The sequence below is a fragment of the Pseudalkalibacillus sp. JSM 102089 genome (assembly GCF_041366475.1).
Classification (GTDB): domain Bacteria; phylum Bacillota; class Bacilli; order Bacillales; family Guptibacillaceae; genus Guptibacillus; species Guptibacillus hwajinpoensis_B.
The window spans coordinates 1-56116 of sequence record NZ_JBEWYW010000011.1 but is presented as its reverse complement, the minus strand read 5'-3'; the positions used below and the strand labels follow the sequence as shown (position 1 = coordinate 56116).

General features: G+C 40.4%; 62 protein-coding genes, 1 tRNA gene, 1 other RNA gene and 2 pseudogenes. 50 read left to right on the top strand and 16 right to left on the bottom strand.

The features are described from left to right. Positions 1-194: 194 nt before the first annotated feature. Positions 195-273 (top strand) — tRNA-Arg (locus tag ABVF21_RS18840). A gap of 159 nt (positions 274-432) precedes the next feature. On the opposite strand, the gene ABVF21_RS18835 is transcribed toward ABVF21_RS18840, so the two are convergent. Next, positions 433-714, bottom strand: coding sequence for a hypothetical protein (locus ABVF21_RS18835; protein WP_283153603.1), 282 nt, complete (start codon positions 712-714; stop codon positions 433-435). A gap of 192 nt (positions 715-906) precedes the next feature. On the opposite strand from ABVF21_RS18835, the gene rpoN reads away from it, so the two are divergent. The 13 genes from rpoN (at position 907) to ssrA (ending at position 14722) form a co-directional block, all read left to right on the top strand. Then, positions 907-2202: an RNA polymerase factor sigma-54 gene (gene rpoN, locus ABVF21_RS18830; RefSeq protein ID WP_283153604.1), complete on the top strand. Its 1296-nt coding sequence runs from the start codon at positions 907-909 to the stop codon at positions 2200-2202. Between the two features lie 80 nt (positions 2203-2282). After that, positions 2283-2519, top strand: coding sequence for a glutaredoxin family protein (locus tag ABVF21_RS18825; RefSeq protein WP_283153605.1), 237 nt, complete (start codon positions 2283-2285; stop codon positions 2517-2519). 150 nt (positions 2520-2669) lie between these two features. After that, complete coding sequence (locus ABVF21_RS18820; RefSeq protein ID WP_283154256.1) at positions 2670-3701, top strand: sugar-binding transcriptional regulator; 1032 nt, start codon at positions 2670-2672, stop codon at positions 3699-3701. A gap of 47 nt (positions 3702-3748) precedes the next feature. Continuing rightward, entirely contained in the window at positions 3749-4756 is a 1008-nt protein-coding gene (gene gap, locus ABVF21_RS18815) for a type I glyceraldehyde-3-phosphate dehydrogenase (RefSeq protein ID WP_194218790.1), read from the top strand. Positions 4757-4889: 133 nt separating this feature from the next. Then, on the top strand, positions 4890-6074 hold the full coding sequence (locus ABVF21_RS18810; protein WP_283153606.1) for a phosphoglycerate kinase: 1185 nt from the start codon (positions 4890-4892) through the stop codon (positions 6072-6074). A 41-nt stretch (positions 6075-6115) separates the two neighbouring features. After that, entirely contained in the window at positions 6116-6877 is a 762-nt protein-coding gene (tpiA, locus tag ABVF21_RS18805) for a triose-phosphate isomerase (RefSeq protein WP_283154257.1), read from the top strand. Then, on the top strand, positions 6870-8402 hold the full coding sequence (gpmI, locus tag ABVF21_RS18800) for a 2,3-bisphosphoglycerate-independent phosphoglycerate mutase (RefSeq protein ID WP_194218793.1): 1533 nt from the start codon (positions 6870-6872) through the stop codon (positions 8400-8402). The genes tpiA and gpmI overlap by 8 nt, the downstream gene beginning before the upstream one ends. Positions 8403-8428: 26 nt before the next feature. Further along, on the top strand, positions 8429-9718 hold the full coding sequence (gene eno / locus ABVF21_RS18795) for a phosphopyruvate hydratase (protein WP_283153608.1): 1290 nt from the start codon (positions 8429-8431) through the stop codon (positions 9716-9718). Positions 9719-10017: 299 nt separating this feature from the next. Further along, entirely contained in the window at positions 10018-10248 is a 231-nt protein-coding gene (secG, locus tag ABVF21_RS18790; protein WP_098445013.1) for a preprotein translocase subunit SecG, read from the top strand. 336 nt (positions 10249-10584) lie between these two features. After that, complete coding sequence (locus tag ABVF21_RS18785) at positions 10585-11331, top strand: alpha/beta hydrolase (RefSeq protein WP_283153609.1); 747 nt, start codon at positions 10585-10587, stop codon at positions 11329-11331. A gap of 38 nt (positions 11332-11369) precedes the next feature. Next, positions 11370-13697 carry a ribonuclease R gene (gene rnr, locus ABVF21_RS18780; RefSeq protein WP_303535211.1) on the top strand — a complete coding sequence of 776 codons (2328 nt, stop codon included), beginning with the start codon at positions 11370-11372 and terminating at the stop codon, positions 13695-13697. A 98-nt stretch (positions 13698-13795) separates the two neighbouring features. Beyond that, positions 13796-14263, top strand: coding sequence for an SsrA-binding protein SmpB (gene smpB / locus ABVF21_RS18775; protein ID WP_194218797.1), 468 nt, complete (start codon positions 13796-13798; stop codon positions 14261-14263). 100 nt (positions 14264-14363) lie between these two features. Continuing rightward, positions 14364-14722, top strand: a transfer-messenger RNA (tmRNA) gene (gene ssrA, locus ABVF21_RS18770). Positions 14723-14809: 87 nt separating this feature from the next. Here ssrA and ABVF21_RS18765 read toward each other — a convergent pair. The 4 genes and pseudogenes from ABVF21_RS18765 to ABVF21_RS18750 form a co-directional block, all read right to left on the bottom strand. Continuing rightward, complete coding sequence (locus ABVF21_RS18765) at positions 14810-15295, bottom strand: DUF4188 domain-containing protein (protein WP_194218801.1); 486 nt, start codon at positions 15293-15295, stop codon at positions 14810-14812. Positions 15296-15309: 14 nt separating this feature from the next. Further along, a complete protein-coding gene (locus ABVF21_RS18760) occupies positions 15310-15849 on the bottom strand; it encodes a PadR family transcriptional regulator (protein WP_371018761.1) in 540 nt (179 codons plus the stop codon). A gap of 172 nt (positions 15850-16021) precedes the next feature. Next, positions 16022-16444: pseudogene (locus tag ABVF21_RS18755) on the bottom strand (carboxymuconolactone decarboxylase family protein). Positions 16445-16560: 116 nt separating this feature from the next. After that, positions 16561-17439 (bottom strand): LysR family transcriptional regulator, encoded by an 879-nt coding sequence (locus ABVF21_RS18750; protein WP_283153623.1) that lies wholly within the window; start codon positions 17437-17439, stop codon positions 16561-16563. Between the two features lie 184 nt (positions 17440-17623). Between ABVF21_RS18750 and ABVF21_RS18745 the strand changes: the two genes are divergently transcribed. Next, on the top strand, positions 17624-18175 hold the full coding sequence (locus ABVF21_RS18745; protein ID WP_226615226.1) for a DJ-1/PfpI family protein: 552 nt from the start codon (positions 17624-17626) through the stop codon (positions 18173-18175). Positions 18176-18215: 40 nt separating this feature from the next. Here the strand turns inward: ABVF21_RS18745 and ABVF21_RS18740 are convergent, their stop codons facing one another. Continuing rightward, positions 18216-18758 carry a DUF6944 family repetitive protein gene (locus ABVF21_RS18740; RefSeq protein ID WP_283153624.1) on the bottom strand — a complete coding sequence of 181 codons (543 nt, stop codon included), beginning with the start codon at positions 18756-18758 and terminating at the stop codon, positions 18216-18218. Positions 18759-18847: 89 nt separating this feature from the next. Continuing rightward, the gene (locus ABVF21_RS18735; RefSeq protein ID WP_303535216.1) at positions 18848-20050 is read right to left on the bottom strand and encodes an MFS transporter; all 1203 of its coding nucleotides are present in this window, start codon (positions 20048-20050) and stop codon (positions 18848-18850) included. Between the two features lie 171 nt (positions 20051-20221). Between ABVF21_RS18735 and ABVF21_RS18730 the strand changes: the two genes are divergently transcribed. Further along, a complete protein-coding gene (locus ABVF21_RS18730) occupies positions 20222-20380 on the top strand; it encodes a DUF1540 domain-containing protein (RefSeq protein ID WP_283153626.1) in 159 nt (52 codons plus the stop codon). Positions 20381-20700: 320 nt separating this feature from the next. Here the strand turns inward: ABVF21_RS18730 and ABVF21_RS18725 are convergent, their stop codons facing one another. Both ABVF21_RS18725 and ABVF21_RS18720 read right to left on the bottom strand, forming a co-directional pair. Continuing rightward, entirely contained in the window at positions 20701-20856 is a 156-nt protein-coding gene (locus ABVF21_RS18725) for a hypothetical protein (protein ID WP_371018760.1), read from the bottom strand. An 11-nt stretch (positions 20857-20867) separates the two neighbouring features. Then, complete coding sequence (locus ABVF21_RS18720; RefSeq protein WP_371018759.1) at positions 20868-21329, bottom strand: SRPBCC family protein; 462 nt, start codon at positions 21327-21329, stop codon at positions 20868-20870. Positions 21330-21904: 575 nt separating this feature from the next. On the opposite strand from ABVF21_RS18720, the gene ilvD reads away from it, so the two are divergent. Then, a complete protein-coding gene (ilvD, locus tag ABVF21_RS18715) occupies positions 21905-23599 on the top strand; it encodes a dihydroxy-acid dehydratase (RefSeq protein WP_303535220.1) in 1695 nt (564 codons plus the stop codon). Positions 23600-23733: 134 nt separating this feature from the next. Continuing rightward, on the top strand, positions 23734-24714 hold the full coding sequence (locus ABVF21_RS18710) for a nuclease-related domain-containing protein (RefSeq protein ID WP_371018774.1): 981 nt from the start codon (positions 23734-23736) through the stop codon (positions 24712-24714). A 143-nt stretch (positions 24715-24857) separates the two neighbouring features. Here ABVF21_RS18710 and ABVF21_RS18705 read toward each other — a convergent pair whose 3' ends face one another. After that, entirely contained in the window at positions 24858-25280 is a 423-nt protein-coding gene (locus ABVF21_RS18705) for a VOC family protein (protein ID WP_371018758.1), read from the bottom strand. A gap of 208 nt (positions 25281-25488) precedes the next feature. Here ABVF21_RS18705 and ABVF21_RS18700 point away from each other — a divergent pair, with 208 nt between their 5' ends. Next, on the top strand, positions 25489-25902 hold the full coding sequence (locus tag ABVF21_RS18700) for an acyl-CoA thioesterase (RefSeq protein WP_303535222.1): 414 nt from the start codon (positions 25489-25491) through the stop codon (positions 25900-25902). Positions 25903-25927: 25 nt separating this feature from the next. Here ABVF21_RS18700 and ABVF21_RS18695 read toward each other — a convergent pair whose 3' ends face one another. After that, on the bottom strand, positions 25928-26662 hold the full coding sequence (locus ABVF21_RS18695; RefSeq protein ID WP_303535223.1) for a SurA N-terminal domain-containing protein: 735 nt from the start codon (positions 26660-26662) through the stop codon (positions 25928-25930). A 190-nt stretch (positions 26663-26852) separates the two neighbouring features. Here ABVF21_RS18695 and hpaB point away from each other — a divergent pair, with 190 nt between their 5' ends. Continuing rightward, positions 26853-28295 (top strand): 4-hydroxyphenylacetate 3-monooxygenase, oxygenase component, encoded by a 1443-nt coding sequence (hpaB, locus tag ABVF21_RS18690; RefSeq protein ID WP_371018757.1) that lies wholly within the window; start codon positions 26853-26855, stop codon positions 28293-28295. 121 nt (positions 28296-28416) lie between these two features. Then, entirely contained in the window at positions 28417-29739 is a 1323-nt protein-coding gene (locus ABVF21_RS18685) for a short-chain fatty acid transporter (protein ID WP_371018773.1), read from the top strand. A gap of 43 nt (positions 29740-29782) precedes the next feature. Here ABVF21_RS18685 and ABVF21_RS18680 read toward each other — a convergent pair whose 3' ends face one another. Continuing rightward, positions 29783-29980 carry a hypothetical protein gene (locus tag ABVF21_RS18680; protein ID WP_283153635.1) on the bottom strand — a complete coding sequence of 66 codons (198 nt, stop codon included), beginning with the start codon at positions 29978-29980 and terminating at the stop codon, positions 29783-29785. A 193-nt stretch (positions 29981-30173) separates the two neighbouring features. Between ABVF21_RS18680 and ABVF21_RS18675 the strand changes: the two genes are divergently transcribed. From ABVF21_RS18675 to ABVF21_RS18665, 3 genes are all read left to right on the top strand, one after another. Then, on the top strand, positions 30174-30830 hold the full coding sequence (locus ABVF21_RS18675) for a GTP pyrophosphokinase (RefSeq protein WP_283153636.1): 657 nt from the start codon (positions 30174-30176) through the stop codon (positions 30828-30830). Between the two features lie 15 nt (positions 30831-30845). After that, positions 30846-31838, top strand: a complete 993-nt coding sequence (locus ABVF21_RS18670; RefSeq protein ID WP_371018756.1) for a Gfo/Idh/MocA family protein — start codon at positions 30846-30848, stop codon at positions 31836-31838. Between the two features lie 176 nt (positions 31839-32014). Beyond that, positions 32015-32620, top strand: coding sequence for a nitroreductase family protein (locus ABVF21_RS18665; RefSeq protein ID WP_303535231.1), 606 nt, complete (start codon positions 32015-32017; stop codon positions 32618-32620). A gap of 18 nt (positions 32621-32638) precedes the next feature. Here the strand turns inward: ABVF21_RS18665 and ABVF21_RS18660 are convergent, their stop codons facing one another. Beyond that, entirely contained in the window at positions 32639-34081 is a 1443-nt protein-coding gene (locus tag ABVF21_RS18660) for a carbon starvation CstA family protein (RefSeq protein WP_283153639.1), read from the bottom strand. 338 nt (positions 34082-34419) lie between these two features. Between ABVF21_RS18660 and ABVF21_RS18655 the strand changes: the two genes are divergently transcribed. Then, entirely contained in the window at positions 34420-35397 is a 978-nt protein-coding gene (locus tag ABVF21_RS18655; protein WP_371018755.1) for an acyltransferase family protein, read from the top strand. 88 nt (positions 35398-35485) lie between these two features. On the opposite strand, the gene ABVF21_RS18650 is transcribed toward ABVF21_RS18655, so the two are convergent. Next, entirely contained in the window at positions 35486-35854 is a 369-nt protein-coding gene (locus ABVF21_RS18650; protein ID WP_283153641.1) for a winged helix-turn-helix transcriptional regulator, read from the bottom strand. A gap of 240 nt (positions 35855-36094) precedes the next feature. On the opposite strand from ABVF21_RS18650, the gene ABVF21_RS18645 reads away from it, so the two are divergent. The 13 genes from ABVF21_RS18645 (at position 36095) to ABVF21_RS18585 (ending at position 44436) form a co-directional block, all read left to right on the top strand. Then, positions 36095-36592 (top strand): DM13 domain-containing protein, encoded by a 498-nt coding sequence (locus ABVF21_RS18645; protein WP_371018754.1) that lies wholly within the window; start codon positions 36095-36097, stop codon positions 36590-36592. Positions 36593-36604: 12 nt separating this feature from the next. Continuing rightward, positions 36605-37297 carry a response regulator transcription factor gene (locus tag ABVF21_RS18640; protein WP_303535235.1) on the top strand — a complete coding sequence of 231 codons (693 nt, stop codon included), beginning with the start codon at positions 36605-36607 and terminating at the stop codon, positions 37295-37297. After that, a complete protein-coding gene (locus ABVF21_RS18635; RefSeq protein ID WP_371018753.1) occupies positions 37294-38337 on the top strand; it encodes a sensor histidine kinase in 1044 nt (347 codons plus the stop codon). Before ABVF21_RS18640 ends, ABVF21_RS18635 begins: the two co-directional genes overlap by 4 nt. Before the next feature lie 3 nt (positions 38338-38340). After that, on the top strand, positions 38341-39468 hold the full coding sequence (gene msrB, locus ABVF21_RS18630) for a peptide-methionine (R)-S-oxide reductase MsrB (protein ID WP_371018752.1): 1128 nt from the start codon (positions 38341-38343) through the stop codon (positions 39466-39468). A 113-nt stretch (positions 39469-39581) separates the two neighbouring features. Further along, positions 39582-39950 carry a YidH family protein gene (locus tag ABVF21_RS18625; protein WP_371018751.1) on the top strand — a complete coding sequence of 123 codons (369 nt, stop codon included), beginning with the start codon at positions 39582-39584 and terminating at the stop codon, positions 39948-39950. A gap of 138 nt (positions 39951-40088) precedes the next feature. Next, positions 40089-40349, top strand: coding sequence for a metal-sensitive transcriptional regulator (locus tag ABVF21_RS18620; RefSeq protein WP_194218830.1), 261 nt, complete (start codon positions 40089-40091; stop codon positions 40347-40349). Between the two features lie 53 nt (positions 40350-40402). Next, a complete protein-coding gene (locus ABVF21_RS18615; RefSeq protein ID WP_194218831.1) occupies positions 40403-40882 on the top strand; it encodes a DsrE/DsrF/DrsH-like family protein in 480 nt (159 codons plus the stop codon). Between the two features lie 12 nt (positions 40883-40894). Then, positions 40895-41254 carry a rhodanese-like domain-containing protein gene (locus ABVF21_RS18610; protein ID WP_371018750.1) on the top strand — a complete coding sequence of 120 codons (360 nt, stop codon included), beginning with the start codon at positions 40895-40897 and terminating at the stop codon, positions 41252-41254. Positions 41255-41265: 11 nt separating this feature from the next. Continuing rightward, complete coding sequence (locus ABVF21_RS18605) at positions 41266-41574, top strand: rhodanese-like domain-containing protein (RefSeq protein ID WP_371018749.1); 309 nt, start codon at positions 41266-41268, stop codon at positions 41572-41574. A gap of 17 nt (positions 41575-41591) precedes the next feature. Then, the gene (locus tag ABVF21_RS18600) at positions 41592-42155 is read left to right on the top strand and encodes a sulfurtransferase TusA family protein (RefSeq protein ID WP_283153647.1); all 564 of its coding nucleotides are present in this window, start codon (positions 41592-41594) and stop codon (positions 42153-42155) included. Between the two features lie 79 nt (positions 42156-42234). Next, on the top strand, positions 42235-43356 hold the full coding sequence (locus ABVF21_RS18595) for an MBL fold metallo-hydrolase (protein ID WP_371018748.1): 1122 nt from the start codon (positions 42235-42237) through the stop codon (positions 43354-43356). Between the two features lie 16 nt (positions 43357-43372). Further along, positions 43373-43600: a sulfurtransferase TusA family protein gene (locus ABVF21_RS18590; RefSeq protein ID WP_194218836.1), complete on the top strand. Its 228-nt coding sequence runs from the start codon at positions 43373-43375 to the stop codon at positions 43598-43600. Positions 43601-43656: 56 nt separating this feature from the next. Next, on the top strand, positions 43657-44436 hold the full coding sequence (locus tag ABVF21_RS18585) for a sulfite exporter TauE/SafE family protein (RefSeq protein ID WP_283153649.1): 780 nt from the start codon (positions 43657-43659) through the stop codon (positions 44434-44436). A 54-nt stretch (positions 44437-44490) separates the two neighbouring features. On the opposite strand, the gene ABVF21_RS18580 is transcribed toward ABVF21_RS18585, so the two are convergent. Next, a complete protein-coding gene (locus tag ABVF21_RS18580) occupies positions 44491-45777 on the bottom strand; it encodes a hemolysin family protein (RefSeq protein WP_371018747.1) in 1287 nt (428 codons plus the stop codon). Positions 45778-46131: 354 nt separating this feature from the next. On the opposite strand from ABVF21_RS18580, the gene ABVF21_RS18575 reads away from it, so the two are divergent. The 5 genes and pseudogenes from ABVF21_RS18575 to ABVF21_RS18555 all read left to right on the top strand — a co-directional run bounded on the left by ABVF21_RS18575 (position 46132) and on the right by ABVF21_RS18555 (position 48530). Then, positions 46132-46713, top strand: coding sequence for a TVP38/TMEM64 family protein (locus ABVF21_RS18575; protein WP_283153650.1), 582 nt, complete (start codon positions 46132-46134; stop codon positions 46711-46713). A 99-nt stretch (positions 46714-46812) separates the two neighbouring features. After that, a complete protein-coding gene (locus ABVF21_RS18570) occupies positions 46813-47115 on the top strand; it encodes an EthD family reductase (RefSeq protein ID WP_371018746.1) in 303 nt (100 codons plus the stop codon). A 110-nt stretch (positions 47116-47225) separates the two neighbouring features. Next, positions 47226-47843, top strand: a complete 618-nt coding sequence (locus ABVF21_RS18565; protein WP_371018745.1) for a flavodoxin family protein — start codon at positions 47226-47228, stop codon at positions 47841-47843. A 376-nt stretch (positions 47844-48219) separates the two neighbouring features. After that, positions 48220-48324: pseudogene (locus tag ABVF21_RS18560) on the top strand (YjcZ family sporulation protein); the annotation flags it as partial. 119 nt (positions 48325-48443) lie between these two features. Continuing rightward, positions 48444-48530 carry a YjcZ family sporulation protein gene (locus ABVF21_RS18555; RefSeq protein ID WP_136948892.1) on the top strand — a complete coding sequence of 29 codons (87 nt, stop codon included), beginning with the start codon at positions 48444-48446 and terminating at the stop codon, positions 48528-48530. 43 nt (positions 48531-48573) lie between these two features. Here ABVF21_RS18555 and purU read toward each other — a convergent pair whose 3' ends face one another. Further along, positions 48574-49440: a formyltetrahydrofolate deformylase gene (gene purU, locus ABVF21_RS18550; protein WP_371018744.1), complete on the bottom strand. Its 867-nt coding sequence runs from the start codon at positions 49438-49440 to the stop codon at positions 48574-48576. A gap of 285 nt (positions 49441-49725) precedes the next feature. Here purU and ABVF21_RS18545 point away from each other — a divergent pair, with 285 nt between their 5' ends. The 7 genes from ABVF21_RS18545 to ABVF21_RS18515 all read left to right on the top strand — a co-directional run bounded on the left by ABVF21_RS18545 (position 49726) and on the right by ABVF21_RS18515 (position 55930). Beyond that, positions 49726-50487: a DeoR/GlpR family DNA-binding transcription regulator gene (locus ABVF21_RS18545; RefSeq protein ID WP_283153654.1), complete on the top strand. Its 762-nt coding sequence runs from the start codon at positions 49726-49728 to the stop codon at positions 50485-50487. A 218-nt stretch (positions 50488-50705) separates the two neighbouring features. After that, on the top strand, positions 50706-51713 hold the full coding sequence (locus ABVF21_RS18540) for an LLM class flavin-dependent oxidoreductase (protein WP_371018743.1): 1008 nt from the start codon (positions 50706-50708) through the stop codon (positions 51711-51713). 84 nt (positions 51714-51797) lie between these two features. Continuing rightward, positions 51798-52148 (top strand): IDEAL domain-containing protein, encoded by a 351-nt coding sequence (locus ABVF21_RS18535; RefSeq protein WP_242057233.1) that lies wholly within the window; start codon positions 51798-51800, stop codon positions 52146-52148. A 70-nt stretch (positions 52149-52218) separates the two neighbouring features. Then, the gene (locus ABVF21_RS18530; protein ID WP_194218847.1) at positions 52219-52635 is read left to right on the top strand and encodes an RrF2 family transcriptional regulator; all 417 of its coding nucleotides are present in this window, start codon (positions 52219-52221) and stop codon (positions 52633-52635) included. Positions 52636-52706: 71 nt separating this feature from the next. After that, on the top strand, positions 52707-53207 hold the full coding sequence (locus ABVF21_RS18525; protein ID WP_283153656.1) for a Crp/Fnr family transcriptional regulator: 501 nt from the start codon (positions 52707-52709) through the stop codon (positions 53205-53207). A 114-nt stretch (positions 53208-53321) separates the two neighbouring features. Continuing rightward, a complete protein-coding gene (locus ABVF21_RS18520; protein WP_194218849.1) occupies positions 53322-53957 on the top strand; it encodes a nitroreductase family protein in 636 nt (211 codons plus the stop codon). Between the two features lie 218 nt (positions 53958-54175). Further along, on the top strand, positions 54176-55930 hold the full coding sequence (locus ABVF21_RS18515; protein WP_371018742.1) for an ABC transporter ATP-binding protein: 1755 nt from the start codon (positions 54176-54178) through the stop codon (positions 55928-55930). Positions 55931-56116 lie beyond the last annotated feature (186 nt).

Below are 56116 nucleotides of genomic sequence, written 5' to 3'. Positions count from 1 at the left end.
GGTAATAGCTTTAGCCTATATTGTTAATATCTCACCGTTCTCCAGAGCAAAAAAGCAACAGCGTTCATTAACATGGTTTAGATAAAACGCTCTTATACTCTATTGTTTACTCATTGATTGCCACATGGAAGCTATGAAATTCACCTTGCAAAAAAAGGGGGCATATCGTATAATAATCCTTGCGCTAATGAAGCGCGCCCGTAGCTCAGTCGGATAGAGCGGTGGTTTCCGGTACCGCGTCAGTCGGGGGTTCGAATCCCTCCGGGCGCACCAAATACATAATTCCAATCCCTTTCGCTAGTGTGAAGGGGATTTTTTTATGGTAAATGTCATTTTTGTTCGCTTAGATCCAGGGAATGAATAGTATCCTTCATTTTGAACAAAAAAAGAAGAGTAGAACTCGTCCACTCTTCTTGCGATCAGTCTTACCTTCTAACAGGGCTTATCTTTGTCATCGTCATGTCCTTTGCTGATTGCTCCACTCATCGTGTGTTTGAAGCCTGAGTGCATTCCAGTAGCGCATAGTCCAAGCCATAATCCTATAAAGAAGGCTTTTTTGAAGTCTTCCGGTTCAACATAAATGTGGCTCATTACAATTCCAATTCCAATGGAAAGAATCGGTAAGAACCTTACCGGAAAACCAAACACCTTAAAAAGGTGTACAACTCCAATGATGACTGGAAGCAAAGCAATTCCATATACAGCTAAATCCATGGCATTTGCCTCCTTTTTCTCTCTCTATAAGACAGTTTATGTAGAAATTTGACTAAGGGACGGGCTATTTCATCATTTTCTTTAAAAATGGTGTCAAAATCCCCTTTTAAAAAACAGAAAATTCTGGTCATTATCATTTTTTTCATACCATAAAATGAAGCGATATAGTATGATGAAGGTGGAGGGATTGCGATGGAATTAGGATTGATACAAAAGCAGACAACGAAATTAGTCATGACAACCCAGTTGCATCAAGCGATTTCTATACTCCAATATTCTACGGTCGAATTACTGGAGTACGTGAAAGAACAGGCTCTTGAAAATCCATTAATTGAATTACACTCGCCTTCATGGGATGGTGGCGTTCGTTCTTCAAAACGCTCTTATGATACGGGACTTAAAAAAGATCCACTCGAATACGCTGAAACAAGAAAAAGTTTGCATGATGAGCTACACGATCAGGCGAGGTGTCTACACTTTCCACGTAAAAGGGAAGCCATTGTGCATTATTTAATTGATAATATTGATGAAAGTGGTTACTTAAGAATAAATGAGACGGAGGTAATGAATTACCTTGATGTCGAGCCCTTTGAGATTACTGAAGCCATTAGAGAGATTCAATTACTTGATCCAACAGGTATAGGGGCGCGTTCCCTTTCCGAATGTCTCTTATTACAGTTAAATGAGTCGGGAGAAATTTTTGAGCTTGCTCGAGATCTTGTTTCCTATCATTTGAAAGCGCTAGCAGAAAAGAAATATCGTGAACTCTCGAGAGAATTTCATGTTCCTGTGGAGCAGATACAGCGGGCTGCAGATATAGTAGCTGATCTCGATCCTCGTCCAGGATCAAAGTGGGGCATTGATAAACCATCCTACATTGTTCCAGATGTCATGATAGAAGAGAAAAATGGGAGATTCTCTATTGCATTACTTGATGACGATTTACCAGCAATGAAAGTGAGCAACGCCTACCGTTCTTTTAAAAATAACGAAGCGGAAGAGTATCTAAAGGATAAATACCAGCAAGTCAGCTGGTTATTAAAAAGTATTGAGCAAAGAAAGCAAACGCTTCGTGCAATCATGGGCGTTTTTATTGTTCACCAACAAAATTTTTTGAGAAATGGGATAAGTGAGCTTTCTCCAATAACCTTGAGGGAAGTAGCGATGGAAGCAGATGTTCACGAGTCCACAGTAAGTCGAGCGATTAAAAGCAAATACGTCCAAACACCACATGGTCTTTTTGCCTTAAAGGACTTATTTACGTCCAAACTGTCAAGTGAATCTGGAGAAGCTGCTTCTTCCTCTAGTGTAAAGCTATTTATTAAGGAACTTGTGGAGAATGAGAACAAGATGAAACCATTATCAGATCAAAAGATTGTAGAAGCTCTTCATATCCAGAAAGGGATTGAAGTATCGAGGCGTACGATTGCAAAGTATCGAGATGAGTTAAAGATCTTAAGCTCATCGAAACGAAAACGATATTCGTAGCGGCTACACTAGTCGCTCTTTTTTTGCGTTCGAAAGGTTGTCTGAGTAAACTAGTAAAGTAATGAAGGGAGGTTTAGCGTGTGCAAAAATCGGTTATTTTATATTCGAAAGAGACATGCCCCCTTTGTGATGAAGCATATGAACTACTTCTTGAGCTTCAGGAAGAGGAAATGTTCTCTCTTCAGATAGTCGATATTTATAAGGATGAGGCACTGTTAGAAAAGTTTATGCTGATGATACCCGTCGTTGAAATCGATGAGGAAGTAGTGGATTATGGTCGAATTTCAAAAAAATCGATAAGAAAACGCTTACTTTAAAAATTTCAGTATAACATAGTTGCCCATACTTTTGGCAACTGCTACAATGAAAATTGTAAGAAGTTCTTTTTGATCCGGGTGGGACTGAAAATGTCTAAGCGGGACATAATACGTCTCGTGGAAAAAGAAGAACAGCAGGGGAGACGAATTATGCGCTCATTATTGTCACTTCAACAAAAATTATTGCCGGACATGTTAGATGTTATGAATAAGCGCTATCGGGTATTAAGACAGTTGAGGCTAATGCAGCCAATTGGCCGTAGAAGTCTCGCGAACAGTCTGGGTATAACCGAACGAGTTCTCAGAAGCGAAGTCACTTTCTTTAAAGATCAGGGGCTCCTACATATGTCTGTACAAGGTATGCAACTGACGGAGGAAGGCGAACAGCTACTTCTTGAGCTTGAACCGGTTATGAATGAAGTTTCCGGGCTTGATAATCTTGAAAAACGCTTGAAAGATAAACTTGGCATTCCGGAAGTATTTATTGTCCCTGGTGATAGTGATGTAACCCCCTGGGTAAAGAAAGAAATGGGCAGAGCCGCTGTGGGACGCTTGAAAAAGTTTCAGCTAAAAGATAGAGTGATTGCTGTAACAGGCGGTACCACGCTCGCAGGTGTGGCTGATATGATGATTCCTTCCTCAGATATGGAAGGGACGCTGTTTGTTCCGGCTCGAGGGGGCCTCGGAGAACAGGTTGAAAATCAGGCCAACACTATTTGTGCGAAGATGGCAAGAAAAGCCCATACTGACTATCGTTTGCTTCATGTTCCAGATCAATTGAGTGAAGAAGCATACCAATCCCTGATTGAAGAGCCTGGTGTGAAAGATATCCTTGAGATTATCAAGTCTGCCGGTATTGTGGTTCATGGGATTGGGGAAGCTAGAACGATGGCGCAAAGGCGTAAATCTACGCTTGAAGTTATTGATAAGATTGAGCGTGAGGATGCTGTCGCTGAAGCGTTCGGGTATTACTTCAATCAGTCTGGTGAAGTCGTTCATAAAGTGAAAACGATCGGACTGCAGCTCGAAGATTTAGAGCGAAGTGAACTAGTCATTGCGGTTGCCGGCGGCCGTTCGAAAGCAAAAGCCATCGAAGCCTATCTTAAAACAGGGATTCAAAGTATCCTTGTGACTGATGAAGGCGCCGCTAAAGCGTTATTAGAGGGAGATTCCCTTTATTAAATAAACCACACCTCGGGAAACGAGGAAATTCAAGGAGGAACTACACAATGGCAACAAAAGTAGGTATTAACGGTTTTGGACGTATTGGACGTAACGTATTCCGTGCAGCATTAAACAACCCTGGTGTTGATATTGTAGCTGTAAACGATCTTACAGATGCAAACATGCTTGCACACCTTCTAAAATACGATTCCGTACATGGAGAACTTAATGTTGAAGTTGAAGTTAACGGCGAGAATCTTGTAGTTAACGGAACTGAAATCACTGTTCTTTCTGAGCGCGACCCAGCACAACTTGGATGGGGAGATCTTGGTGTTGAAGTGGTAATCGAATCCACTGGCCGTTTCACAAACCGTGACGATGCTGCGAAGCACCTTGAAGCAGGAGCTAAGAAAGTTGTCATCTCCGCACCAGCTAAAGACGAAGATATTACAGTTGTTCTAGGTGTTAACGAAGACAAGTACGATGCAGCTAGCCATCACGTAATCTCAAACGCATCTTGTACGACAAACTGTCTTGCACCAGTTGCTAAAGTATTGAACGACAAGTTCGGTATTAAGCGTGGTCTAATGACTACAACTCACTCTTATACAAACGATCAGCAAATTCTTGATCTTCCACATAAAGACTACCGTCGTGCTCGTGCGGCAGCTGAAAATATCATCCCAACATCTACAGGCGCTGCTAAAGCAGTATCTCTTGTACTTCCAGAGCTTGATGGTAAGTTGAATGGTATGGCTATGCGCGTACCTACACCTAACGTATCAATCGTTGACCTTGTAGCTGAACTTGATAAAGACGTTTCAGTTGACGAAGTAAACGCTGCTCTTAAAGAAGCTGCTGAAGGCGACCTTAAAGGATACCTTGGTTATAGCGACGAGCCACTAGTATCAAAAGATTACAACGGTAACCCGAACTCTTCAATCGTAGATGGTCTTTCTACAATGGGTATCGATGGAAACATGGTTAAAGTTATCTCTTGGTACGACAACGAGTGGGGCTATTCTAACCGTGTAGTAGATCTAGTCGACTACATCGCTGCAAAAGGGCTATAATAAGAATTGTTAATAGAGGAGGAGGAAGTCTTGAGCCTTCCTCCTTTTCCATTGTCATTACTAACGATATAGCTATATTTAAAAGGTGGTATTAACGACCTTTTAAAACTTTATGCAGAGGAGGACATGCGTGATGAACAAAAAGTCAATTCGTGATGTTGAGTTAAAAGGCAAAAAGGTATTTTGTCGCGTTGATTTCAATGTACCTATGGATAATGGAAAGGTAACAGATGAAACGCGCATTAAAGCAGCACTTCCAACGATTCAGCATTTGGCTGATCAAGGAGCAAAAGTCATCCTTGCAAGCCATCTTGGTCGTCCTAAAGGTGAAGCTGTTGATGAGTTACGTCTTGATCCGGTTGCAGACCGTTTAAGCGACCTCATTGGCAAAACAGTAACAAAAACAGATGCAGTCTATGGTGAAGAAGTAGACCGTGCGATTGCAGGTCTTGAAGATGGCGATCTTCTTCTTATTGAGAATGTTCGTTTTGAAGCTGGAGAAGAGAAGAATGATGAAGAACTTGCGAAGAAATTTGCTGCAATGGCAGATCTTTACGTAAATGATGCTTTTGGAGCTGCACACCGTGCCCACGCTTCAACAGAAGGCATCGCTCATCATATTCCTGCTGTAGCTGGTTTTCTTATGGAAAAAGAACTTGAAGTTCTAGGAAGCGCGCTAACGGAGCCTTCTCGTCCATTTACTGCGATTATCGGTGGAGCGAAAGTAAAAGACAAAATCGGTGTGATTGATCATCTACTTGATAAAGTGGACAACTTGATCATCGGTGGTGGACTTGCTTATACATTCGTAAAAGCGCTTGGCCATGAGATCGGTCTTTCTCTACTTGAAGAAGACAAAATTGAGCTTGCGAAAACATTCATGGATAAAGCGAAAGATAAAGGCGTTAATTTCTATATGCCAGAAGACGTTGTTATTGGCGACGATTTCTCAAATGATGCAAACACGAAAATTGTAAGCATCGAAGAAATCCCTTCTGACTGGGAAGCGCTTGATATTGGACCAAAAACAAGAGAAACATACAGCAAAGTTGTTGCTGATTCCAAGCTAGTTATCTGGAACGGCCCTATGGGTGTATTCGAACTAGATGTTTACGCTAATGGAACAAAAGCAGTAGCAGAAGCACTTGCTAATGCAAATGATACGTATTCTGTTATTGGTGGCGGTGACTCTGCAGCAGCGGTTGAGAAATTCGGCTATGCTGATCAAATGAGCCATATCTCTACTGGTGGCGGTGCTTCTCTTGAGTTTATGGAAGGTAAAGAACTTCCTGGCGTTGTCGCACTTAACGACAAATAAAATACTTATGACTTAAATTTATAAAGGGATGGTGAGTGAACATGCGCAAACCAATCATCGCAGGTAACTGGAAGATGAACAAAACACTTACGGAAACAAAAAGCTTTGTTGACGAAGTGAAAGGACTTATTCCTAATGGCGATCGCGTAGATTCCGTTGTCTGTGCTCCTGCTCTTTTCCTTGATTATTTAACGGATGAGCTAGAAGGAACAGCACTTCAAGTAGGTGCTCAAAACATGCACTTTGAAGAAAATGGCGCGTTTACAGGTGAAATCAGCCCTGTCGCACTTAACGATCTTGGAGTAGGCTATGTTATTCTTGGTCACTCTGAACGCCGTGAGCTATTTGGTGAAACGGACGAAGTCGTTAACCAGAAAACTCATTCAGCGTTTAAACATAACCTAACACCGATCATCTGTGTTGGTGAAACGCTTGAACAGCGTGAAAGCAACGTAACAGAAGATGTCGTTAAAGAACAAGTTCAAAAGGCAATCGCTGGTCTTACAAATGAACAGGTAGCTCAATCTGTCATCGCATATGAGCCGATCTGGGCAATTGGAACTGGCAAAACAGCAACAAGCGATCAAGCAAATGATGTATGTGCATTTATCCGCGGCGTACTTAAAGACGAAACATCTGACGAAACAGCTAATGCGGTCCGTATCCAATATGGTGGCAGTGTGAAACCTGGTAACATTGACGAGCTTATGGGTAAATCCGACATTGATGGAGCTTTAGTCGGCGGTGCGAGTCTTGATGCGAAATCTTTCCTTCAGCTTTTGGAGGCTGGTCAGAATGCCTAAAAAGCCAGAAGCTTTAATCATCTTAGATGGTTTCGGCCTTAGAGATGAAGAAAAAGGAAATGCCGTAGCTCATGCGAAAAAACCGAATTTTGACCGTTACTGGAACCAATATCCACACGCTACCCTACAAGCGAGTGGTAAAGCAGTCGGTCTTCCAGACGGACAAATGGGTAACTCAGAAGTTGGCCACTTGAATATCGGTGCAGGACGCATTGTTTATCAAAGCTTAACAAGAGTAAATCTTGCAATTGAAGAAGGCGACTTCTTCGAGAACGAAACATTTCTAGAGGCTATTGACCATGCGAAGAAAAAAGGGACAAGCCTACACTTGTTCGGACTTCTTTCTGACGGTGGTATTCATAGTCACATTAAACATCTTTTCGCTCTTCTTGAACTTGCTGCTAAGCAAGGTTTAGAAGATGTCTATGTTCACGGTTTCCTTGATGGTCGTGATGTTGGCCAACAATCTGCGAAAACCTACATTCAGCAGTTAGAGGAAAAAATGGAAGAAGTCGGAGTAGGTCGTCTTGCGACTCTCTCAGGACGTTATTATTCCATGGACCGCGACAAGCGTTGGGATCGCGTAGAGAAGTCTTACCGTGCCCTGGCATACGGTGAAGGCCCTTCTTACAAAGATCCAAATGAGTTAATTGATGATAATTACAAGAATGAAATCTATGATGAATTCGTTCTTCCTTCCGTTATGACAGAAGAAGACGGTTCACCGATTGCGACGGTAGATGATGAGGATGCAGTAATCTTCTTTAACTTCCGTCCTGACCGAGCAATCCAGATTTCACAAGTCTTTACGAATGATGATTTCCGCGGTTTCGATCGTGGGGAAGAACGTCCGAAAGATCTTCACTTTGTCTCACTCACTCGTTTTAGTGAAACAGTTGGAGGCGACGTTGCTTTCAAACCAACAAACCTTGATAACACGCTTGGTGAAGTACTAGCTCAGCAGGACTACAAGCAGCTGCGTATTGCTGAGACAGAGAAATACCCACACGTTACTTTCTTCTTTAGCGGTGGACGCGAAGAAGAGTTTCCTGGGGAAGAGCGCATTCTTATCGACTCTCCGAAGGTTGCAACCTATGACTTGAAGCCGGAGATGAGTGCCTACGAAGTAACGGACGCGTTACTGAAAGAGCTCGATGCCGATAAGCACGATGCGATTATCTTGAACTTTGCTAACCCTGACATGGTAGGGCATTCCGGAATGCTTGAACCGACAGTCAAAGCGATTGAAGCTGTTGACGAATGTCTTGGTAAGATCGTTGATAAAATTTTAGAAAAAGGCGGAAATGCGATCATTACCGCTGACCACGGGAACTCTGATGAAGTCACGACGCTTGATGGCGATGCGATGACTGCTCATACAACGAATCCTGTACCTGTTATTGTTACTAAAGACGGTGCTGAGCTTCGTACAGACGGAATTCTTGCGGACCTTTCACCAACCCTTCTTGATTTGCTTGGCGGCAAGCAACCGAAGGAAATGACAGGGAAATCATTAATTAAATAACTTACATTTAAAGGAGATGACACGTTATGCCAATCATTACTGACGTTTATGCACGCGAGGTCCTTGACTCCCGCGGCAATCCAACAGTTGAAGTAGAAGTATTTACAGACGCAGGCGTTAAAGCACGCGCAATGGTACCATCTGGCGCATCCACTGGTGAATACGAAGCAGTTGAACTTCGTGACGGTGACAAAGATCGCTACCTTGGTAAAGGCGTAGAAAAAGCAGTAGCTAACATTAACGAAACAATCGCTCCAGAGCTAGTAGGAATGAGCGTTTACGACCAACTTGGAATCGACCACATGATGATCGACCTTGATGGTACTGATAACAAAGGTAAGCTAGGTGCTAACGCTATTCTTGGCGTATCTATGGCTGTTGCACGTGCAGCTGCTGAAGAGCTTGAACTTCCACTTTACGTTTATCTTGGTGGTTTCAATGCCAAAACTCTTCCAACACCAATGATGAACATTCTTAATGGTGGAGAGCACGCTGATAACAACGTAGACATTCAAGAATTTATGGTTATGCCTGTTGGAGCGCCTTCTTTCAAAGAAGCACTTCGCACTGGCGCTGAAATTTTCCACAGCCTTAAAGGTGTTTTGAAAGAAAAAGGCCTTAACACTTCTGTAGGTGACGAAGGCGGATTCGCTCCTAACCTTGGTTCAAACGAAGAAGCGATCCAAACAATTATCGAAGCAATCGAAAAAGCTGGCTACAAGCCTGGTGAAGAAGTAATGCTCGCTCTAGACGTAGCATCTTCTGAAATCTATAGCGACGGTAAGTACAATCTTGCTGGTGAAGGCGTAGTGAAGACATCTGAAGAAATGATCGAATTCTACAGCCAGCTATGTGAAAAATACCCAATCATCTCAATTGAAGATGGTCTTGACGAAAACGACTGGGAAGGCTGGGAGAAACTTACTCAAGCTCTTGGTGAGAAAGTTCAACTTGTTGGTGACGATCTTTTCGTTACAAACACAAACAAACTTTCTGAAGGAATCGAGCGCAGTGTAGGTAACTCTATCCTAATCAAAGTGAACCAAATTGGTACACTAACTGAAACGTTTGATGCTGTTGAAATGGCGAAGCGCGCTGGATACACAGCTGTTATCTCTCACCGTTCTGGTGAAACAGAAGATACAACAATCGCTGACATCGCTGTTGCGACTAACGCTGGACAAATTAAGACAGGCGCACCGTCTCGTACGGACCGCGTAGCTAAATACAACCAGCTTCTTCGTATCGAAGATGAGCTTGAGCACCTTGCAATCTACGGTGGCCGCACTAGCTTCTACAACTTAGATAAGAAGTAAGTTGAACAAACCCCCGCGTGAAGACGCGGGGGTTTTTGTTGGGTTCTTTTCTTTTTTAGCCTTTGTTAATGAACAGTGTGATTTTTTGCTGATTTGCGTGAAGTTGAGATTTCACGCAAATCAGTCACTACTCTTATCGGAACAACGTCTACAAAAACAGTCGTTACCGTTCAAGAAGTGTTAACACAATGTTTAAGAAGGTATGAGAATGTCCTGTATTACCGAAATAGATTGCTTTTACTGAAAAATTTATGGTAAATTGATAGTATTGGAAAGGCTATAGTCCGGGAGGTGGAATCATGCATCTTGCAGCTACAATTGCATTAGTTATCGTTTCAATCTTACTTATTACTGTCGTATTGCTTCAGTCTGGTAAAAGCGCTGGGTTATCAGGAGCCATTACAGGTGGAGCTGAGCAATTATTCGGAAAGCAAAAGGCCCGCGGCTTTGAAGCGGTTTTAAATAAAGTAACGGTAGTACTTGCCGTATTGTTCTTTGTTCTTTCAATTCTCGTTGCGTATCTCGTGTAATGTGATAAAGGAAGCAGCAGGTGTTGAACCACTTGCTGCTTTTTTCATTGGAGGAAATGAAAGTATCAATTTCAGTGAAGCCGAGATCTGGCGCTTATATCCGCTCGAGGTCTTAAGCATGTTGCGGGTGAAATAGGCTCCTGTGCTTTTTTAAAGAAGAAAGAAAAGCAAGTTTTTTGTCGAATGAAACAGGGAAATAAGCTAGAAGAACACATTCCTTTTTACTGAGGACGGAAACCGTTAAAATGCATATAAGGACTTCAATAGACAGGATAAATCGTTTTTTGAAGGTCAAACTAATGAGTAGGACTGGATTATTTAGAGGAGGATCACATCATGAAAGTAGTAGCACCCAAGCCATTTACATTTGAAGGAGGTAATCGCGCGGTACTCATGTTGCATGGCTTTACTGGTAATACAGCAGATGTCCGAATGATGGGACGTTATTTGCAGGAACAGGGATATACTTGTCATGCCCCGCAATATGAAGGACATGGCGTTCCCCCAGAAGAGTTAGTACATACAGGTCCTCAAGACTGGTGGAAAAACGTTAAAGAGGGGTATGAAAAGCTTAAAAGCATGGGGCATGAGGAAATAGCTGTTGTGGGATTATCGCTTGGAGGCGTATTTTCTTTAAAGCTCGGTTATACTGTTCCTGTAAAGGGAATCGTACCCATGTGCGCCCCAATGGATATGAAGGATGAAGAATCGATGTATCAGGGTGTTCTTTCTTACGCAAAAGAATATAAGAAATTTGAACGGAAGTCTCCTGAACAAATTGAAGAAGAAATGGAAGCGTTCAAAGAAACCCCAATGAACACGCTCGGAGAACTTCGAGACCTGATCTATGATGTGCGTGATAACATTGATATGATTTATGCTCCGACATTTGTCGCTCAGGCAAGACACGATGAGATGATTAATACGGAGAGTGCGAATGTTATTCATGATCATGTAGAATCAGATGTGAAGAGTTTGAAATGGTATGAGAATTCAACACACGCCATTACGCTTGGAAAAGAGAAAGAGGAACTTCATAAGGACGTACACGCATTTCTTGATGGACTTGATTGGTCTGAATAATCTACGGATATATTTTACTAGAAAGAAGGTGGAAGACAATGGCAGAAGAACATGAACAGAGAATATTGAGCTTCATGAAAGAGGAAGCATACAAACCACTAACTGTACAAGAACTTGAAGAAGTTTTTGGAGTGAAAGATTCAAGTGAGTTTAAGGAGTTTGTGAAAACCTTAAACGGGATGGAAGATGAAGGTTTAATTGTAAGAACAAGAAGTAACCGCTATGGCATTCCTGAGAAAATGAATCTTGTAAGAGGAAAGCTGCAGGTGCATGCAAAAGGCTTTGCATTCCTGATTTCAGATAGCGACACTGGCGAGAAGGATGTTTATATTAACCAGAGTGACCTTGAGGGAGCGATGAATGGAGACCGTGTCATCGCACGACTACATCAAAAATCATCAGGGACACGCCCAGAGGGGACCGTTATTCGTATCATTGAGCGAGGTGTTAAGCGCACAGTTGGTACATACTCTGACAGCAAGCATTTTGGTTTTGTGATTGCGGATGATAAACGAATCCCACATGACATTTTTATTCCAAAAGGGGCTACTGGTGGTGCGGTTGACGGCCACAAAGTCGTTGTTGAAATTACGAAGTATCCTGAAGGACGTATGAGTGCTGAAGGACGAATTACAGAAATACTAGGACACAAGAATGATCCTGGAGTAGATATTCTTTCCATTATTTATAAACATGAATTACCAGGCGAATTTCCGGATGCAACGATGAAACAGGCCAATGACACGCCTGATCAAATTGATGAGAAGGAAATTGAGGGTAGACGTGATTTGCGTGAAGAAACGATTGTAACGATTGATGGTGCTGATGCAAAAGACCTTGATGATGCGGTTAACGTTGTTAAACTTCCAAACGGGAACTATAAATTAGGTGTTCATATTGCAGACGTTACGTATTATGTCACTGAGAACTCTCCAATCGATCAAGAAGCGCTTGATCGTGGTACGAGTGTCTATCTTGTCGATCGTGTAATCCCGATGATTCCACACCGGTTATCAAACGGTATTTGTAGTTTAAATCCTCAAGTGGATCGTTTAACGATTTCGTGTGAAATGGAAATTACAACGCAGGGTGAAGTTGTGAATCATGAAATTTTCCCAAGCGTTATTCGTACAAATGAGCGAATGACATATACGGATGTACGTAAAATTCTTAAACGTGAAGACGATGAAGTACTTGAGCGCTATAAATCTCTAGTTACATTCTTCGATGGCATGGGAGAACTAGCTGAAATCTTAAGAAAAGGTCGCTTCGAACGAGGCGCTATTGATTTTGATTTTGCGGAAGCGAAAGTCCTTGTAGATGAAGAAGGGGCACCACAGGAGATTGTTCAACGAGAACGCTCGGTAGCTGAACGCTTAATTGAAGAATTTATGCTTGTAGCGAACGAAACAGTTGCACAGCACTTCCATTTCATGGAAGTTCCGTTTATGTACCGTATTCACGAAGATCCAGATTCAGACAAACTCAATACATTCTTTGAGTTTATTACAAACTTCGGCTATGTCGTACGAGGTAATGCTAACACGGTGCACCCGCGTGCGCTTCAAAAGCTTTTAGAAGAAGTGAAAGGTGAGCCAGAAGAAGCGGTCATCAGTAAGGTTATGCTTCGCTCTATGCAACAGGCGAAATACTTCCCTGAAAGTCTCGGCCACTTCGGTTTATCGACAGATTTCTATACGCATTTCACATCGCCAATTCGTCGTTATCCTGACTTAATTGTGCATCGTTTAATTCGTACGTACCTGTTTGAGAAAAAAGTCGACAATCAGACAACTTCTAAGTGGGGCGAAGCGCTTGGTGAAATCGCTCAGCACGCTTCAGCGATGGAACGACGTGCAGTTGACGCTGAACGTGAAACCGATGATCTGAAAAAAGCTGAGTTTATGAAAGATAAAATTGGGGAAGAGTTCGAAGGCGTGATTAGCGGCGTAACAAACTTTGGCTTATTTGTTGAATTGCCAAATACGATCGAAGGGCTTGTCCACGTTAGCTATTTAACCGATGACTATTACCATTATGACGAAGGTGCTTATGCGATGATCGGCGAACGTACCGGTAACGTATACCGCATCGGTGACGAAATCGCCATTCGCGTCTTAAATGTTAACATTGACGAACGAGCGATCGACTTCGAAATTGTTGGCATGAAGCCACCGAAAGAACGTCGTCGTAGAGAAAGTCCTAAAGTTATTGAAGGCGGAAAGCGTAAAAAACGTGGGAAGTCATCGAATAAAACAACTGATGCAGGACAGAAAAAAAGAAAGTTCTCTCCACCTAAAGATGGTCAGGGAACGAAAAAGAAAGCAAAAAACAAAAAGAAAAAACGTCGAAATAATAATGCCTAACTAGCGATATTTCGATCATGTCGGTCGGAGTAAGTCATCTTGACTTATTCTGACCAAATTGATATACTGGAGTTCGACGTTTGAGAGGGGGGACGGTCATGCCAAAAGGTGATGGTGGACTCATTGCACAAAATAAGAAAGCAAGACACGATTATTCTGTTATTGAAACATATGAAGCAGGTCTAGTTCTACAGGGAACTGAAATTAAATCCATCAGGGCAAGACGCGTAAACCTGAAAGACTCTCACGCCATTATTCGTAAAGGCGAAATTTTTCTTATCAATATGCACGTCAATGAATATGAGCAGGGAAATCGTTTTAATCACGATCCAACCCGTACTCGTAAGCTATTGATGAAGAGGAAAGAGATTGATAAGCTCCTTGGCTTAACGAAAGAACAGGGCTATACAATTATTCCGCTTAAAGTATATATTAAGAATGGTTATGCGAAAGTACTTCTAGGTCTTGCCAAAGGTAAGAAAAAGTACGATAAGCGCCAAGATCTGAAAGATAAAACGATGAAGCGTGAAGTGGATAAAGCGTTGAAAGAGCGTCAGCGGATATAGTTTCCATTTGATTGGAAGCTGATCTGTGTTATACTAACTATTACCGAAACAACATATGAAGCTTAAGTGCTTTCCCGTTTTCGGTTCTCATTTCTTATATGGGGACGTTACGGATTCGACAGGGATAGGTCGAGCTTAAGTCGCGAGTCGAGTTGGCGAGCTACGTTAAAAACGCCATGCCTATAACTGGCAAAGAAAACAACAACTTCGCACTAGCAGCGTAAGCTGTTTTGCGGTTCCTCCCTCCATCGCCCATGTGGTAGGGTAAGGGACTCAACTTAAGTGGGATACGCCAACAATCCACCGTCTGAGGAAAGTTGGAAGAGATTAACCAGACTAGCTACAAGGACGCCTGTCGTTGGGCAGAATTGTAGTGAAACACTAATATAACGACTACACTCGTAGAAGCTTAAGTGCCGATATCTCTGGACGTGGGTTCGACTCCCACCGTCTCCACCAAATACATATTTGGTGGTTTTTTATTTGAAAAAAATCACTTCACTAAAAAAAAGCGGAGAACGTGAACTTTCACGTTCTCCGCTTTTTTTAGTGACTAATTTGTTTCCCCTGGAGACGTTTAGTAAAAGAATCAGCTTGAGGGGTGACCGCAACATGGCCGAGTGCTTTTCCTAATCCAAAAGCAGGCATATTTCCATAAAGGGTTTCATAGTGAGAGCTCGGAAGGACGTATGTTTCATGATAAATACCGACAGCACGGTTATTTCCGATCTTTTGATTGAAGTTTTTCCATGCTTTTAAATGAGCTTGACCATGCGCATAATGGCGTAGGTCATCAGATGAGCGCCAGTATTGAAGAAGTAGCGTTGTACGGAAACTAAAGAAGTTTTCCATAGAAAGGCACCCTAACTGTTTATTGGTGCTAAGCTCACGAATCATGCCAGGCATCGCAAGAAAGACTGGAAGCCATTTATGCACAGCCCACCACTGATTGATTCGCATGCCAATGAGAAATACTACAACGTCCTGTCCTTTATCCACCGTGTAGCGCCCGCTAAAGACCTGATTTGCCATCTGAATTTCCTCCTCTAGAGCTTTATTTTCGCATCCTTTGCCCATTCAATAGCAACTTTTGTCGTTCGTTTCCCATAGTCAAGAGTCATAAGCCAGAACTTTGCATCCCCCTGATCACCATACGTTTGTACAATCATCTCCTCGATGGCTTCATAAGTTTTGAAGCGATCGAGGAGTTTGGCGAGATAGCTTTCCAATTGCTTTTTGACTGCTTCATCACTCTGATGATGACTAAAAAACAGCTTAAGCAATAACTCATTTTTCTCTAAAGCTACTTCCTCAACAGGCGTTTCCATCCACTTTTTGAGCGCATCCCAGCCCAATTGTGTTAATTCATATTCCTTTTTGTCTGGCTTACCGGATTCGCTTTGTTTTTGGACCGTTATAAGTTCTTCATCTAGAAGACTTTTCAGTGTCGGATAAATTTGACCGTAGCTGATTTTCCAAAAATGATTCAAGCTATCATCCATCATTTGTTTCATTGAATAGCCAGTGCGACAACCGGTAGTTAGTAAGCCTAAAATAGCAAATTTCGTATTTGATTGTTTTTCCATTTTTCTCACCCTATATCTAAAAGATATGTATCAATTAGATATATGATAGCACGTTTTTTGAAAATATAGAAATTAAATTATGGTTATTATTTAGAGTTGGCATTATGTCTATCAACTTGTTCAAATACACTCTAAAAAACAAGCCGCCCTTTTGGACGACTTGTTTGGTTTTCTATTCAGATGCTACTTTGGTTTCTTCGTGGTCTGAAACTTCCAAGTTGCGTTGAGTAAACACTTTTTCGGCAAGCGTAAGCGCATTAAGAGCTCGTGGAAAGCCTGTATAGGGAATGAGTTGTATGTCCCCAATCTATGATGCCGTCAGCCCGGAGGTGAGTACGGTATTGATGTGAAGTTCAAGCAGAGGTTCTGTTCCTTGAGTCACAAGTGATGAAAGGGTAACGAGTGCTCTTTGCTGATTCGTTAACCCATCACGAGAGTAGATGTCTCAAGGAAATTCGATAATATATTTACCAACATCAGGAGGAATTTCCTCCAGGTCATCTGAGATTTTCAAATGAGTTGATATGTCGTCATTTGATGATAATGTGTATTCCATTAATTTATCTAGACCTTGCTGCAGGCGATCTTTTTCCATTGTAAAAGCCTCCTATAATATATCCTTTAGTAAGATAAAGTTCCCTACTATACCATGCGGAATCTCTTGTGTGAAATACCTATTTTAAATAGAGTCTATTCGAATAAGATATACAACTAGATAGAAGACTTAATGTAGTTTATAAAAGCACGGGATGCGTAAGAGATATATTTTTCTTTTCGGAGGATAATTCCGAGGTCCCATGGTATTGAAGGATTTACAATTGGGACAGAGACCACATTATCTTGATTGATTTTTCTGAGAATAGATTTAGGGAAGAACGTAATTCCTAAATTGTGACTAACCATATCGCTAATGAAATCCCATTGAGAACTAACATACGATATTTGAGGCTCAAAACCTGCTTGGCGACACTGTTCAATCATCTGATCATGTAGCATGAAGTCTTCACTAAATAGAATGATCTGCTCATTACGTAAATCACTAATTGAGACCTCACTTTTTTCGGCGAATGGATGCGAACTGTGCACAAAAAGCATTAATTCTTCCTTTGTGAACGGAAGTGTTTCAAATTTTGTTTCATTAACAGGTAAGAGGCCGACTGCAAAATCTAGTTCTCCATCAAGGATTTTTTGTTGAGCAATGTTAGCTCCGTGCTCCATTAGTTCAATCGTAATATCGGGGTAAAGTTGTTGAAACCCTTTCAAAATACCTGGGAAGTAGAGGGCGCCGATGAGTGGCGGGAGACCAACTTTAATGTGCCCTTTCTTTAAGTTCATCATGTCATATAAGTGAGAAGAAAGATCGTCTACCATATTCAGTATTTTTTCACCTTGAAGATACACGATTTTTCCTGCATCGGTTAGTTCGCTCGATCGTGCCGAGCGATCGAGTAGTTCAACATCTAACTCGGCTTCTAAACTTTTCACCATTTTACTTAAAGTTGGCTGAGAGATGTAGAGCGAGTGTGAGGCTTTCGTAAAGCTTTTTTGCTTCGCAACTTCAACGAAATAGGCTAACTGCTTAATGTCCATATGGAAGCTCCTGTCTCTATTCCCATCAGAATGAGAAATGCATTATGGTTTATTGTAGTCGCAAATGATCTGTGAATTCAACCATAGACGGGGATTCTAGACCTATTTTTTACGAGAGCTGTTACATATGTAGAAAAGAGGGGTAAGGAAGAAGGCAATCAAATATCTTATGGAGGTGCTCGTTTTGAGTAAAAAAGTATTAATCATTTCCGGTGATGCTGTTGAAGCGCTTGAGATTTTCTACCCTTACTATCGCTGTCTAGAGGAAGGTTTTGACGTGACGATCGCATCCCCTACCGCTAAAAAACTACAAACGGTATGCCACGACTTTACAGATGAAATGGAAACGTTTGTTGAGAAGCAAGCCTATGGAATTGAATCACATGTAGCGTTTGCAGAAATCAAGCCGGCAGAGTACGATGGTTTAATTATTCCAGGCGGACGAGCACCAGAATACATTCGAATGGATGAGAGCGTACCTGGCATCGTAAGACATTTCTTTGAGGAAAATAAACCAGTAGGTGCAATTTGTCATGCGGCACAGGTTCTTAATGTGGTTCCTGATATTATGAAAGATCGCGAGTATACCGCGTATCCAGCTTGTAAACCAGATGTAACCGCATGTGGCGCTACATACATTGATGAAAAGGTCCATACGCGTGATAATCTCGTCTCAGGGCAGGCATGGCCAGATTTACCAGGATTCATGAAAGAATTTCTCCGTTTATTAAAATAATGATACACGTAACCCCCTGATTGAGAGATCAGGGGGTTCTTTAAGAGGAAGGATATTTCGTTTGGCCAATAGCTGAAATAACAGACCCAACCGCTTGAATCCAGCTTCCTACGACATTAATATTTGTTGCATCTTCATTGTTGAGCTCTTTAATTCCTGAAATCGCTTGAAGCGAATTGCCGACCGCCTGAAGGAAGTTCCCATAAATGCTATACAATGCTGAAGCCGAGACTTCTCCTTCTAATGCATCTGCAAGAGATACCCCTCCACCGAGAGCTTGGAGCCAGTTTCCATCAATATTCAGTATTTGCTTCACTCGATCATCAAAATCAATCAGAATCCCTGTCACAACCGTCGAATTCCCAATTGCCTGAAGCTGATTGCCAATCTTGTCTAATGAAGGGGGAGTAATCGTATCAGCGATTAGAGCGTTTCCTGTTCCCTGCATCACATTTCCAATAAGATTTAAACTATCAAGTATTGATGAGGGGATTTCTTTTATAGGTGTACTTCCAATAGCGGCTAAGATCGTTCCAATTGCCTGTACCCATGATCCAAAAACACCTTTTACTTCATTGTTCATGATGTGATCGCCTTCTTCAAAAGTCGCCCTATTGTATTCTATACAAAATAGCAAAATAGGTTAATCAAACGGGAGGATTTGATGGGAAACTAACTCACATCAACATTCAAAGGCTTAACATAGACGTTCTGGCGATATTTAAAAAAGAAAATAGCTGTGATCGCCATCGACATTATACCAAAGATGACAGACATCATTTGAAGCCCGATCAAATCAAGCATCAATCCCGTTAATAGGAGTACAACTTGAAAAATGATGCGATCAAGCATGTTACGGAATGAGAAGAAACGACCGTGATATTCTTTAGGTACCCTCGTTTGGAAAATGGTAGCAGCTGTTGGAAAGAAGCAGCCGACTGAGAAACCGAATACCGCAAATGCTACAACGGAAAGAATCGGGCTGTTTGCGAAAAAGAGCAGCAGTTGAGAGAGTCCAATAATAAATGAAAAAAGAAATAAAATTGTGTATGGTGATTGTTTCCTAGAAAGCCTTTTGACTGCGAAAGCACCGATCATGAAGGAAAGACCTTCAGCGGTGTAAATCCAACTTTTGATGAGAGGATTATCTTGAAGCTCACTAATACTAATAACAAGCAAATTAAAACCACCAATAAACAAAAGAGGAACCATCGTCATAATTAGTGTCATTGTCACAATGGGCAGCTGTTTAATAATTGGAAACAAATGTTTGAAGCCACTTTCTGCTTTTGATCGATGCGAAACAGAGACGGTCGGTTCATCGATCGCAAGAAAAAGCGTAAAGATTACAAGTAAAAGGTAGGCTCCTAAAGAAAGAATATACATAGTCGATAAAGACATGATCGCAAGAAAGATTCCGGCAATAGCTGTACCCAGTACTCTTGAAAGTGTAGCGACATTCATATGAATCCCGTTCATTTGCAGGAGCTCTTTTTCTTTCACGACAAGTGGAATGGCTGCTTGGAGAGCAGGAAAGTAAAAAGCCGCAGCGGTCTGAATAAGAATGAGAAAAACAACCATCCAGAGAACGGACCCCGTTTGAAGAGCCACTAACATAAAGATCACGCTAATGGCTCGTGCAAGTCCAGCTACGATCATCACCGTCTTCTTTTTCACTTGATCGGTCACTCGTCCTGCATAGGGGCCAATCGCTACACCAGCAAGAAGTCCGATCGCAAGTATGACAGCTTTCATAAAATCAGAAGGCACTTTCTCTTGCATAAATTCTAAGTTGCCAATAATACCGAGCCATAAGCCGAGTCCAGCTACAAATTCACCAATTAATAAAATCCAGACATTTTTGTTCTGCCACATCATTTTGACCTCGATCTTCTTTAGTTTCTAATATCATACCATGAGCGGTAAACATAAATTACGGAATTCGAAGAAAGTTTTAATGCTAAGGAATGGTTAAGGACCTAATATAATCCGTTCGGTATGCCTTCAGCCTATTTTGTTTATGCTAGAAAGAAGGAGGTGAAGGGAATGGCTATGGATGTATTGTGCGAGGTAGCAAATTGTGTCCACAACCGAAATGGTAAGCAGTGTGGAGCAGACGAAATCTACGTTGTCAGTCATAAAGGAAATCAAGCAAGCAATAGTGAAGAAACGGATTGTAAAACATTTGAGCCTGGTACCCTTTAAACTCTTTGAGGCGTTACCATAAAAAAAGCCGTCCTCAAGCGAGGGCGGCTTCTCGTTTACGCTTCTAATAGTTGTTTTAAACGAGCATAGTCTTTCTCAATGGAGCGCTGCACCAATTTACTCAGAACAGGACGAGCGAGTGAAAAAAGTGTTCCTGGATTTCCTTCGACGAAAGCCTTAACGACACAACCGTCACCTGCAACTTGGACTTCTCTTGTGACTTTAATCGGAAACGTACTATCAACGCTTTCGATTTGAATTTTGTGGTACGGATTGAATTGACGAACAATAAAAGTGGTTTTGATTTCTTTTCCGAGAAATTAAGCTACTTGATCATATGTCGCCCCTTTTCTCAATTCTCCATTGGTAAACGTAGCCGAAACCATACCGCTTTGCCAATTTGGATTGTTCTCGAAATTTGCGATGTAGTTAAAAACAACTTCAGGTGTCCGCTCAATCAAAATACTTGTTTTCACTTCGATTTTTTTTAGTTTTCATTGTATCTTTTCCCTTGCTCTACATAATTTTTAAGGAATGTCCCAAGCAACTCTTTCCACCCTTCCTCATAAGCGGAATGCCAGTTAGGATCAAGTACACCTGATGCTTGATGAGAAAGGGAGAGGAGCGTTGCCCCACGATCTTCTTTTAGTGTATATGCGTAAGCACTCGTAACAGCACCAGTCATGCCAAGAAGGCCATTTAAGCAAATTTCATATGGTGCATGTAGATAAGTGATGGTACCCCAAAGAGCCTGACTGTTTTTTCCCTTCTCTATAAATCGCCCCGCTATTTCATTTTCAAATGAAAGTGTTGAGTCTTCTCCAAATAAGCGATATGCCCACCAGGAGTTAATGTCATCTGTCAATGAAGTAAAGATTTGTTCGATCGGTGCTTCAATGCGCACTTCATGTTCAATTTGAAACGTATTTAGCTTAAATTCGTTCTCCATTTGAGTATTGCCCTTTCAATAGTTGATTGTAATGTTAATAAAGAGGAAGCAACGTTTGATTGAACATAATTCATCCACCGATCAGCCATATTTTGTAGCGAGATTGCGTTTAAAAAATTCAGCCGCTGTCTTCCTTTGCGGCGAACAAGCACGAGGTTGGCTTCTGCAAGTATAGTGAGATGTTTCATAACTGCATAGCGACTTATATTAGCGGAAGCCTCACTTATTTCACCCATTGTTTTGGACCGTTATTAAGCAAGTCCAAAATCTCTCTTCGAATGGGGTGCGTTAATGCTTTGAATGTGATCGATAGTTCTTCTTCTTTGTTCATCTCAGCACTCCAAAATGTGACTATAAGGTAACATAAATAAGTGGCCAATCGTAACGTATTCTAACCAAGCGAACAAGTGAAAATGACAGGTAATGAATGGAATATTTACTTGGTTGTCAAATGTTTATAAGAAATTTCTGATATTTGTTTGCGTTAAAGCATGAAAACTAGTATCATCAAAGAATATAAATTTGGAATTGAATTAATTATCTAATTATATTTACGATTTGGAAGGGTGATTAGAATGGAAGGCAAAAAGGACCTACGAATCAGAAGTAAAGTCATCAGTGAAGGGGTTAACCGAGTGCCAAACCGCTCGATGCTTCGAGCTGTAGGGTTTACGGATGAAGATTTCAAAAAACCAATGATTGGTGTAGCGAGTACGTGGAGTGAAGTTACGCCGTGTAATGTACATATTGACTCTCTTGCGCGTGAGGCGAAAGCGGGTGCTAAGGATAACGGCGGCGCGCCAATGATCTTTAACACAATTACCGTTTCTGATGGAATTGCGATGGGGCATGAAGGAATGTTTTATTCTCTCCCAAGTCGTGAGATTATCGCTGACTCGATTGAAACGGTCACAAATGCTGAACGACTTGATGGAATTGTAGCCATTGGCGGCTGTGACAAAACAACACCTGGCTGTTTAATGGCTATTGGTCGTATGAACATTCCGTCCGTTTATGTATACGGAGGAACCATCCAACCAGGTAAACTTAATGGAAATGATATCGACATAGTTTCTTCATTTGAAGCGGTTGGCCAATACCAAGCTGGTACGATTAACGATGAAGAGTTGCACAAAGTCGAATGCTCTGCATGTCCTGGAGCAGGAGCATGTGGAGGAATGTATACCGCAAATACAATGGCATCTGCAGTTGAAGCACTTGGAATGAGTATCCCGGGATCATCTTCAACACCAGCAGTAAATGATTACAAAGAATCTGAATGTCGTCAGGCGGGGGAACTGGTGGTTTCACTTCTTGAAAAAGATATCTACCCTCGTGACATTATGACTAAAGAAGCATTTGAGAATGCGATCACAGTCGTAATGGCCCTCGGTGGTTCAACTAATGCCTTCTTGCATCTAACGGCAATGGCTCACTCAGCTGGTGTGGACTTATCATTGGATGATTTCGAACGCGTTCGCGAACGTGTTCCGTACATCGCGGATATGAAGCCGAGCGGCAAATATGTGATGCAAGACCTTTATGAGATTGGCGGCGTACCTGCCGTCATGAAGCTTCTTCATGAGCATGGCTTGCTTCACGGAGATTGCCTCACAGTGACTGGAAAAACAGTCGCAGAAAACTTGGCCGAAGCCCCATCGCTAAAAGAAGGACAAGAAATTATCCGTTCTTTAAATGATCCGATTAAAGCAAGCGGACCACTTGTTGTACTTCGAGGTAATCTAGCTCCTGAAGGTTCTGTTGCAAAAATGTCCGGTCAAAAGATTAGCCATTTTGCAGGACCAGCTCGCGTTTATAATAACGAAGCAGAAGCAACTGCAGCAATCGAAGCGGATGATATTAAAGAAGGTGACGTTCTCGTTATTCGTAATGTAGGTCCTAAAGGCGGACCAGGAATGCCGGAAATGCTATCCATTACTTCCATGATTGTTGGGAAAGGGTTGAATGGTAAGGTAGCGCTTATGACAGACGGTCGCTTCTCAGGTGGATCGCACGGTTTCGTTATCGGCCACGTATCTCCAGAGGCATTTGTTGGTGGACCGATTGGCCTCTTAAAAGAAGGCGACACCATTACCATCGATAGTGATAAGCAACAAATTAATTTTGATGTGACAGACGAAGAACTACAGCGTCGCCGTGCAGAATGGGTACGACCTGAGCTTCGATATAAGACAGGTATTCTCGGTAAATATGCAAGACTCGTTTCCTCATCCGCAAAAGGTGCCGTAACGGATTTGGATATTGAATAAAATGAAAAAGCCAGCTTTCTTCTGTATGAAGAAGCTGGCTTTTTCATTTTATTCAGCAAAGGAAATGATTGAGCGGCGGAGAATGAATTTGTATAGGTAAAATAAAAGCTAGAGGAGTGAGTACCCATTTGATAATGAAAGAACACGATCCCCCGCTACATCTCCACAAATTAAGTACCTTATTGGATCGCCTCCCTTCTCATCATCTACGCTTTGAAGAAGTGAAAGAGCAACTTTCCATGTACCAAGCAGGAATATCAGGTGAGAAATCCATTGATTTCCCTCTAAGTTTTTTAGACGATAAGCGGTTTTCAATCTATCATGACTTGCGTATTTCTGACGGTGTTCATCATTTTCAAATAGATACGCTTGTAATCAGCCAGCACTATCTTCTGGTTCTTGAAGTGAAAAACATTTCAGGAATTCTTCATTTTGATCCTACATTCAATCAATTAATACGCATTTCTGACACGAAAGAAGAAGCCTTCCCAAATCCCCTCACTCAGGTGGAACGTCAGCGTTCCCAACTTCGTGCTTTACTTCAAGAAATGAATATCCCAGAAGTACCTATTGAAACGCTTATTGTCATCGCTAACCGAAGAGCAGTAATAAAAGCGACCGAGGCGGTTCAATTCATTTCTTCAAAAGTTATTCGAAGTGAGTACCTGCCTACAAAAGTGAAGTCACTGGATCAACGATATGGGGAATTATGTTTAACGATGAAAGAAGTACGAAAGCTGGGGCGTAATCTTGTTAAACTACATGAGCCGCTTGACCGATCTGTACTGAAGCGATTTTCAATCTCTCGGGAAGACTTGTTAGTTGGTGTAACTTGTCCAGAGTGTGCTCGCCTGGCTATGAGGAGGCTGCACGGTAGATGGTATTGCGAGAGGTGTCGTGCTTATTCGCGTGATGCCCACTTAAGAGCGCTTCAAGACTATGCGTTACTTGTGTCTAGAGAGATTACGAATCAGGAGGCGAGATGGTTTTTGAAGATGGATTCCGGAGATGCTGCTACTCGTTTATTAAAATCTTTAAAAATGGAGTCAACTGGATACACAAAAGGAAGACGCTATAAGTTAGATTTTCGGTTTTTTGATGTTTCGCGGAATTAATTGAATTTCCGCGGAAATAATACGTGTTTTCGCGGAATAAAATCGAATTTCGCGGAATTATCCAGAAGATCGCGGAATTAACTGGATTTCCTCCACCAAACAACCACAAAAAAAGCCCCCCACACACGTGGAGGACCCCATTACTATTGAGAAGACCCGGATTTCTCAAAGTTAAGATCCCAAATCACTCCATAGGCATCTTTAACCTTCGCAAATGTCGCTCCCCAGAAGGTATCCTGAAGCTCCATATAAACGGTGCCTTTTTCTTTCAAGCGCGCATAGAGCGACTCAATTTCTTCAGCGCTATCCAGTTCGAGGGCAAGAGAGATGTTATTACCTACAGTTACGTTTTGATTCAAAAAAGTATCCGATACCATGAAAAAGAGCTCATCTTTTTTGAATCGTGCGTGCATGATGTAATTGTCCATTTCTGGTGGTGTTTCGAAGTCTGCTTCTCCGAACGTTTGGAGATCGGTTATTTCGCCTTCGAAGATTTCTTCGTAGTATGCCAAAGCCTCTCGCGCTGTGCCTTCAAATGTGAAATAAGGAATCGGGTGGTGCTTCATAATCTTCACTCTCCTTTAAATGAGGTCGCTTGTCTATCTAGATCTAGTATAACGTTATGACGAGAAATACTAAAGAACATTCGTTCGTCACGAAGTGTCACAATTCAACGAGGGTTTTTCGTAGGCATATGAAAGAAAACTCACTCTCTTTTAGAGAAAGGAAGAGTGGCTTTTCAGAGCGAATTAGTAAAACAATAGGAGGTGCTCTATGTATCAGAAATTAATTGATCCAAGGGTCTCAGAAACAGATGGAGCAGGACATATTAATAATACAGTCATTCCAGTATGGTTTGAATCTGGTCGAGATCCGATTTTTCGATTGTTTAATCCAGATTTAACCTTTCATGATTGGCACTGCGTCCTTCTAAAAATGAATGTGACATACATCTCCCAACTCTATTACGGAACTCCGATAACTGTATACACTTGGATCAAGAGAATGGGGCGAACGAGTTTTGAGGTTTATGAGGAAATTCATCAGAAAGAAAAAGTTTGTGTAACAGGATCGGCCACGTATGTGAACTACCATTTTGATCAACAAAAAAGCATGCCAATACCAGATGACATACGAAATCAGCTTGAAGCACATCTTTACACAACTCAAAAAGCCACTAGCGAGTAACTTCGCTAGTGGCTTTTCATAAAAGTTAGATGTTGATTTTAACGTCAGCATCTTTCTTTAATTTCTCAACTAATTCTTGAGTTTTCTTCGATTTTTGTTCATCTTCTAGACCTTTTTTGATCTGAGGTTTCACATCTTCATAAGCTGGCATTTCTTCTGAAGTACCCTGTTCTTTTGCCTGATCATAATATTCTTTCATTTCTTCTTCAGTCACTTCATCCACTTCGATTTCCTGGTCGATGTAAGTTGTATATTGGATGTTCTTTGCAATTTCTTTTTCAAGATCTTCCATTGTCATGTCGCTTTGTTCAAGTGCTGCTTCGAACTTCTTCTCATCTTCATAGCCCTCTTTAATACCGGCAAGCTCTTCTTTGATCTTATCGTCGGAAGCTTCAATGCCTTCTTTCTGAGCGGCTTGGAGAATTAATTCCTGTCCAACCATGCTTTCAGCGACTTGTTTTTTCATTTGGTCTAGCTGATCTTTAGGCACTTCCTGGCCCATTTGTACGTACTCCATTTGGCTCTGGCTATAAAGGGCATTGAAATCTTCGCCTTTAATTTCTTCACCATTAACGGTTGCTACTACCTTATCTGCATCAACTTTATCAACTTCCGGTTGTTCCTGCTCTCCGGATTGTGCTTGTTCTTCTGTATTTGTATCTTCTTCTTTCTTGTCATTACTGCTTTCTTCATTTCCTCCACAGGCAGCTAATACAACAATTAGTAAACCTGTTATGAGTAAGTAAGTTAATTTACGCAATTCACATGCTCCTTTCAAAAGGCTGTGTCTATTGTTCCACAAAAAGATAGAGTTGAAAACCCCTAACAATAAGTATGGGATAAATACCACATTCTTATTACATTCTTTCGTGATTCAGGTGGAAGCACTAACTTCTAGGATGCCTAGCGCATAGAGTAATAAGAAGTTTATTACTAAGAGGTGAGACTCCATGATTAATGGGAAGCAGTATGTTGAGCGTATTGATGCGCTTAATAATGAAGTATGGATTGCAGGAGAGAAATGCACAGGCAAAATATCGGAGTTAGCACCATTTAAAGGAATAGTGAAAAGCAAAGCTGCTCTATACGAGTATCAGTGTAAGGAGGAAAACGAAGAGCTTTTTCGTTATGCGTTACCTCATTTAAAGGAAGCATATGGGTTTTCCTATCATCAACCAAAACGGATAAAAGATTTATCCAATCGTCGAAAAGCAACACAGGAGTGGGCAAGGTTGAATGCGGGGTTAATGGGGCGCTCGCCTGACTATATGAATACATTACTTATGACACTTGGTGTTGCGGCTCCACATTTTGCTGAGGACCGGGAAGCCTTTGGTGACAACATCAAAAGATTATATGAAAAAGCAAGAACAGAAGATCTATCCATAACGCATACATTTATTAATCCCCAAGTAAATCGGTCCATTGGTCAGTATTTTGATGACTCTACGATCACAGCTGCTAAGGTTGTAGAAGAAAAGAAGGAAGGCATTGTCATTCATGGTGCAAGATTGTTAGCGACACAGGGAGGATTGACGGATGAACTGCTCGTCTTGCCCGCAGGTGGGCATACGATAGATGATTCGTATATCTTTGGTTTTATGATTCCATCAAACACAAAAGGTCTCAAATTTCTATGTAGGGAATCATTTTGCTATAGTGATTCGAAGTTTGATCATCCATTAGGCTCACAATTTGAGGAAATTGACTCTATTGTTGTGTTTGATCAAGTGCTTGTACCATGGGAATGTGTTTTTATATATAAGAACATCCAGACCGTTGCTGGAATGGAAGATGCGACTGGTATGTACACGTTTCTACAATTTCAATCAGTGTGCAGGCAGGTTGTGAAGTTAGAGTATACTCTTGGGCTTTGCGAATTAATGGGAGATGCCATTCAAATTCAAGAGTATGAGCATGTGAAGCAAAAAATGAGTGAAATTATCACAACTCTTGAGATTATGAAAGCTCTTTTACTAGCATCGGAGGTCAATAGTCACCTCAATCAATATGGAACGCTTGTACCTGATAGTCAGCCGTTGAAAGCTGCCAGTCAATACTTTCCAGCTGTTTACCCGAGGATAATTGAAATTATTCAGTTGCTCGGCGCAAGTGGATTAATTTCCATACCAACTGAAAAAGATTTCAATTCCGATATCCAAGAAGATTTAGCACAATATTTGCAAGGAGCGAATATCGAAGCGAAAGAGCGAGTTCAGTTGTTTCGAATGGCCTGGGACCTTGGTATGAGCGCCTTTGGTTCTCGTCAAACACAATTTGAAAGGTTCTTCTTTGGGGATCCCGTCCGTCTTGCAGCTGTTCATTACAACCGATATTATACTCAGCCATATGTCGATATGGTTGAGGCATTCTTAAATAAAGTAGGAGAATAAAGTCGCCGCTGTGCGGCTTTTGATTTGATTTGTAAGCGTTTTCTTTAGTGTGGAAGGAGACGGGATTGTTATTAACGAATGATGTGAAGGGGGCACAATACATAGAGGAGTTGAAGATATGATAAAAGCATCTATTTCATTATCAAATCGCATCATGCAACGCTATTTACCCGATCCGTTTTTATTTGTAATCATCCTCACTTTCGTGGTATTTGCATTTGGACTTGTTTTTACTGGAAGTTCACCGGTTCAGATGGTGCAATACTTTGGAGAAGGGTTTTGGAGTTTACTAGCTTTTTCTATGCAAATGGTACTCGTTCTTGTAACAGGATATGTTCTTGCGAGTAGTCCTCTTTTCAAGAAAGGCCTTCGTTTTCTTGCGGCGAGAGCAAAAACACCTGGACAAGCCATTGTGTATGTCACACTCGTATCGTTACTAGCAAGCTGGATCAACTGGGGATTTGGTCTTGTGATCGGAGCATTATATGCGAAAGAGCTTGCTAAAAAAGTAGAAAAAGTAGATTACCGATTGCTGATTGCAAGTGCCTATAGTGGATTTCTTGTGTGGCATGGTGGGTTAGCTGGATCGATACCATTGACTATTGCAACACCTGATCATTTTACAGCCGATCTCATTGGAACCATATCAACGAAGGAAACGATCTTTTCCCTATTTAATATCGTGATTGTTGCGTCACTATTTATTCTGTTACCCCTTATTAATTACTTTATGTCTCCAACGGAAGAAGAGCGTGTCCAAATTGATCGCAATTTGCTAGAAGAAGGGAACCTTCATGCTGCAACTCTGGAGGGAGATTTAACACCTGCTGAGCGTCTCGAGAACAGTCGCGTCATCTCGATGATCATTTCATTTGTTGGGCTTGCTTATCTTGTTTATTATTTCGTAAACGCCGGATTTGAACTAAATTTAAATATCGTGAATTTTGGCTTTCTCTTCCTGGGAATTCTTTTTCATGGTACACCTCGTCAGTTTCTTGAATCTGTAGGTAATGCAGTTAAAGGAGCTAGCGGGATTATTATTCAATTTCCTTTTTATGCAGGAATAATGGGGATGATGGTGGCTTCTGGTCTTGCTGCTCAGCTTTCAGAAGGGTTTGTTTCCATCTCAAACGAATTTACCTTTCCATTCTTTGCTTTTTTAAGTGCGGGAATTGTGAATTTCTTTGTCCCTTCTGGTGGGGGACAATGGGCGGTTCAGGCACCTATTATGCTAGATGCAGCAAAGACGCTTGAGGTTTCCGTTCCTAAAACGGCAATGGCTGTCGCATGGGGAGACGCATGGACAAACATGATTCAACCGTTTTGGGCATTACCTGCTCTTGCGATTGCCGGATTAAAAGCAAAAGACATTATGGGATACTGCTTTATTGTTCTAATCGTAAGTGGAGTGGCGATTTCGCTAGGGCTTGTTTTCATAAGATAAGGGAGGGAATTTCCTCCCCTTTGCAATAGAGTAGTGGAAGGATTTAATTCGCACGATCTAGCTTTTGGTTTCGTATGATTCCATAGATTGCAGAAGAAGTGAAAAAGAGACAAAGTATAACAAAAGTAAGGGTGTAAACTAATTTGCTCTCACTATACATATCATAGGCAAACATCCCCATTGCCACAGCGCTAATGAATAGATTGATAAGGGTGAAAGGATGAAATTTTGGATTATCCATTATTCTCCTCCTTTTCCTGTTAGTTTAACATAATTTCTCAAAATAATTAGGCGACAAAATAAAATCGACAGACATAATAAATTTCTATCAATCTAAGGACACGTAAAAGAATATTGTTTAGAGTTCGTCAAAGGTCGTTCATACTCCATTCACAAAAATGTGGTACCGTATGTGGTGAGAGGATGATTTCAGTATGAAGAAGGAATTCCAAGAACGAATAGAAGAATGGAAGAATTTTTTATTTATTTATAAATTTGCTCTGGATGAAATTAATACAAAGTTAACTATCTTAAATGATGAATTTCAATTTGTGCATCAACATAACCCTATTGAGCATGTAAAGTCTCGCATTAAGTCACCAGAAAGCATTATGGCGAAGCTTGAACGTAAAGGTCTTGAAATAACAACTGAAAATGTGAAAAAACATATAAACGATATTGCTGGAGTAAGGGTGACGTGTTCCTTTACAAATGATATTTATCGAATCTATGAAATGATTGAAAGTCAGGATGACATTCGCTTAATTGATGTAAAAGATTATGTTAAGAATCCAAAGCCGAATGGCTATAAAAGTTTGCATCTGATTGTTGAAATTCCGGTCTTTTTATCAAAGGGTCCTGAGTTAGTAAGAGTTGAAATTCAACTGCGTACAATTGCAATGGATTTCTGGGCAAGCTTAGAGCACAAAATTTATTATAAATTTGAAGGTGAAATACCTGGAAATCTTAGTGATGAATTAAAAGAGGCAGCCGAGATTGTACATTATCTTGATGCCAAAATGATGAGAATTAAAAACGAAGTAAATGAATTTAAAGAGCATGAAAAAGAAGAGAAGCAAACAATAACTTAACTTAGGGGTGTTCATGTGAAGAAAATTCGCTGGGGAATCATCGGTTGTGGAAATGTAACAGAGAAGAAGAGCGGCCCGGGTTTTCAGAAAGCCGAGAATTCAGAGCTCGTTGCTGTTATGCGTCGTAACGCAACACTTGCTGAAGACTATGCTAGAAGACACAATGTTCCAAAGTGGTACACAAATGCAGAAGCACTCATTCATGATGAAGAAGTAGATGCGATTTATATCGCTACACCACCATCAACACATAAAGAATACGCCATTCTTGCAGCTAGAGCATCAAAGCCTGTTTATGTGGAAAAGCCAATGGCACTAAATACAGAGGAATGCGAGGAGATGATTAAGGCATGCGATGAGAACGACGTGCCACTGTTTGTTGCCTTCTATCGCCGTGCTATGCCTGCCTTACTGCAAGTGAAGGAAGTAATAGAGAGTGGAGCTCTTGGTAACATTCGATTTGTTACTACGGTGCACCATAAGAAAGCATCAGAACAAGAAAAGAACGGAAACTTGCCATGGCGCGTGCAGCCAGAAATTTCAGGCGGTGGTCACTTCTTTGACCTAGCAAGTCATACGTTAGATTTTCTTGATTATGTACTTGGGCCTATTGAAAGTGTAAATGGATTTGCAACGAATCAGGCGGAGTTGTATCAGGCTGAAGATATTGTCTCTGGTTCATACATCTTTGAATCAGGTGTTCACGGTACGGGGCAATGGTGTTTTAATTCTTATAAGAATGAAGATTGGAATGAGATTGTTGGTGATAAAGGGTCACTCCTCTATTCCACTCTCCAAGAGCGTCCAATGATTCTGAAAGATGAACAGGGCGAACGTGAAATCGAAGTCGTCTACCCTGAGCATGTTCAACAGCCTTTGATTCAGACGATCGTGAATGAGTTGAATGGAGAAAGTCATTCACCAAGTACTGGTAAGACAGCTTTACGAACAAGTAAAGTAATGGATCAGCTTGTGGCAAATTATTATCAGAAAAGCGGAAGCCTATAAAGTAGGCTTCTTTTTTAATTCGTTAAAAGTGGTCAAATGGATAAAATTCATAATATGATCATTTTCCATTTGACATTGATAATCATTATCAATAAAATGAGTATTAGAATAGTTTATCTGAATAAATCTAATTGCCACAACGATAAGCAGGTATATATAGAAAGGGTGCTTTAGATATGTATGAGATGATTCAGGATACAATTGTTTCGAGAAGAACGATTCGCAAATTTCATCCAGACGATATTCCTCTACATACAATTGTGGAGATACTTGAAGATGCCAAATGGGCTCCAAACCATAAATTTAGAGAACCATGGGAAGTAGTCCTATATAAAGGGGATGGGAAAGGTCAACTCATTGATCAAGTGCAGGAAAGCATTGTCCGTAATGAGTTGGATGAAGAGAAGAGCGAGAAGAAGAAGGAGAAAATCAATCAATTCATTAATGAAATCCCCATTCATTTAGTTGTTTATATGAAGTCCTCTGAATCAGCTAAAGAAAGACATGAAGATTTTGCAGCTACATGTGCGTTCATACAAAATGTCCAGCTTCTTTCCTGGTCAAAAGGACTTGGTGTCGTGTGGAAAACAAATGGATTTATTTTTGATCCGGTGTTTCGAGAAGGAATCGGGCTAGAAGCTGATGATGTTATTGTTGGTATGCTTCATATTGGAAAGCCCGCTGTTATTCCGAATCCTAAAGAGCGGAAATCCATTAAGAACAGCCTCACAATTTGCGACACGGCGCCCCAATCTAAAAAAGAACATTCCTCTTGTATGTAAAGAGGAATGTTCTTTTTTCTATGCTACTTTTTCTACTGGTACGTGTTCTTTTTTGCGTGCATTCCACAGTTGATAACCAAACCATCCAGCAGTTAAACATGTGATGCCTCCACCCATGAACATGGAAGTCGCATAAGGTAGCTGAAATCCTTCTGGTGCAAGAAAGAGATAGGTAGCTACGGTCATAGTCATGAAAAGTGCTGGAACGCTACAAATCCAATGGAATTTTTGTTTTTTAACTAGATACATGGCCGCTGTCCAAAGCATCACAGTGGCAACAAGCTGATTCGTGAATCCTACGTATCTCCAAAGGAAAGTGTAATCAATTTGGGTTAAAAGAAAAGTTGGTGTGGCAACAGCTGCCGTTAACAAAAGCGTTTTGCCTTTTCCATCTGCCACTTCTGACTTTCCTTTTTTAGTAAACAAATCAGCTAACATCATTCGAGACGATCGAAGTGATGTATCCCCCGTTGTGATCGGAAGTATGATGACGCCGACGATTGCTAAGATGCCTCCAAACGTTCCAAGTAAGGATGAACTGATTTCATTTACAACCCCAGACGGTCCTCCTGCTGCAAGGGCACCTTGAAGTCCACCTGTACTTCCAAAGAAAGTCATTCCGGCAGCCGCCCAGATAAGAGCAATGACTCCCTCTGCAATCATCGCTCCATAGAAAACCTTTTTTCCATCACTTTCACGTTTCATTGTTCTTGCAATGATTGGGCTTTGAGTCGAATGGAATCCTGAAATCGCTCCACAAGATACTGTGATCATTAAGAGTGGCCATAATGGCAAATTATCTGGATGAAGATTGGCTAATGTTAAGTTTGGTACAGGATTGTCCATAAAGAACAAGCCGATTGCGATTGACACGGCCATCAGGATAAGAATGACGCCGAAAATCGGATAAATACGCCCGATAATTTTATTAACTGGAAGTATGGCTGCTAAAACGAAATAAGCAAAGATTAAGACTAAGCTCATTGTAAAATTAAGCGGTGTAACCTGCGCCATCAGCTGGGCAGGTCCAGCTGTAAAGGCAGCAGCTACTAGAATCATCAGAACGATCGAGATAATATTGATTGTTCCTTTTGCGCCCTTCCCAAGGTAACGACCTACGAGAGATGGATATTGTTCACCGTTATGTCTAAGCGACATCATACCGGAGAAATAATCATGAACAGCCCCTGCGAAGATGGAACCAATGACGATCCAAATAAACGCAACTGGTCCATAAAGAGCACCAAGAACGGCTCCAAAAATAGGACCTAGTCCAGCAATATTAAGTAGCTGAATCAAACTTCCTTTCCACCAGCTCATTGGCATAAAGTCCATGCCGTCTTGCTTTGTATATGCAGGCGTTTCACGATCATCGTCTATGCCGAAAATTCGTTCAACCACCTTAGAATAAACGTAATAGCCAACAATCAATAAACAAATGGCTCCGACAAATGTGATCATGTCTCCCGCCTCCTTTTCGATGTATGAAAATATAACATTCATTCTACTCACCACTGGGAGAAAAAACAATAGAATTATTCAGAAAAAATACATTTTTCTATTAATTCAAACGTTTTCACTAAAAATTGGTTCGTTTGACCTGGTGTTAACTAGTAAAAAGGATGTGAATAACACGAAAACATCATCTGAATATTCTTTCTTTTAGTGATATTGACAGATTAATATAGGTGAGGTGCGAATAACTTACAAAGATATAGGGTGAAAATACGAAAAAGTGGGTATATAGAGAAAGACGATACGTGTGATCGTCTTTCAATCCTTTGAGGAGGTTGTTTTTCGTGTCAGAACGTATTGCGTATTTTGATAATAGTAAAGCTATATTAATATTGTTAGTAGTGGGCGGACATATGCTGACTCCATTTATTGACGATTCACGTTTTTTGTATAGTCTCTACCACGTTATTTTTATTTTTCACATGCCTGCATTTATTTTCCTAGCTGGTTATTTCACTAGAAAGGCCTCTGGAACTAGGTATTTCTGGAAAATATTCACAACGTTTTTATTGCCTTATGTGATTTTTCAAGTTGTTTATTCGATTTATTATACAAACCTTTATCAAAAGTCATTTGCAATCGAGTTTCTAACGCCGCGATGGGCAATGTGGTTCCTTTTATGTATAGCCGCTTATAAACTGATTTCACCGCTTTTGCTTAAAATGAAAGCAAGCATTTTGCTTCAATTAAGTATTGGTGCAGGGCTCGCTGTGGGTTATTTTGATGTTGAGAGATTTTTATCCTTAGATCGACTTTTTGTTTTCTTGCCTTTCTTCGTACTTGGGATGGTCATGGGATGTCGAAAAAAACCGATCAGATTTCCACATATGAAGTGGATAGCACCTGTTGTGCTCGGCGGACTGTTCCTACTGTTTTATTTATACAAAATAGAAGGACTTGCTGATCTACTTTACGGTACGTATGTTTATGAATCTAACACAGACTTGTTGATTCGACTAACTTATTATGTTGGTACAGCAATTGTGATGTTCTTGTTCTTTTCAATGATTCCAGAGGGACCCATTGTAGTTACACCACTCGGATCAAGAACGTTTGCGATTTACTTGTTCCATGGATTTGTTATTAAATGGTTCTTAGAACAGCAGTCGTCTGAAGTGATCGCCACGATATGGGGCGTACCTTTTATTTTAGTCTTTACTTTATTTATTTCCACTTTGTTCGCACTGCCTTTCTTTTCGAAACTATTGGCGTTCGACAGGTGGCTACCATCTCCTGACAAAATGACATCTGCACGAAGATAACAAAAAAACGGTACGTCACTATTCAGTGGCGTACCGTTTTTATATGGGATGGTTGATTCTGATATGAGCTCCGTGGAAAGAATGGCAATTAGGCTTTCATTGTGTCACGCTCTTCAGGCAGAAGAAGAACGTCTTCTTTACACGGATAGGTTTTCTCAATATGTTGTTCTCCCCAGGCGCAAAGTGAATCCAGAATTTCTTTTAAAGACCATCCATAGTCCGTAAGAGAATATTCAACCTTAGGGGGGATTTGGTTATAGACCTTTCTTAGTATCACACCATCTGTCTCTAACTCACGTAGCTGTTGGGTCAGCATTTTCTGAGTAATGCCAGGCATTAACTTTTTAAGTCCACCTGTACGCTTTGTGCCTTCTATTAAATGACAGAGTATGACGACTTTCCACTTTCCTCCGATCACTTCCAGGGCAGCTTCGACAGGAATATTATATTTTTTCATCGTATATACTCCTTACAATAAATATATGTTTGAATTCTATACCCATATCCTATCACCTATAGCTTTGTTTAACCGGAAAAATGATGATACACCCGGCAGCCTTTTCAAAACCGATCAAACATCTACGCAACGTTTAAAATGAGTTACACTAGAGAAGAGTTAATCAAATCGTAATACTTTCTTCAGGAATCACTAATTTTTATTACTTATGATGAGGATATCCTATAAGAGGAAGGAACGATGTTGATGAGTAAGAAAGGATGGATTGGAAGTATCTTTCTTGTGTTTTTGATCGTGGTTGGATGGTGGATGGTTTCTCCTCTTTTTCTTGATGAAGTGGTTGATGAAGATCTCCCGCCAACGATTGAAGCAACGACTAATGCTGAAGAGACATCCAATGAAGAATCAACAGCTGTATCCCACTCAGGGATGTTCGTCGATGGTGATGATGCCCATCATGCTTCAGGGAACGTTACATCATTTTACACCGCTTCGGAACAATGGGTTAGGTTTGAGAACTTCGAAGTGACGAATGGTCCTGACTTATATACTGTACTCGTAAAAGAAGGGCAGTCAACAGATGAAGGAACGATACTTGGGAAATTGAAAGGAAATGTTGGCAGTCAGAACTATCGCATTCCTGATTCGTCTTCACTTGAAGAAGGCGATCGGATTGTCGTTTGGTGCAAAGCATTTGAAGTTGACTTCGGCTTTGCGGAACTGCTTCTTAAGGAATAGAGGTGAAGTGCAATGGCAGAGAAAATCCTGCTCGTGGATGATGAAGAATCCATACTTGACGTTAGTAGGAGGTATTTGGAGAGAGAGGGGTATCACGTGATTACTGCAGCAGATGGAGAAGAGGCTATGAGTAGGTGGGAAAAAGAGAAGCCTGATCTCATTGTACTTGATTTGATGATGCCGTTAAAAGATGGAATGGAAACGGCGGAGGAGATTCGAGCGGTCGATGATGTTCCTATTATTATGCTGACAGCTTTAGGTCAGGAACGAGATCGACTTTTAGGATTAACGATCGGCGCGGATGATTATTTAACTAAACCGTTTAGCCCAAGAGAGCTTGTTCTTAGAGTGCGAAATATATTGCGCCGGACGAAACGACAACATGTGGAGAAAGCCTCTTTCTTAACGTACGGTGAGCTTACAATTGATGAATCTCGAAGAAAAGTAACAGTCGATCGGAATGAAGTGGAATTGACTGTTAAGGAATTTGAACTTCTCTATTTGTTAGCCAGTCATCCTACGCGTGTCTTTCCTCGCTCACAATTGATTGAAGCGATATGGGGGTATGAATTCGACGGTGATGGCAATACGATAAATGTTCATATAAGACGTCTACGTGAAAAAATTGAAAAAGATTCAGCAGAGCCTAAATGGATTAAAACCGTATGGGGCATCGGGTATAAGTTTGAAGGAGAATCAACATGAAATTGCGAACGATGCTAATGCTTGCCAATGGGATATCGATTGCTTTTATCCTAGTCTTTCTCATTATTAGTTACGTAAGAATGGTCCTTTCACCTGAACTGATCCTAACCCTTACGTTCATTACGATTGGAGCTGGTTCTCTATCGATGTTGGCTCATTTTATATTCACATCGCAAATTTTGAAGTCAGTGAATCAGATGACGGAAGATACGAGCAGAATTGCTGAAGGAAAGTTCGATGTCAAGGTGGCAGAGCAAGGGCCAACAGAAATACAGGAGCTTGCACAGCATTTCAATGTGATGTCCGAGAAGCTAAATCTAATGTTTTCAGAAGTGAAGCGTTCTGAGCAATACAAAACAGAATTGATTGCGAACGTTTCCCATGATTTAAGGACACCTGTTTCTTCGATTCGATCTTTTGCTGAAGCACTTCAAGATGGCGTCGTTACAGATGAGAAAACAAAAAGCCAGTATCTAGATACGATTGAAAGAGAAACAGAACGGCTTAGCCACTTGATTGAAGAGCTGTTGAATTTATCTCAACTAGAAAGTGGCACTTTACCATATGAACCTAGGTTCGTTCACCCTGACGTCGTTTTAGTTGAAACGCTACAGCAGTTCGATCGCAAGCTACAAGAGAGAGAGATTGAACTTGCAGTTGAAATTGATGAAGAGCTAGGTGTCATCCCTATGATGCCAGACCATATCAAACGCGTGCTTACGAACTTAATTCAAAATGCAATCGCGTTCTCAGATGATCATTCTACGATCCATATTACACTGAAAAAGGTTGAGACAGCTGCTCTCTTCTTTATAAGAGATGAAGGAAACGGAATTCCGAAAGAAGAACAAGAACGGATTTTTGATCGTTTTTACCGTGTAGAGAAATCGCGTAACACAAGGTACGGAGGTTCCGGACTGGGTCTAGCTATATCAAGACAATTGATTGAGCTTCATGGAGGGAAGATAGGCGTTGAAAGTAACGTAGGTCATGGCAGCGAATTTTGGTTTATGCTTCCACTTGAGAAGAAGGAGGAATAATGAATGAAGATAACGAGATGGTTTCTGTTAATTGGGATTGCGGCAGTGCTCGTATTTGCTATTCCAAAACTTTATGATGTGATTTTTAAACGTTCTTATGGAAGCGAGCCAGCACAAGCTGTACAGGATAATGAAGCGATGGCGACTTTTGCAGGAGGATGTTTCTGGTGTATGGAGCCGCCGTTTGAGAAATTAGATGGCGTAAGAGAAGCGGTCTCAGGCTATACTGGCGGGAATACAGAAAATCCTTCTTATGAAGAGGTATCTTCTGGTGGAACCGGGCATGTGGAAGCTGTCCAAGTATATTATGACCCTTCCGTTGTGAGCTATGAAACATTGTTAGATGTATTTTGGAGACAAATCGATCCTACTGATGATGAAGGACAGTTTGTTGATAGGGGAGACCAATATTTATCTGGAATTTTCTATCATAATGAAGAGCAAAAGAAAGCTGCTATAGCGTCTAAGGAAGATATTCAAAGTTCAAACAGATTTAATAAACCTATTGTCACGCCTATCGAACAAGCAGAAACATTTTATGTAGCGGAAGAGTATCATCAAGATTATTACAAAGAAAATGAACTGCGGTATAAATATTATCGAAATAATTCAGGACGAGATCAGTTTCTTGAGAAAGCATGGGGAGATGATCTTGAGGTAGATGCACCAGAAGCGAAGACAAATCTCACGTATTCTGATGAAGAGCTAAAAGAGATGCTTACACCGATTCAATATAGTGTGACGCAAGAGGACGACACAGAGAAAGCTTTTGATAATGAGTATTGGGATAACAAAGAAGAAGGAATCTATGTCGATATCGTTTCAGGAGAACCTCTTTTTAGTTCAGCGGATAAATATAAATCAGGAACAGGATGGCCTAGCTTCACAAAGCCCCTTGTACCTGAGAATATTGTAGAGAAAGAGGATAAAAGTTGGTTTACGGTTAGGACGGAAGTAAGAAGTAAGAACGCTGACTCTCATTTAGGTCACGTTTTTGAAGATGGCCCTGAACCAACAGGTCTCCGCTATTGCTTAAACTCTGCAGCGCTTGATTTTATTCCAAAAGAAGAAATGAAAGAAAAGGGTTACGGAGAATATTTGGATGAATTTGAAGAAGGGGCAGAATCCTAATGGATTCTGCTTTTTTTGTTCATGATAGAAGAATAAGAGTAGTTGAATAAGATTTCTACATTGAATACATACACATAGGGGTATATAATACAGGTCATGTGAGGTGAATAAGAATGGAAAATAAAAAGGCAGATGGACGTGTGCAACAGTTATTAGCGAATGAGCGCACGTTTCTAGCATGGGTTCGAACATCTATTGCGATCATTGGTATTGGTTTTCTAACAGCAAGCTTACATTTTACTAGAGCTGCTGGAGAGAGAGCTGATGATCAGGTCGCCGTGTTTATTAGTTTCTCATCTTTATTTTTTGGATTATTAACGATCGCTGGAGGAGCGGTGCAGTTCTACCGAACGAAAAAACGCATTATGAAATTTGAGGTTCCTTCTTCTTCATGGATTGTTGTGTTTCTTCTTATAGTAGTGTTGTTAATGATTGCACTGATCGCCACGTATTTTATCATTCAAATCAATTGTCTTTCTTAAGACCAGGGTGTTGACATTTCATATAGGTGCGTTATAATACCCCTATAGGTATTAAAAAACACAAACGAATTTGATTTACAGATAAATTTTTTTACTTGATTTTATACCCCTAAGGGTATAAAATGGGGAGGGAATGAAATGCAATACGATAAAGCAGTTATGAATCGATTGAAGCGGATTGAAGGACAAATTCGCGGTGTTATCCAGATGATGGAACAAGAGAAAAGCTGTGAAGACATTGTAAATCAGCTTTCTGCCACTCGTTCTGGTATCGATCGTTCGATTGGATTAATTGTAAGTTCAAATCTTGAACAGTGTCTTCACCAACAGATTGAACAGGGAGAATCTACTGATGATGTTGTGAAAGAAGCTGTTAATCTTTTAGTAAGAAGTCGATAATAAAAAAATTTAATACATTATATACCCCTAGGTGTATAAGAGGAGGAAATAGAATGAGTGAACAAAAGAAAACAACGATTGTCCTATTTAGTGGAGATTACGACAAAGCAATGGCTGCTTACATTATCGCGAATGGTGCCGCTGCATATGACCATGAGGTAACCATTTTCCATACATTCTGGGGATTAAACGCTCTTAGGAAAGATCAGCAAGTTGAAGTCAATAAAGGGTTCCTAGAGAAAATGTTTGGCAAAATGATGCCGCGCGGTGCTGATAAAATGGGTCTTTCAAAAATGAACTATGGTGGAATGGGAAAGAAGATGATTAAGAACGTCATTAAGAAGCACAATGTAACAGAACTTCCGCAGCTGATTGAGCTTGCGCAAGAACAGGAAGTGAAGCTCGTTGCTTGTACGATGACAATGGATCTTTTAGGTCTTCAAAAGGATGAGCTGCTAGAAGAAATCGAGTATGCAGGTGTTGCTGCATATCTAGGCGACGCTGAAGATGGTAACGTCAATCTCTTCATTTAAGGAGCGAAAAGAATGGAACTTTTGCTAATAGCTGTCATTGTGATAGCTGGATGGTTCATTTATAAAAAGGTAGGACCAGGAAAAGGTGTAACATCGATCACCTCTGAAGAAGCAAAAAGGAAGTTTGGCGATCGCAACGTTCAATTTATTGATGTTCGTACACCTGGTGAATATAAAGGTCAAAAAGTGAAGCAATTTAAAAATATGCCGCTCAACGAACTGAGCAAACGCACAAAGGAACTTGATTCTAATAAAGAAGTCGTCGTGATTTGTCAAAGTGGAATGAGAAGTTCAAAAGCTTGCGGAGAATTGAAGAGACAAGGATTCACGTCTGTATCAAATGTTCGTGGCGGAATGAATATGTGGAAATAGGAGTAATTAGAATGTCTGGTTATGTAAAAGATGTAACGCCAACTGAAGTTAATAACATGTTGAAGGAAAATAAATCAATTAGTATTATCGATGTTCGCGGACCAGAAGAGGTGGCAGAAGGAAAGGTTCCTGGTGCTTACAATCTACCGGTTAATGAATTACAGGGAAGAATGAATGAGCTTGATAAGGATAAGGAGCATATTATTGTCTGCCGATCAGGTGGCAGAAGCAGCATGGCTTCTATGGTTCTAAAATCAAACGGGTATTCCGTGTTAAATATGACAGGCGGCATGCTTGAATGGACTGGAGAAACAGAATAACTACAGGGGGTAGACTAATGATACAAACTGATCACGTACTCGATGCAAAGGGCCTAGCGTGCCCGATGCCAATTGTGAAAACGAAGAAAATGATGAAGGATCTTGAAGCAGGAGTCGTTCTTGAAATTCTAGCAACAGATAAAGGATCAAAAGCAGATCTTAAGGCATGGGCTGACAAAGTAGGGCATCACTATCTTGGAACAATTGAAGAAGGTGACGTTTTGAAACATTATCTTCGTAAAGCTTCAGATGGTGAGACGACACTTGAGCAGAGTCATCCACATGTGATTTCAAATGCAGATCTTACAGCTAAACTCTCAGGTGATGAAATGACGATCGTTGACGTAAGAGAGCCAGCAGAATATGCGTTCAGTCACCTTCCAAATGCGATTTCTTTGCCACTTGGCGATTTAGATAATCGTATGGCAGAGTTAGATAAAGGGAAGAAGATTTATGTAGTTTGTCGTACAGGTACAAGAAGCGATCTTGCGGCTCAAAAGTTAGCTGAAAATGGCTATGATGTGATCAATGTTGTACCAGGAATGTCCGAGTGGGATGGTCCTACTACATCAGATCTTTAAATGATAAAAGGGCGGGGATTTTTCCCCGCGTACAACTTAAATTTTTTTGGAATTATAAATACGGATGGGGGTATATGAAGTGGGTTTAAAACAAAAACATGCAAGTGAAGTAGCAAAAAAAGTGATTAATAAGCAAGAGCTTTTTATTCTCGATGTAAGAAATGAAGAAGCTTATAGCGATTGGAAAATCGAAGGTGAATCTGTTACGTCGATGAATGTTCCGTACTTCGATTTAATTGACGGCGTTGAAGAGATCCTGCCAAAGCTTCCAAAGGATAAAGAAATTCTAGTTGTATGTGCAAAAGAAGGTTCTTCAATCTTTGTAGGTGAAGAACTCGTTGAAGCGGGAATGGAGAATGTATCTTATCTTTCTGGCGGAATGAAGGCATGGAGTGAATACCTTGAACCTGTTAAAGTAGGCGATCTTCCGGGAGGAGCACTCTATCAATTTGTTCGCCTTGGTAAAGGGTGTCTTTCATATTTGATTGAATCAAATGGAGAGGCTGCTATAGTGGATGCGAATCGAATGATTGAGAATTACACAACCTTTGCAGAAAACAAAGGTCTTACGATTAAAGCAACATTTGATACACACCTTCACGCAGATCACATTTCTGGGGGAAAGACGTTAGCTGACCAGGTAAATGGAACGTATTACCTTCCAGAAGAAGATGCTGGTGAAGTAACATTCGAATATTCAGCACTTAAAGAAGGAACTTCAGTGTCTATTGGAAACGTAACAGTTGAACCGATCTACTCTCCAGGACACACCATCGGAAGTACGTCACTTATGATCAATGATGCTTACCTTTTAACTGGTGATATTCTATTTGTTGAATCAATTGGTCGCCCGGATTTAGCTGGCAAAGCTGAAGATTGGGTTCTTGACCTTCGCACAACACTTTATAACCGGTATAAAGTGATGGCAGGGGAATTAGTTGTTCTTCCAGCTCACTTCTCAAAAATGGCTGAACTTGATGAAACTGGAGGCGTGTCTGCAAAACTTCAGGATCTTTACCAAAAGAATGACGGTCTAAATGTGGAGAAGGAAGAAGATTTCAGAAAAATGGTAACCGAGAATCTCCCGCCACAGCCTAATGCTTATCAGGAAATTCGTGAAACAAATATGGGGAAAATTACCCCTGATGAAGAAACAAAAAGAGAAATGGAAATTGGACCAAACCGCTGTGCGGTTAACTAATAAGGAGGAATTAAAAATGGATGCACAAAAAACATTAGATACAAAAGGGCTAGCATGCCCAATGCCAATCGTAAAAACAAAAAAAGCAATGAAAGACATGGAGTCAGGTGAAGTTCTTGAAGTTCAAGCGACTGATAAAGGAGCTCAAAGTGACCTTACTGCATGGGCGAAATCAGGTGGTCATGAACTAATGAAGTCTGAAGAAACAGACGGCGTGTTCTATTTCTGGATTAAAAAAGCTTAGCAAATGATAGGAGGTACTGGATAAGTACCTCCGTTTTAATGTAAGGGGTGAACAAGATGGATTTGAGTTTTATAATAACGATTTTTGCAATTGGATTTATTGGATCTTTTATTTCAGGAATGGTTGGAATCGGTGGTTCTATTATTAAATACCCGATGCTACTTTATATCCCACCACTACTCGGTTTTGCGGCATTTAGTGCCCACGAAGTTTCAGGTATTAGTGCGGTTCAGGTATTCTTCGCAACCATTGGTGGTGTTTGGGCTTACCGTAAAGGTGGTTATCTTAATAAGCAATTGATCCTCTACATGGGGGTTAGCATTCTAATCGGTAGCTTTATCGGAGGATATGGTTCGACAATTATGTCCGAACAGGGAATCAATGTCGTCTATGGCCTGCTTGCTGCGATTGCAGCTGTCATGATGTTTATACCAAAAAAAGGCATTGATGATATACCGCTTGATCAGGTGAAATTCAATAAACTACTTTCATCAGCTCTTGCCTTTATTGTAGGTATTGGCGCTGGGATCGTTGGCGCCGCAGGAGCATTTCTTCTCGTTCCGATCATGCTCGTCGTGCTAAAGATTCCGACGCGGATGACGATTGCATCTTCTCTTGCGATCACGTTTATTTCTTCGATAGGTTCGACGGTAGGGAAATTCGCGACAGGTCAGGTTCTTTTACTTCCTGCTGCGATTATGATTGTCGCAAGCTTAATTGCTTCGCCACTTGGTGCGAATGCTGGTAAGAAAATAAATACAAAAATTCTACAGTGGGTACTTGCTGCCCTTATTCTTGGAACGTCTATTAAGATTTGGATTGACCTTCTCTCATAATCGAAAAAAGCTGTCTCTCTCATTGCTACATGCAATTTGAGGAGACAGCTTTTTTTATACTTGTTGCTTAATTTCTAATTCTTTAATCTGATGTCCATCAACTTCACGAACTGTAAATTGATAGCCGTCTACGGTAAAGGATGTTCCTTGTTCCGGTTCAATATCATGAGTTAGGATCCAACCACCAATTGTATCCACTTCTGTATGATCAATTGATGTTCCGAGTAGCTCATTGATATCACTAATCAAGGCTTTTCCATCGACGATTGTTTGTCCATTTGAATCTTCTCGTATTGGCGCTTTTTCATCAAAATCAAATTCATCTTGAATTTCGCCAACAATTTCTTCAAGTATATCTTCAACTGTAACGAGTCCGGCCGTTCCACCATACTCATCGACGACGATCGCGATATGATTATGACTCTTTTGCATTTTCGCTAGCAGTGTCTTAATATGAGCTGTTTCAATAACGTGATTAATGGGATGGATGTATTCATTAAGTATAAGCTCTTCGCCCCATTTGTACTGTGTTAAAATTTCTTTAATGTTGACGACCCCAACGATTTTATCTTTATCCCCGTCAGCGACAGGATAACGTGTATATTTACCGTTCTTCATGATTTCAAGATTTTCTTCAGTAGTGTTGTCCAAAAATAGACAGGTCATTTCCGTTCTTGGAATCATGATTTCTCGGGCCATTCTTTCATCAAATTCAAAGATATTATTCACAAATTCCATTTCGGATTTATTAATTTCCCCACTTTTGTAGCTTTCAGATAAAATGAGTCGAAGTTCTTCTTCAGAATGGGCTTGTTCATGCTCATTCGCTGATTTAAGACCAAATAACTTTACCACGCCTCTAGCTGAACCATTTAATGCCCAAATAAACGGATACATTATACGATAGAACCAGATAAGTGGACCAGCTAGAAGTAAACTAACAGCTTCCGCTTTTTGAATTGCAAATGTCTTCGGAGCAAGCTCACCAAGAACAACGTGTAGAAAGGTTATAATCGCAAAGGCGAGCGCAATCGTAACTGGTGTAGCGATTGAGTCAGGAAGGTTAATAAGCTCAAATAAAGGATGCAGAAGCTGTTCAACGGTTTCTTCACCAAGCCAACCAAGAGCTAGGGCTGTAATGGTAATACCAAATTGACATGCTGAAAGATACCCATCTAAGTTACCAAGTACCTTTTGAACGGCTTTGGCTTTCTTGTTTCCTTCACTCGCAAGTGCATCTATTCTCGTTCTTCGAATTTTTACGATCGCAAATTCAGATGCTACGAAAAATGCCGTTAATACAATTAACAATAGCACAGCAATTACTTTGATTAGTTCCAATAAGGCCCTTACAGAGTTGTAAGGGTTCACCTCCTATGTAATAGTTATTGTAACGTTATTATAACGATGTTTTCCTCTTTTGGGGTAACGTAAAACAAAAAAATTCTACCTCAATGAGAATGTTGAACGCTCCAGGTTGTAAAAAATAGATTTTGTCGTTCATAAGATGCTATGATCATTTTTGTGACCATACCTCACCAATCTCCTAATGATATCGTGAGCGTTTATGTTATAGTTTTTTCAGAATCGGGGTTAATTATGAAAAAGTCCACTAAACCCTTGATAGGGATAGGAGTATGTCTCCTAATCGTTATTATAATCACCTTTTTAATTAATCCGCCATGGTTGGCTCAAATGCGTTCATTTATTTCGCTTGATTCACTCCCTCTTCTCGCTGATTACTTTCGTTCCTTAGGAATATGGGCGCCTGTTATTAGTATTGCTTTAATGATTGCGCAAGGAATTCTCGCTCCGCTCCCATCCTTTGTCATTACAGCAGCTAACGGTCTCGCTTTTGGAATTCCACTTGGCTTCCTCGTTTCTTGGTCAGGTGGAATGGCAGCTGCTCTCGTGATGTTTTGGCTGGCAAGATGGTTTGGAGCCGCATTTGTTGAAAAAGTAACAAAGAAGAGCGACCTTCTTGAGAATGCCAATCGGTACAGTGGGAAAAATGGTTTTTTCTTAATACTCGTAGCCAGATTAGTCCCAATTGTATCGTTTGATTTTATTAGCTTTCTTGCAGGGTTAAGTCGCATTTCATTTCGATCGTTTGTGTTAGCTACTGCGCTAGGTCAAATTCCTGGAACCATTCTATATACAATTGTAGGTCATGATTTAGCAAATTTAGAAAAGTACCAAACGCGGTTTATATGGGCAAGTGCGATCATCATTGTTCTGCTTATATTCGGGAAAATGAGGTCGAATCGAAAAAACTAAGCCGCTCGGTATAAACCTTAGCGGTGCATATTACTTTCTTGTCAGCCTCACGGACTTTATGATGTAGATAAGTAACTAAATCAATGGGAGCGATGAAAAGTGGCAAAAATCATAGTGATTTATCAAGAACCGAAAGATGTAGATGAGTTTAAGAACTATTATGAGAACAATCATATGGCTCTTGTAAAGGATGTTCCGAACGTTATGAATGCTGAAGTTAACTATGTGACGGCAGCAATGAATACAGATGAAAACTACTTCTTAACAGCTACTATTGAATTTAGTTCAAAAGAGCAATTAGAAGAAGCAATGCAATCACCGGCGTGGGCAAAAGTATCAGAAGATGGACAAAACATGATGAAATTCTTAAATGAACCACCATTATTACTTATAACAGAATAGCAATGGAAAGAGCACTTGAATCCTATTTCGAGTGCTTTTTTGTTTAAGTTTTTTTATAAGAGGTAATGAGTTGGTAGGGATGACCAAAGCTAAAGGAGGAGTTTGTTATTATGAAAGCACTATTTCTAAATTGTTCTCTTAAAACGAGTAAAACGACTTCTAACACGGATGCACTTTATCAAGAGGCCGAAGCGGTTTTTAAAGAAGAGGGAATTGAATCTGAAAGCATTCGTTTAAGCGATTATAAGATCGCATATGGGATTTCGGAAGATGAAGGTCATGGTGATGAATGGCCGGCTATTTTTGAAAAAGTAAAAGAAGCGGATATTATCATACTAGGTACTCCTCTCTGGCTAGGTGAAAAGAGTAGTGTCGCTACGCTTGCAATCGAGCGATTATATGGGGGAAGCGGATTAACAAATGAGAAAGGGCAGTCGTTATACTACAATAAAGTAGGCGGCGTCGTGATTACAGGAAACGAAGATGGTGCTAAGCATGCAGCGGCTTCTGTGCTATACGGGTTTTCTCATATTGGCATTACCGTTCCTCCAAACGTAGATGCTTACTGGGTTGGAGAAGCCGGACCAGGCGCTTCTTATATCGAAGCTAATGGTCAAAAGAATGACTTTTCTACCGGTCATGCGAAAACGATGGCGTATAACTTAATTCATTTTGCACGAATCTTTAATGAAAATCCTATTCCTGCAAAAGGGAACACGATGGAATAATTCAATGAGCTAAGCCTCTTCCAGTAGGAAGGGGCTTTTTTTAACGCATGGTAAGGATTGTTGAAAGACGGCTCATTCGATACCTCAATAAGATGATCTGGTTACGAATTGGAAAACGAGAACGCAATTCACCCGCCCGCCCAGAGTCACATATGTTATTAAACGACCAAATACGGGGGGATCTAAGTGGATGAACTGATTTTGTTTCTGATTCTTTTCATTCTTCTTGTCATTATTTTACTCGCTGTAGCAGGCATTATTTAAGCGTGACAAATAAGTAGAAATGATAATTCTATCTAACTATGGACACCAGCCTAATCCTTCTTTTTCTTACGACATATAGTATTAGTAACCTTCCAGGAAAGGGGGTTTTCTAATGAGTGGTGGAAAAGAGCAAGGGCATGGCGGAGGCTACGGTAAAGGCTTTGCGTTGATCGTAGTATTGTTTATTCTTTTGATTATCGTTGGAGCTGCGGCAGTTGGTGGAGCTAACTACGGCGGTCAATGTGGTGGTTACGGAAAAGGTGGCTACGGCGGTTACGGCGGAGGATATGGCTACTAAACCTTTCTTGTTAAATTAGCATGAAGGGAGGGATACGCATGAGTTACGGTTATGGTCAAGGTTTCGCGCTAATCGTTGTATTGTTCATTCTTTTGATTATCGTTGGCGCAGTATGGGCTTACTAAAATAAGCAAAGCACCCGATTCGGGTGCTTTTTCTTATGGAGCATTATTGAAAGACAATTGTTTTGTTGCCATGAACAATAACGCGCTTTTCAAGGTGCCATTTCACTGCGCGATAGAGGACGATGCGTTCAATGTCTTTGCCATGTCTTTTCAAATCGTTCACATTATAACGGTGAGTAATACGAGTGATGTCTTGTTCGATGATTGGACCTTCATCAAGCTTTGCATTCACATAATGGGCTGTTGCCCCGATAATCTTGACGCCTCGATCAAAGGCCTGTTGATAAGGATGACCACCGATAAAGGCTGGTAGGAATGAATGATGAATATTAATGATGTCGTTGTGATAAAGGTTAATAATTTCTTCAGGTATGATTTGCATGTACCTTGCAAGAATAACCGTATCGATCTGTTGCTCTTCAAGTAAATGAAGATGTTCAGCTGTTGCTTGTGCTTTCGAATCTTTTGTCACTGGAACATGATAAAAGGGGATCCCAGCGCTTTCCGTTAATTCTTTAAAGTCTAGATGATTACTAATAACCATTCCGATTTCCGCATGTAGCTCCCCCAATTGCCATCTCCATATCAACTCTTGAAGACAGTGATCTTCTTTCGTAGCAAAAATAGCGAGACGAGTTTTTTTAGAAGAAGCCGTTATGGACCACTCCATTTGAAATGGAGATGCCGTTTCTTCAAAAGCCCTTTTAAGTTCTCCTAATTGTTCGTTTAATTGAGGGTAGCTAAATTCGATGCGCATAAAAAAGTGTCCCAAAACAGGATCGGTCGAATGCTGGTCAGAGTGAATAATATTTGCACCATTTGTGAATAAAAACGTTGAGACAGCTGAAACAATTCCTTCTCTATCTGGGCAAGATATTAATAAAATGCCTTTATCTAAATTTCCCTTCATCATTAGCCTCCATTTATCTAGTAAATATTTTCAATAATACATTATTTCAAGGTAAAGCGCAAAAGGATTTTATGGTCTGAGATCTTTCTGTGAACGGACTATTTAAGTTCTATCTTGTTTACCATTGTAATGATGAGAAAAATCATCATGGAGCAATAAGAGGAAATAATAAAAATAAGTAGCATTACTTATAAAAACTTATATAAAATCGAAAACACTTAATAAATATTGATTTATTACTTACGAAAACTTATAATGTAAGTGCATGGAAATGAGGTGTAGGAAGTGTATCAAGAAGAAAGAATGCTAGCGATTTTAGATCATCTAAAAAAACACGGAAGAATATCCGTAGATCAAATTTGCGAGTTATTTCAAGTGTCAAGAGACACGGCGAGACGTGATCTTGTGAAGCTTGAAGAAGAAGAAGCCGTTACGAGGACAAGAGGTGGAGCCGTACTTCCTCAGCTTCGTCATGAGATCCAGTCTTATCATGATCGCTTAAAAGTTGTGTCAAAGGAAAAACAGCGAATAGGCAAAATGGCCGCAGGCTATGTTAACGCAGGTGACGTCGTTATTCTTGATGCATCCACAACCGTTCAGTCATGCGCTGAATTTCTAATTGAAAAACAAGCAACAGTGATTACAAATTCCATTCATCAAGCAGATATTCTATCGAGCGGAAGTCATATTGATATTCATCTTCTTGGAGGCAAACTCGAGAAAGATCATCGTTTCCTATATGGTTCAGCTGTAGTCGAAAAGGTGGCGACCTACAATGCAGATATTGCTTTTATAGGAGTCATAGGAATATCAGAGCAGGGATTAACCATTGCTCATGAAGAAGATGGAATGGTGAAAAGAAAGATGATTCAACAATCTCAGTATGTTATCGCTCTTGCTGATAATTCAAAATTCTATCGTTCTGAGTTTTTTACTTTTGCTCATCTTGAAGATATTGATCTTATTATTACGGATCAAATTCCTGAAGAGAAAGTGCAGGAAATGCTAAGGCGACATCAGGTTAAGCTCGTTGTTGCAGAGACTTAAGTTTCTACAATGACGTCATATAAAGAGAGCTTATGATTTTCTAAAGAATGGACCGGCGTAACCAATTGGGCGTGACGGTCCGTTTTTTTGTGTCTTAAAAGGGTAACTACTAGTATGAAGAGGTTCATCTAATATTAAGCATATTTATTGGTCAACAATTTTTCATCTGATAAGATAAACTGTAATGATGATCTTTACATTAAAGGAGCGGAAAGAATATGAAGTTAAGCGTACTTGATCAATCACCTGTATCAAGAGGCAATACGCCAACAGAAGCACTTAGAGAAACAACAGTACTTGCACAAGAAGTTGAGAAGTTAGGCTTTCATCGATTCTGGGTTTCAGAACACCATAGTACGAAGAGTCTGGCTGGGTCTAGTCCTGAAGTCCTAATCTCACATCTGGCAGCGAACACAAAGCGTATGAGGATTGGCTCTGGTGGGGTGCTGTTACCACATTATAGTCCATACAAAGTAGCGGAAAACTTCCGTATGCTTGAAACGTTAAATCCCAATCGTATTGATCTTGGACTTGGACGCGCTCCAGGGGGGATGCCGAATGTTACAAAAGCTCTCGCTGGGGGAAACAGTATGGGGATTGATAACTATTTAGAGCAGGTGAACGAACTAGCTGCCTATTTAAAAGGGGAAGACCCTGAGAGAATGAACGTACGAGCAACACCGCTTGGAAGTACGGCACCTGAGATGTGGTTGTTAGGATCAAGTGGGGCAAGTGGAATGATGGCAGCGCAGCGCGGACTTGCGTTTACCTTTGCACATTTCATTAATGGATTTGGTGGAACGAATGTGGTTGACAAATATCGTTCTCGTTTTGTACCATCTGAATTTAACGAGACACCGAAAACAAATGTAGCTATATTTGTCATTTGTGGTGAAACAGAAGAAGAAGCAGAATATTTGGCATCTAGTTTGGATTTATCGATCTTATTAATCGAACAAGGAAAGTCAGGTGACGGATTTCCATCCCCTGATGAAGCGAGTAGCTTTCCATATACAGTGTTTGATAAAGAACGGATTCGGGAAAACAGAAAAAGAATGATCGTAGGTAGTCCGACCCAGGTAAAAAAACAAATTGAAGAATTAGCAAATGCTTATCAAACAGATGAAGTGATCATTAATACGATTACACACGATTTTCAATCTCGACTGAAGTCTTATAAACTCATTGCAGATGCATTTCAAATAGATGAGAAACCCTCTTCTTGACAAAATGAACTGTAATAATTAGAATTACACTATACCTTGACTCAGTTGGAACACAAACTAGTCTTCCAAATAAGGAGGTAAATGATGATGAATCAATTACATCAACAAACTCAATATCAAAAAGGTGATTGGGTAAAAGGAAAGTCAGTCCATGATGAACTAATTCATGGATATGTTGAATCTGTAAATAACTATCTTGGAACGATTAAAGTATTTGTTCTAGAATGTGATAATCCTGAAACTGTAGGAAAAGTAATCGAAACTTTCCAGAATCGTATTTCCCAGCTGGAGGAACCAAATTTTGAACAGGATGAATCCTTCTTGTTAAACCTTATTGAAGTTTCTTTAATTACGAAAGATAAACAATGGTTCATGGAACTTTCTGCACAACTTAAGCAGCTTCGACATGAGTCGGAGGAAGCAGTTCCCTGTTAAAATTTTCTTGCCAGCTACAAAAGAAGTACGATAGGATGGAAGTGGAAGAAAGTGTTGGGAGGCGCTGCAATTGAATAGTGATTTTACTCTCGCCGTACACAGTCTGGCTTTGCTCGCAATTAAGCCAGGGCAGATGGCAACTAGTGATTATCTTGCCGGAAGTGCTTCTGTCCATCCCGTTCGTATGAGAAAAATTCTTAGTTTACTCAAGAAAAACGGTTATATCGTTTCAAAAGAGGGTGCTGGAGGTGGGTTTACTTTATCTTGTCGTGTAGAAGATGTCACGCTTGATAAGATCTATAACCTTACTTCTATAGGTACTCTCCAACCAAGGTGTCCTGATTCGAATCAGTATTGTCTTGTGGGAGCGAATTTATCAAATGTACTGGGCGATATTTTCACAGATGCTGAGAATCATTTAACAGCATTCTTGAAACAATATACGATTCGTGATATTATTCAAAGCCTAAAACAAAAACAATTATAAGTAATTGTTTTTGTTTTATATCTTAACTGTAACAAAAAATGTTCCAATAAAATTATTGGGGGTGAGCAGACATGAGTACAGGTCTGGTGGTAAGAAATGAAGGAAGCAAGCTTAATATGAAAGATTGGAATCGATTAGAAAGATCCGGTCGGCTAATTAAGAGAAACAACGGAAGATTTTTGATAAAGCCAGAACATACAAATCGCGATGTATACATTATTAAAAGTGGTAGTATTGCCATTTATCATGCGGATAACATGGATGAGTCTCTAGCAGTTCTTGGGCCAAATGATGTTTTGGGCAATCGCTCCATTTTTATACATCAAAACTTGTATGCTAAAACAATAACTAATGTTGAGCTCATTCAACTTGATCAAACGTCCTATCGTGCTTTGTATCTGGCTTACCCTGAATTAGCAATTAAACTAACAACGGAGCTTTCAAGATTAAAATTAATCATTGATTTTCCTGAACGCACAGCAACTTCTTTTGTGAAGCAGGTTAAAAATGGATTTCAGAATTTGATTAATAAAAATACTAGCAAAAAGGGAAGATACTGCCACAATTGCTAATGATTTTTTGTTTTCTAACTGTAATGATATATGTTACATTATAGTATAGGTGAGATGGGTTATTAGACCATCAATAGAGAATTTTTATGGATAGAAAAAGGAGAGAAATAAACGATGTCTGTTAGTGTACAAGAGAACAATCGTGTTCTAGATGTTATGAAAGATCGTCATTCTGTAAGGAAATTTGAGAAAGGAATCGAAATTCCTGAGGAAGTTATGAATGAGATTTTAAATGCTACGATTGAAGCTCCGTCTTCTTGGAACCTTCAACATTGGAAGTTCCTTGTTATTGAAAGTGATGAGCAAAAAGAAAAGCTACTTCCAATTGCTTTTAATCAGCAGCAAATCGTAGATAGCTCTGCTACTATTGTTATTCTAGGGGACCTTGAAGCTAATCTACATGCTGAAGAAATTTATGGCCAGGCAGTTGAATTAGGATTCATGGAAAATGCTATAAAAGAAACGCTTGTTAGCCAAATCAATGGCGCTTACGAAAGAGAAGGCTTTGCTTTAAGCGAAGCAATCAAGAATAGCTCATTGGCTGCAATGCAATTGATGCTTGCTGCAAAAGCAAAAGACTATGACACAGTGGCAATGGGTGGTTTTAATCCAGTTGCCCTTGTAGAAGAGTTTAACATTCCTTCACGTTATGTACCAACAATGCTTATTTCTGTTGGTAAAGCAGCTGTTGAAGCGCATGGAACAGCTCGCTTCCCACTTGAGCGTGTTGTCGTGAAAGAAAGCTTCTAATCTTAAATCATGTTAAAGGAAGGGCACTGTCCCTTCCTTTTTTCTGTCTTAACATAGTCTTGTTAGCCAAACGCAATAGTCTCACTGCACATATTTTTCATAGTGTTCTAGCGAGCGTGTATTTGAGAAATAATGAAACGTCGGAATGATTTTCATTCCGTTTTCTGATTTAACGATAAGACAAGGTATACTAAGGAGAGATCGTAAGGGGGAATATAATGGGACAAAAAGCAAATACGGAGAAAAAAATGAATTGGCGAGGACTATCAAAATTAATTCGTGATACAAATCCTTCAAAGCCTCTTGTAGCACTTGCTATTGCATTGAGTATGATTGGAACCGTAGCTGGATTAATCGTGCCATTTTTTACGAAAAATCTAGTTGATCAGCTCTCAAGTAGCTCGCTTTCTTCGGGAGTTATTACATTATTAATTGCTGCCTTTGTTGTTCAGGCGATCCTCTCTGGTTTATCTATGTACCTCCTGTTGTATATAGGGGAAACAGTGGTAGCTCGGTTGAGAGAGCGTTTAATGAAGAAAGTCCTTTCTCTTCAAATATCTTATTTTGACAGCAATAGGGTTGGGGATACGACGAGTCGTATTGTGAATGATACTGGAGTAATAAAAGATCTTGTCTCGAATCATTTAATTAGTTTGTTGACGAGTACGCTGTCGATTGTCGGTTCGATTGGGATATTACTATACCTTGATTGGAAATTAACAGCCATTTTACTTGCGGTTGTCCCTATTATGATGATTGGGATTCGTTTTATTGGAAAGCGAATGTATAAAGTATCAAAGGGATTGCAGGAAGAAACGGCTAAGTTTACAGCAACAATCACACAAGTATTATCAGAAGTTCGTCTTGTGAAATTCTCGATGGCTGAGAATGTGGAAGAAGAGAATGGGAAAAATGGCATTAAAAATGTCTTCTCATATAGCATGAAGGAAGCGAAAATCTATGCACTTCTTATGCCTCTTATGACGTTATTGTTAATGGGGGTTCTCGTAGTCATTGTTGGCTACGGTGGCGTTCGTGTATCAACAGGAGAACTATCAGCTGGAGAGCTTGTCGCTTTTCTTTTATACCTTTTTCAAATCATTATTCCATTCAGCTCAATGGCGAGGTTCTTAACAGCAATCCAAAAAGCAATGGGTGCAACAGAACGTCTGCAATTTTTACTTGATCATGATAGTGAAGAACGACTTAGCGGAGATGAAGTGGAAGATCCAGCAAAGTTGCTTTCATTTCATAACGTTGAATTTTCCTATGGGAAAGAACTTGTGTTGAAAAAGGCTTCCTTTGAAGTACCACCCGGTAAAATCACTGCAATAGTTGGTCCAAGTGGTAGCGGTAAAACGACTACATTTTCATTAATTGAACGATTTTATCAACCTCAAAAAGGTGAAATCGCACTTGGTGGAAAAAATATTCATGACTTTTCACTCGTCTCATGGCGGAAGCAAATTGGCTATGTCTCTCAGGAAAGTCCGCTCATAGCAGGAACCATTAAAGAGAATATTGTCTATGGGCTAGAAGAAGATATTTCGGATGAGAAAATTGAAGAGGCAGCAAAGCAAGCTTATGCCTTGCCTTTCATTCAAGATCTTCCAAACGGTTTTGAGACAGAAATTGGCGAAAGAGGAATCAAGCTTTCTGGTGGGCAGCGGCAGCGGATTGCAATTGCAAGAGCGATTGTTCGAAATCCATACATTCTCTTGTTGGATGAAGCTACATCTAGTCTTGATAGTACGTCAGAAGTTCAGGTTCAACGTGCGTTGAACAATTTAATGAAGGGACGTACGACGATTGTTATTGCTCATCGTCTTTCGACCGTTGTTCATGCCGATCAAATCTTAGTTATGGAAAACGGTATTGTATCAGATCAGGGCACACATGAAGAGCTATATATGACAAGCCGTCTTTATAAAGAGCTTGCTCAGCAACAGTTTCAAATTGAAGAAAGTTTATAATAAAAGGTGTCGGGAGCTCCCGACACCTTTTATTAGTATTAATTAGATACACCCGTTGATGATATGATCCCCTCATAGTAGACAGAAAAAAGAAAGCGCACTAAGCTGTCTATTATGGAGGGGATTTTTCTATGGGTAAAATTAATAAAACATATGATATTCAATTCAAGAAAAAAGCTGTAGATA

What these genes read in the sequence shown, in the direction of transcription:
- ABVF21_RS18835 (WP_283153603.1), bottom strand. Translation starts at nt 714, where the DNA reads ATGGATTTAGCTGTATATGGAATTGCTTTGCTTCCAGTCATCATTGGA.
- rpoN (WP_283153604.1), top strand. Translation starts at nt 907, where the DNA reads ATGGAATTAGGATTGATACAAAAGCAGACAACGAAATTAGTCATGACA.
- ABVF21_RS18820 (WP_283154256.1), top strand. Translation starts at nt 2,670, where the DNA reads ATGCGCTCATTATTGTCACTTCAACAAAAATTATTGCCGGACATGTTA.
- gap (WP_194218790.1), top strand. Translation starts at nt 3,749, where the DNA reads ATGGCAACAAAAGTAGGTATTAACGGTTTTGGACGTATTGGACGTAAC.
- ABVF21_RS18810 (WP_283153606.1), top strand. Translation starts at nt 4,890, where the DNA reads ATGAACAAAAAGTCAATTCGTGATGTTGAGTTAAAAGGCAAAAAGGTA.
- tpiA (WP_283154257.1), top strand. Translation starts at nt 6,116, where the DNA reads ATGCGCAAACCAATCATCGCAGGTAACTGGAAGATGAACAAAACACTT.
- gpmI (WP_194218793.1), top strand. Translation starts at nt 6,870, where the DNA reads ATGCCTAAAAAGCCAGAAGCTTTAATCATCTTAGATGGTTTCGGCCTT.
- eno (WP_283153608.1), top strand. Translation starts at nt 8,429, where the DNA reads ATGCCAATCATTACTGACGTTTATGCACGCGAGGTCCTTGACTCCCGC.
- secG (WP_098445013.1), top strand. Translation starts at nt 10,018, where the DNA reads ATGCATCTTGCAGCTACAATTGCATTAGTTATCGTTTCAATCTTACTT.
- ABVF21_RS18785 (WP_283153609.1), top strand. Translation starts at nt 10,585, where the DNA reads ATGAAAGTAGTAGCACCCAAGCCATTTACATTTGAAGGAGGTAATCGC.
- rnr (WP_303535211.1), top strand. Translation starts at nt 11,370, where the DNA reads ATGGCAGAAGAACATGAACAGAGAATATTGAGCTTCATGAAAGAGGAA.
- smpB (WP_194218797.1), top strand. Translation starts at nt 13,796, where the DNA reads ATGCCAAAAGGTGATGGTGGACTCATTGCACAAAATAAGAAAGCAAGA.
- ABVF21_RS18765 (WP_194218801.1), bottom strand. Translation starts at nt 15,295, where the DNA reads ATGGCAAATCAGGTCTTTAGCGGGCGCTACACGGTGGATAAAGGACAG.
- ABVF21_RS18760 (WP_371018761.1), bottom strand. Translation starts at nt 15,849, where the DNA reads ATGGAAAAACAATCAAATACGAAATTTGCTATTTTAGGCTTACTAACT.
- ABVF21_RS18750 (WP_283153623.1), bottom strand. Translation starts at nt 17,439, where the DNA reads ATGGACATTAAGCAGTTAGCCTATTTCGTTGAAGTTGCGAAGCAAAAA.
- ABVF21_RS18740 (WP_283153624.1), bottom strand. Translation starts at nt 18,758, where the DNA reads ATGAACAATGAAGTAAAAGGTGTTTTTGGATCATGGGTACAGGCAATT.
- ABVF21_RS18735 (WP_303535216.1), bottom strand. Translation starts at nt 20,050, where the DNA reads ATGTGGCAGAACAAAAATGTCTGGATTTTATTAATTGGTGAATTTGTA.
- ABVF21_RS18730 (WP_283153626.1), top strand. Translation starts at nt 20,222, where the DNA reads ATGGCTATGGATGTATTGTGCGAGGTAGCAAATTGTGTCCACAACCGA.
- ABVF21_RS18720 (WP_371018759.1), bottom strand. Translation starts at nt 21,329, where the DNA reads ATGGAGAACGAATTTAAGCTAAATACGTTTCAAATTGAACATGAAGTG.
- ilvD (WP_303535220.1), top strand. Translation starts at nt 21,905, where the DNA reads ATGGAAGGCAAAAAGGACCTACGAATCAGAAGTAAAGTCATCAGTGAA.
- ABVF21_RS18710 (WP_371018774.1), top strand. Translation starts at nt 23,734, where the DNA reads ATGAAAGAACACGATCCCCCGCTACATCTCCACAAATTAAGTACCTTA.
- ABVF21_RS18705 (WP_371018758.1), bottom strand. Translation starts at nt 25,280, where the DNA reads ATGAAGCACCACCCGATTCCTTATTTCACATTTGAAGGCACAGCGCGA.
- ABVF21_RS18700 (WP_303535222.1), top strand. Translation starts at nt 25,489, where the DNA reads ATGTATCAGAAATTAATTGATCCAAGGGTCTCAGAAACAGATGGAGCA.
- hpaB (WP_371018757.1), top strand. Translation starts at nt 26,853, where the DNA reads ATGATTAATGGGAAGCAGTATGTTGAGCGTATTGATGCGCTTAATAAT.
- ABVF21_RS18680 (WP_283153635.1), bottom strand. Translation starts at nt 29,980, where the DNA reads ATGGATAATCCAAAATTTCATCCTTTCACCCTTATCAATCTATTCATT.
- ABVF21_RS18675 (WP_283153636.1), top strand. Translation starts at nt 30,174, where the DNA reads ATGAAGAAGGAATTCCAAGAACGAATAGAAGAATGGAAGAATTTTTTA.
- ABVF21_RS18665 (WP_303535231.1), top strand. Translation starts at nt 32,015, where the DNA reads ATGTATGAGATGATTCAGGATACAATTGTTTCGAGAAGAACGATTCGC.
- ABVF21_RS18660 (WP_283153639.1), bottom strand. Translation starts at nt 34,081, where the DNA reads ATGATCACATTTGTCGGAGCCATTTGTTTATTGATTGTTGGCTATTAC.
- ABVF21_RS18650 (WP_283153641.1), bottom strand. Translation starts at nt 35,854, where the DNA reads ATGAAAAAATATAATATTCCTGTCGAAGCTGCCCTGGAAGTGATCGGA.
- ABVF21_RS18645 (WP_371018754.1), top strand. Translation starts at nt 36,095, where the DNA reads ATGTTGATGAGTAAGAAAGGATGGATTGGAAGTATCTTTCTTGTGTTT.
- ABVF21_RS18640 (WP_303535235.1), top strand. Translation starts at nt 36,605, where the DNA reads ATGGCAGAGAAAATCCTGCTCGTGGATGATGAAGAATCCATACTTGAC.
- ABVF21_RS18635 (WP_371018753.1), top strand. Translation starts at nt 37,294, where the DNA reads ATGAAATTGCGAACGATGCTAATGCTTGCCAATGGGATATCGATTGCT.
- msrB (WP_371018752.1), top strand. Translation starts at nt 38,341, where the DNA reads ATGAAGATAACGAGATGGTTTCTGTTAATTGGGATTGCGGCAGTGCTC.
- ABVF21_RS18625 (WP_371018751.1), top strand. Translation starts at nt 39,582, where the DNA reads ATGGAAAATAAAAAGGCAGATGGACGTGTGCAACAGTTATTAGCGAAT.
- ABVF21_RS18620 (WP_194218830.1), top strand. Translation starts at nt 40,089, where the DNA reads ATGCAATACGATAAAGCAGTTATGAATCGATTGAAGCGGATTGAAGGA.
- ABVF21_RS18615 (WP_194218831.1), top strand. Translation starts at nt 40,403, where the DNA reads ATGAGTGAACAAAAGAAAACAACGATTGTCCTATTTAGTGGAGATTAC.
- ABVF21_RS18610 (WP_371018750.1), top strand. Translation starts at nt 40,895, where the DNA reads ATGGAACTTTTGCTAATAGCTGTCATTGTGATAGCTGGATGGTTCATT.
- ABVF21_RS18605 (WP_371018749.1), top strand. Translation starts at nt 41,266, where the DNA reads ATGTCTGGTTATGTAAAAGATGTAACGCCAACTGAAGTTAATAACATG.
- ABVF21_RS18600 (WP_283153647.1), top strand. Translation starts at nt 41,592, where the DNA reads ATGATACAAACTGATCACGTACTCGATGCAAAGGGCCTAGCGTGCCCG.
- ABVF21_RS18590 (WP_194218836.1), top strand. Translation starts at nt 43,373, where the DNA reads ATGGATGCACAAAAAACATTAGATACAAAAGGGCTAGCATGCCCAATG.
- ABVF21_RS18585 (WP_283153649.1), top strand. Translation starts at nt 43,657, where the DNA reads ATGGATTTGAGTTTTATAATAACGATTTTTGCAATTGGATTTATTGGA.
- ABVF21_RS18575 (WP_283153650.1), top strand. Translation starts at nt 46,132, where the DNA reads ATGCGTTCATTTATTTCGCTTGATTCACTCCCTCTTCTCGCTGATTAC.
- ABVF21_RS18565 (WP_371018745.1), top strand. Translation starts at nt 47,226, where the DNA reads ATGAAAGCACTATTTCTAAATTGTTCTCTTAAAACGAGTAAAACGACT.
- ABVF21_RS18555 (WP_136948892.1), top strand. Translation starts at nt 48,444, where the DNA reads ATGAGTTACGGTTATGGTCAAGGTTTCGCGCTAATCGTTGTATTGTTC.
- purU (WP_371018744.1), bottom strand. Translation starts at nt 49,440, where the DNA reads ATGAAGGGAAATTTAGATAAAGGCATTTTATTAATATCTTGCCCAGAT.
- ABVF21_RS18540 (WP_371018743.1), top strand. Translation starts at nt 50,706, where the DNA reads ATGAAGTTAAGCGTACTTGATCAATCACCTGTATCAAGAGGCAATACG.
- ABVF21_RS18535 (WP_242057233.1), top strand. Translation starts at nt 51,798, where the DNA reads ATGATGAATCAATTACATCAACAAACTCAATATCAAAAAGGTGATTGG.
- ABVF21_RS18525 (WP_283153656.1), top strand. Translation starts at nt 52,707, where the DNA reads ATGAGTACAGGTCTGGTGGTAAGAAATGAAGGAAGCAAGCTTAATATG.
- ABVF21_RS18520 (WP_194218849.1), top strand. Translation starts at nt 53,322, where the DNA reads ATGTCTGTTAGTGTACAAGAGAACAATCGTGTTCTAGATGTTATGAAA.
- ABVF21_RS18515 (WP_371018742.1), top strand. Translation starts at nt 54,176, where the DNA reads ATGGGACAAAAAGCAAATACGGAGAAAAAAATGAATTGGCGAGGACTA.